A 57,237-nucleotide genomic window follows, 5' to 3' on the forward strand; every position below is an offset into this window, starting at 1 on the left:
CTCTGGTATATATTTAAGCTGCGGCTTTATCTTAAAATCCGGCTAACAGCAGTAACTTAAGGTGCCTAATCAGCGCTTTCTGTACAGACTGACTCAAAGCACAAATCTATGATCCATTACCTCCGCCATCACCAGATAGACAAGCAAAAGTGGGATGCCTGCATAGAGGCATCCAAGGAAGGGGTAATATGTGTTCTTTCATGGTACCTGGATATCGTCTCCCCGAATTGGAATGCCCTGGTAGATAAGGAGAATGGTATATATATGTCTGTGATGCCTTTAACCGGTAGCTCCAAGATGGGTTTCGCACGGCTTGGCTCTCCCCATTTTTGCCAGCAGTTAGGCATTATTTCTATTAGACCGCATGTAGACGCTTTAACAGCAGAGCAGTTCCTAAAAGAGACCGTCCGGCATTTCCGCTTTGTTCACAACTACAAATTCATCACAGGCAACACAGATGCGCTGGCGCAGCTATCAACGAGGTTCCATCTCTCTTCGCGCCACACCCGCTATTTGGACTTAAGCAGCACCTATGACAACCTATACAAAGGCTACAACCGCGACAGAAAAATGAATCTGAAGCGTGCCAAGCGTGCAGGTTTAAATATGACGGAAAGTGACGACATAGAACCGATGCTGGATTTCTTTAAAGCGCACGTTGCTCATAAAGTAGTTGGAGGCGTAGCCGAACCCACCTACCAGATGTTGCGCGACCTGTATTCAAAAATGATAACAAACGGCCTGGGGAAACTGTTCTATACCTCAAAAGGTGGTGTGCTAAACGCCGGTTGCCTGTTCACTATATATAAAGGCAAAATCAGTTACACCTTCAATGCCGCGGACCTGATAGGGCGGACATTAAATGGGAGGACATTAATTCTTGACGAGGTAATCCGGCAGCACGCTGGTTCAGCCTGTATATTTGATTTTGAAAGCCCTGCCATTGAACAGATCGACTATTTCTACGCCAGCTTTGGTGCAGCACAGGTGAAGTACTTTGCTTTGCATCATAATGCGTTGCCCCTGCCGATCAGACTTATCCGAGATATAAGAATACAGGTCTATCATGCGCTGAAACTGAACAAAGGCATAGCTGAAGAGGAATAGTGCCTTTCGCCCATTCTTATCAGTCTTGCACATACAAGTCGCAACCCCTTCTCTATCAGTATTTGGACATTGTATTTCAGCCGTTGCGGAGCTTACATCAAAGGCCTAATATCAATCTATGTTTTTCTTTTTGTATAGGTAAAATAGTACAGCCATAATTAAAACAGCACTTATCGAGAGCTTCACCATCATATCCACATCCGCCAGAAAATAAACCCCCAGCAGGGCCACTACGTTTACCGGCAGCCAAAGCCAGGGCAGGTAATCCACCTGCCTGATTTGCCGGTACTCTTTCAGTAGGTAGCCGGCGTAGCCCATGTACATCAGGGCCGCAAATGTGGTGAAAGCGGCTGCCTCCATGCCGAACAGCGGCACAAAGATAAAGTTAAGCGCCACATTGCTGGCGCCTGCCACGGTTGAGATCTTCCACAGGGCTTTCGACTTCTCCCGGTACACCAGTTGGTTGATGACCGCCAGGTACATGGGTTTATAGTTATAACCCATCAGGATGATGATGGCCAGGGGATAAGCAGCCTGTAGTTCCTCGTTCTTTATCAGCAGCGTAAATATCTCCCTCATCCAGAGCCCCAGCAAAGAGGTCCCGGCCAGGTATAGCACCTGCAGCGAGAACGTGAGCTGCCTTGCCTGCAGCGCGGCTTCCCGGTCTGCGGAAGCCGCGTACAGACGCATATAAAGCGGCCCCGCCGCCTGCACAATGGCACTGGACGCCGCAGAAAAATATTGCCCGAAGCTGGAGGCGATGTTATAGAGTCCTATCCGGGAGACGGGCACCCGCAGCGCATCCAGCACCAGGCGGTCAGAGGTATCCAGCAGGAAGAACGAGAAATGGTGCGGCACCACCGGGAGCGACACATGAAGCGACTGCCGGATGCGGTGCCACTTGAACCTGAGGATGGGCCACATCTGCTCGTGCCGGTACATCATATAGCCATATATGAGAAAGCTCAGCGCCCCTCCCGCAAAATTAGAATAAAACCAGCCCATATAGCCCAGCCGGAGGTGGGCAATGGTGTAGATGTTAAGCGCCACCACCAGCGCCCCTGCCACAAAAGAGTTCAGCGCGATAGGAAGGGGCCGCTGCTGCATCTGGAAATAGAGCCCCCCGAACAGCCCCACGCCGTTGAAAAACATAGCGGGCAACGCATACAGGGCCACGATAAGCCATCTGTTCCCGGCTGCGTTGTCCGGTATGGCCCAGTACAGCACAGCCCCCAGCACCAGGCCATATACCACCGACCACAGCAGCGTGAACCCGTGCAACTGCCGCCAAACCCACCTGTAGCGCGTGGGGTAGCGGGCAAAGCTGTTCACCATCACCACCGACAGCCCCAGCGACTGCAGGATGCCCAGGGCGCTGACGTAGGCGGCCACCACACCGGCAACGCCATAGTCGGTGGTGGTCAGGTAGCGGGTGATGATGGGCAATGCCAGCACTCCCGCCAGTCGCGGCACCTGCGCCGCCAGCCCATATATGGCCGCATGTGAGAGAAGTTTCCGAAGCATCGCCTAAAATTATGCTTTAATTCCCAGCCCGGACTTACCCGGAGCCTTTTTAGTGCCTGCCCGCCATATACGATTTTTTTGCTGTTGTCGCACCAAATGCGACCCATAGCTGTTACGAAACCCGGTAGTTTTGGGGCTTATCGCAAAAAAGCCTGAAAAATTATTATATTTGTTAATTAACTGATTTAGAAAACACGAATAGCCTGGCTATTATAAAGCGATATAAAAGTGGGATGTAGTTCATGTTCTAGTGGCGGATGCAGCACCGGCGTAAGCGGCTGCAAAAGCAACGGCGGGTGCAGCACAGGGGGCTGCAACCGTTTAAATGTGTTCGACTGGCTCAGCGACATGGAATTGCCCACGTCGTTTGAGGAGTTCGATATCATAGAAGTAAGATTCAAGGGAGGGCGCAAGGACTTCTTCCGCAACACCAACAGGTTGGACCTGACCACTGGCGACGCGGTGGTGGTAGACGTACCGAGCGGCCACCATATCGGTTTCGTGTCGCTGAAGGGCGAACTGGTGCGCCTGCAGATGCTGAAGAAGAAGGTGGACAACAACGAGGAGATCCGCTCTATCTACCGCATCGCCAACGAGCGCGACATGGAGAAGTTCCAGGAGGTGCGCGACCTGGAGGCAGGCACCATGTACCGCGGCCGCGAGATTATCCAGCAGTTGCGGCTGCGGATGAAGCTGTCGGACGTGGAGTACCAGGCAGACAAAAGCAAAGCCACCTTCTACTACTCCGCCGACGACCGCGTGGACTTCCGCGACCTGATCAAGAAGCTGGCAGAGGAGTTTAAAGTACGCATTGAGATGCGCCAGATCAGCCTGCGCCACGAGGCCGGGCGGCTGGGCGGCATTGGCTCGTGCGGCCGCGAGCTCTGCTGCTCCACCTGGCTCACCGATTTCAAGAGCGTGTCTACCACGGCGGCCCGATACCAGAACCTTTCGCTCAACCCGAGCAAACTCTCGGGGCAGTGCGGCCGCCTGAAGTGCTGCCTCAACTATGAGCTGGAGACTTATATGACGGCCCTGAAGGATATACCAAGCGTACACCGCCCTTTGCAGACGCAGCAAGGCGACGCCGTGCTGCAGAAAACCGACATCTTTAAGCGGATGATGTGGTTTGGCTACAAGGGCGACAACACCTGGTATCCGGTGCCGGTGGAGCGGGTGCAGGAGATCCTCGCGGCAAACGCCAAAGGGGTGGCCGTGGAGGCCCTGCTGCTGGAAGTGCCCGATGAGCCGAAGCAGAATGAGTTTGTGGCACAGGTAGAGGGGAACCTCGAGCGGCTCGACGACAAGTTCAAGAGCAAAAAGAAGAAAAAGAAGAAAAGCAGAAAGCCTCTCGGCGATGCTGCCCAGCCGGAGCAGGCGGAACCCCGCGAGCCGGCGCTGAAGCAGGACAGAAGCCAGAGCCAGCCGGAGAAGCAGAGCGAGGCAACGGCCAGGCAGCAACGCCCGCCGCGCAACCGCAACCGGAATAAGGAGGGAAGGCCTCCCCGCGAGGACAGGGAAAACCGTGCCCCACGTGAGAGCCGCGAAGGAAGAGACAACAGGCCGCCTAAGGCAGCCAAGCCGGGGCCACCTGCAGGCCAGCCAGGAGCGGAAGGGCAGCAGCCCGACCGGAAACCGCGGCCACGCAAGCCCTTCCGGGGCAGGAAGCCGGACCAACCTAATCCCCCGCGCACCGATGCTTAGAACAGTGGTGACATGGGCGGCGGTATTGCTGCTGCTGGCTGGCTGCGACCCGGACCGGATATATGAGCAGAACGTGGAGTTGCCCGGGGGCGACTGGTACATTGACAACGCCCCTGTTCTCGAATTCGAGATTGAGGACACAACGGCGGCCTATAACATCTTTTTCAATGTGCGCTACAATCTGCAGTACGATTACTACAACCTGTACCTGCGCCACCAGTTGGTAGGACCTGACGGCAGGCAGCTGTCGGCGTCGCTGCACGAGTTGCTGCTGATGGATCCTAAAACGGGGAAACCGCTTGGCAGCGGTTTCAGCGACACGTACGATCTGCAGACACTGGCCCTAAAAGAAGTGCGCTTCCCGAAGGCGGGCACCTACAAACTGAAGCTGACGCAGTACATGCGCCGCGACCCGCTGCCTCAGGTGCTGGCAGTTGGCGCGCGGGTGGCCAAAGCATCCGGGCAACGGTAGCATCACAGCCTATATATGAACAGCCCCTGGCAGCGCAAACCTGCCAGGGGCTGTTCATATATAGGCGTCCTTCATATAAGCGCCCTTATTTTTACCTGGCGCCGTTCGTATTCCGTACTAGCTTTTACATCGACAACAAAACGCTTTTCACATGAGTATGTACTATCCCATCATAAGTTTCTGAAAGAATGAAAAACACCCTCGTCATACTTGGCTTTGTTTTCACCCTGTTCTCCTTTCTCCCGCTTATCCGAACACCCTTGTGGTGGATCAGAGTCCTTGATTTTCCGCGTTTGCACGTTGCCATACTGCTGTCCATTACCACCATAGCCTATGTGTCTATATATGGGGTGGAGGGAACAGCCGGGATAGCGATGATCTCACTTTGGGTGTTGGGCGTCCTGAACGAGGTCCGCTATATATATCACTTTACCCCCATGGCAAAAGTAGAGGCGCTGCGCACCAAGCAGGCCACACCCCAGAACGCATTCACGCTGATGATCTCGAATGTGCGCATGGTGAACAAGAAGTACGACAAGTTTCTGCAGCTGGTGCTGAAGGAGGACCCGGATATGCTGGTGATGAACGAGCCGGACGATGCCTGGCACGAGTACGTGCGGCAGGAACTGGACAAGCGCTACCCCTACACAATCAAGAAGCCGCTGCCCAACACCTACGGCATGCTGTTCTGGAGCAAACTGAAACTGCACGAAAGCGAAATCAGATTCTTGGTGGAAGACGGCATCCCATCCTTTCACACGGTGGTGGAATTCCCCAGCGGAAAAAAGTTCGACTTCTTCACCGTACACCCACAGCCGCCCCGCCTGATGAAGAACACCGAGACGCGCGAGGCGGAGCTTCTGCTGGTAGCCAAGCAGTCTAAGAAGACGAAGTACCCCAGCGTGGTGGCCGGCGACCTGAACGATGTGGCCTGGTCTAAAACCACAAAGCTGTTCAAAGAGATAAGCGGCATGATAGACCCGCGTGTGGGCCGTGGCTTTTACAACACCTACAATGCCTATATCCCCCTGTTCCGCTACCCCCTCGACCACGTGTTTTACAGCCCCGAGTTCAGGCTGGTGTCCCTGAGGAGGCTGGACAAGTTCGGGTCAGACCACTTTCCGATTGCCATTACGCTGAACTACGAACCGCAGCACGAAGAAGAGCAGGAGCACCCCGTAGCTGACCACGAAGACCGCCATGAAGCGAATGAGCTGATACAGGAGGGGCTGGAGAAAGGCGAGGAGCGCAACCGGGAAAAGCAGGAAGATAAAAAACCCGCTCAGTAGAACTGAGCGGGTCAAAATAGATGGAATGATTGCCTTTCGGCACTATATGTCTTTAACTTAGATGCGCTCTACGTTAATAGCATTCAATCCTTTTTTGCCATCCTTCACTTCGAAAGACACACGGTCATTCTCGCGAATTTCGTGGATCAGACCAGACTGATGCACAAAGATGTCCTGGTTAGTGTCATCAGCAACAATGAAACCGAAACCCTTAGAAACGTTGAAGAACTTTACTTTACCTGTTTTCATTATAAAAAATTAATTAATTAATATAGCAAAGGTAAGTATTAGTTCTGAAATAACAGCCTCTTTCAAAAAATAATTAAGCCGTACAACGCCAGCCACTTACCCGGTTCCCGACGGCATTTTCTACAAACCGCCCGGTGCTTCAGTGTCGCTCCCGTCGCCGCACGGCGGCCTCTGCTTTACCTATCCTGTCCAGCCTGCGGGCGGCCTCCATCACGCGGCAGAAGCACTTCCCCACAATAACCATGTGCCGTGCGGTTCGTATAGCTAAGACATTCAGTCACACTATAAAAACAGCATAAATGCTTTACATTTTAGTGTAACGGAATCTTATTTTTTACCACATCTGCTGCCCCTGTGGCTAACGTGTGCGGGGCCTGCAACAAACTTAATTTTAAACTATTATTCTCAAGGAGACCAAACTATGAAAGACACAGAGAGAAATCAGAACTCAAACGACGCGACGACCTCTTCGGATAGCTCGTTCGGAACACAGGGATCATCATCCTCAGGCAGCACTGCAAGCAACAGTAGCAGCAACAGCGGCGGAAGCAGCAGCGGGTTCGGATCGAACCAGAATTCCGGCATGGGCGCTACATCCGGCTCGTCCTCGTCATCTCCATCAGCGAAAGACGACAGCAGCAAAGCCTCTGCGTCCAGCTCAAAGTCATCTTCCTCAAAAGCCAAGTCAGGCGCCTCTTCTACTTCTAAAAAGGAGGCCAAAACGACCGATTCCAAGAGCGCGAAATCCGCAGGGGCAACGGGCTCAGGCAGTAAATCATCTCAAAGCGGTTCAGACTCGAACCGCAGCCAAGGCCAGCTTTCTGAATACGGCAACTACGGCTCTATGAGCAGCAGCGGCAGTTCAGACCAAACATCCCAGACCAGCACGGGCCAGGGAAGCTATGGCAACCAGAACTATGGCCAGGGCGGCAGCCAGGGCAACCAGAACAGCGGCTACGGATCGCAGGGAGGCTACGGATACGGCTCGCAGAACAGTAACTACGGCGGACAGAGCGGCTATGGGTACCAGGGCGATTATGGCTCGCAGAGTGGAAGCGGAAGCGGCTATGGAGGCTCCTACAACCAGAGCGGCGGCTACGGCAGCCAGAGCAGTTACGGGTCTCAGGGAAGCTACGGCGGCTCGCAGGGCGGCTTTAACTATGGCAGCCAGGGCGGCATGGAGGGTAACCGCGTTCGGAACCAGGACCAGGACTTTGGCGCGAGCAGAGGCGGCATGCAGGGCGGCTACCAGGATAGGGAAGGCGACAGCCAGGGTGGTGTTATTTCGGGCGGTACCTCCGGTGCCTTTGGCACGCAAGGCAACTCCTCGCAGGGGAACTATGGCAGCTACGAGAGCGGCCAGGGCGGCTACTCCAGCAGCAACCAGGGACCGAGGGGGGGCCAGGGCGGATCTTCTTCCAATAGAGGAGGCTACGGAAACCAGGGTGGCTACGGCTCTCAAAGCAGCTACGGCAGCAACCAGGGCGGATCGTGGCAGAGCGGCAGCCAGGACCGTGACAGAGGATATGGCATGATGAACGACCAGGGCGGCATGGGCCGCTACAACCAGCAGGGCTCACGCGGCCAGGGAGGCTACGGCTCGCAAGGCAATTATGGCTCTGCCTCGCAGGAATACGGCTATGGCTCGCAGGGTGGCTACGGTTCAGGCCGATCCTCCAACAGCGGCAATAACTACGGCGACAGAGACCGCTATGGCTCCCAGGGCTACGGCTCGTCCAGAGGCATGAGCGAATACGACCACGACAACCAGGGCTCGGCAAGGGGCTATGACTCCCAAAGCTCGATGCAGGGCGGATATAGCAGCCAGGGCGGCTACGGCGGCTCCAGGGGCGGCTCTTACAACGACGAGTATGGCAGCAGCGGACGCTCCGCCCGCTACGGCTCCCAGGGCAGCGACTACGGCCAGGGGGGCTACGGTTCTGCTGGTGGCTACGGTAGTTCTGCCAGTAGAGGCGGTGGCTACGGCTCATCCTCCGACAGAGAAGACAGGGGCGGCTACGGCGACAGCAACAGCAGCCGCGGCATAAGCGGTGGCTACGGTTACGGTTCAGGCAGTTCCAACCAGGGCGGCGACTTCTCTGGCCGCTACGGCCAGAGTGGCTATAGCGCAGGGGGTTACCAGCAGGGCGGCCGTGGCGGCGACCAAAGCCGATATGGCGCTATGGACAGCGGCACCTCATACTACAGCGACAACCGCGGCTCCAACTCCCGCGAGAACTACCGCAGCTACGGCAATCAGGATCAGGGGGGCTATGGCTCCTCCAACCAAGGAAACACCGGGCGCGACCAGGATCGCTTCGAATCCCGCCGCAGCGAGCGCTACAGAAACATGGGCAGAGGAGAATAACAGCCCTGCCTGAGAATAAAGTATAAGTAGAAAAGCCACTCCTGTTTTGGGAGTGGCTTTTTTTTATAGGTTTATATATAGGACAGATGCAGGAAGCCGTTTCGGAAGCTATATAAAACACTCCCGGTAGTCCTGCGCAAACTGCCGGAAAGAATGTGGCGGCCTGCCAGCCAGTTGCCCGACCGTGTCGGTGGTTTCGCTGAACCGGTTTTGCTTGTAGGCTTGCTCCAGTTCCAGCATGGCATCCACCATCCACTCCGGCATATGCTGCTGCAGCATGCTGTTTCTGGCGGCCTCCTCCGGCACATCCACAAACGCCACCTGCCTGCCGGTTGCCCCGCTCAGCATGTCCGCCACCTCCTGGTTCGACAGCGCCTCCGGCCCGGTCAGTTCATATGCCTTTCCCTCATGCCCTGCCCCGGTGAGTACCTCCACGGCCACGGCGGCAATGTCCCGCACATCAATGCAGCTTACCTTGCCGCTACCCGTGGCATGATAGAACCTGCCGTCGCGCTTGATGCTGGCCGCGTCGTAGTTGGAGTAGTTCTGCATAAAAGATGATGGGCGCAGGAAGGTATAGGCAATGCCACTGTCCTCTATATACTTTTCCACCTCCCTGTGCCAGCGGCCGATCATCGTTTCCGGCACAGCGTCCGCTTTTATGACAGAGAGTTTCACAATGTGCTTTACGCCTGCGGCCTTTGCCTCATCTATCAGCGTTTTCGCCATCGCCACCTGTTCATCCGAGAAGGGCGTTATCAGGAAAACTTTATCCACGTGCGTGAAAGCCGCGTGCAGCGAATCGCGGTTCCTGAAATCCATCTCCACCACTTCCACATCGGGCAGGCGCTTCAGGTTCTCGCCTTTTATGATGGAATGCACCCCAGCCCTCACCCGCACGCCGTCTATGATGGAAAGCTGTATCACCACCTCCCTGCCCACTGTGCCTGTAGCGCCTGTTACCAATATCGTATTATGCATATCTGATTCTGAGTATAGTTTCCTCTTACTACGGCTTAGTCCCGGTTCTGTTCGTGCCCTTATATATACACCGGATTGTGCCGGTTTATTTTTTCCGCAAGGTAACCAGGTACACTTTTCCGTTTTCGTTGGTGAGAAGCAGTTGGGTAGGCGAGAGATACGTCAGGGCCTCGGCCTGGCCGGTTTTGCCGATGGGCAGGCACCTCCGCTTTCCACCGAAGTCTACTCTCCCGTTTTCCATCCCGAACAGGTACAGCCTCCCGTAGCCCAGCAGCGCGAACTGGTCCTGGGCCGGGGATATGCCCGCCGCCGTCACCGGCGATTTTAGCCGAAGCTCCTCCTGCGGCTCGACAGTATACTCTCCGCCTTTAGCTGGCAAGGTGTAGTGCCGGGTGATTGTCTTGCGGAGGGCGCGGCTTTTGGTGAACAGGTGCAGGCTGTCGGCGTGGTAGAGAAAGCCCTCTAAATCGTAGTGCCGCTGCTGTGGCGGTGGCGGGAACTCTGTTTGGTCGGCGTAGCGGAAGCGGATGGTGTCGGTTACCGTCTTCGCATCCTGCTGCAGGGTATATAGGCGCAGGTTCCGGCGGTTGTTGAAGTTGTTGCCCACGTCGCCAATATATAAATTCCCCCTTCCGTCCTGCGCCATATCCTCCCAATCATGGTTCGGCAGCTGCAACGGCACCGTCTGCAACAATTCCCCTTGCAGGTTGAAGCGGTATAAACTGCTGGGAGAGCCGCCATCACCGTGCGTCCAGAAGGTGCTGTCGGAGGCGCGGGCGAGCCCGGAGCTTTCGGAGATGCGGCTGTCGAGGCGGGCGATACGCTGCACCGTCACGTGGTAATCTTTCCGCAGGCGTTCGAAGTCGCTGTTGCGCCTGTCGGAGCCACAGCCACAGAGCGCGGCCTGCAGGTACACATATACAGTAAAGAGTTTAATCAGCATTTATATATCTATCCTGTTACTCCGGCTTAACTATCCTCCTTCGCCGCTGTTTCGTGTTCTCACCAACAGCTTGCTGGCCAAAAGACACAGCAAGAGCGGCTTTGAAGTTGAGCAGTTATATATACAGTTTGCTCGCCATAGTGCCTAAAACGTTTCCTTTTTATATATGCGTTACATAGATTGCAGCCTGCGCAGCACTTCTTCCTGATCGGCCCAGAACTGGCGGCTATATACTTTCAGGTAGGGCCAATGCCGCTGCTGCAGCAGGTAGGGCACGTCTGCGTGCGAGTGGCGAACCGAGAGGTGGCTGTGGTATAAATCGTCATCCGTCAGCACCACGCCCGTATATTGCTGGTCGTGCTTACTGGTGAGGTCGGCGAAAGGCACTTCCTGCTCCAGCGTCCCGACCTCCTCCTGCAGCCGCTCCTTCAGCATCGGCACCTGCGTGGCCAGCGGTGTCTGCTTCGGTTTGTATTCAAAATACCGGCGGCTCACCTGCTGCGCATATTGCAGGTAGGCCTGCAGCAACTTCGGCCCCATATGCAGCGTGTTCTCCACCTGCAGTTGCTCTGCCCGGATGCTGCTCACTACCAACACCTGCTGCCTGGCGCGGGTGATGGCCACATTCAGGCGGTTCTCGCCCCCGGCCTGGTTCAGGCTGCCAAACTGCATCGCCAGCCGCCCCTGTGCATCGGGCGCGTAGCCCACCGACAGGATAATCACCTCCTTCTCATCGCCCTGAATGTTCTCAATGTTTTTCACCAGCACGGATGCAGGCAGAACCATATCCAGTTCCTGTGCCTTGTTTTCCAGCAGGTCCTGCACCAGCATCTGCTGCGCATAGTTGAAGGTGATGACGCCCACCTCCTCCTGCCCCGCCTGCAGCAACTGCAGCACCAGTTCCACCACCTTCTCCGCCTCCGGCAGGTTGGTATTGTCCTGCCACAGACCGTGAACCTTCACAAATTGAATGGCGGGCGTGCGGGAGTTGGCGTCCTGCAGCTCGGGAATCAACTCCAGCCTGTAGCCATAAAAAAAGCGGTTTGAGAAATCTATCAACTCCGGGTAGCGGCTGCGGTAGTGTTGCGTGAGCATGGTCTGGGGCAGGTAGAGGCCGCACAACTGCAGCAGCGATTCGGCAGACAGTTCCTCTGCCTCCTCTCCCCCACTGGCGCTCCAGCGGGCACGGTACAGGTCTGACGGCTTCAGCTGCTGCTCGTCGCCGGCCACCACCACCTGCCGCCCGCGCTGCATGGCAGGTATACCCGACTCGGCATAGCACTGCGAGGCCTCATCGAAAATCACCAGGTCGAAGCAGGCCTCCAGCGGCAACGCCGCCGACACTGTTTCGGGCGAGGCCAGCCAGCAGGGCACGAGGTCCAGCATCTCGGCGGCGAACAGCGCGAACAGTTTTCGGATGGGGTACAGGCTGCGCTTTTTGATCACCTGCGCCTGCAACCTGCGGTACGTCACGGTGTTGCCCAAACGGTTCTGCTCCAAATTGCTGTAGGTCTGCTCCCGCAACTGCGAGAGCACAATCTCCGTGCTCAGGCGCTGCTTTTCCTGCAACAGTTCCTGCAACTCCGCCTCCAGCCGCTCCAGTTCCCCGTTAGAAGGCATCCGCAGTTCAGGGTGCTCGGTCTCCAGCTCGTTTATCCAGGCCAGGTACAGGCTGTTCAGGAACAGCTTTTCTCCCGCTTCCGCCGAGGCGCCGCACTCTGCCATCAGCAGCTGCGCCACCTCCCGCTCGGGCTTGGTGAGCGCGGCATATACGGTGTCGTGCGCCACCAGCGGTTCGAAGTGTTTTTCCAGCTCCTGCAATAGCCTGTTGCCGTGCTGTGGCTGCGCCACCAGCGCCTTTACCTGCGCCTCCGGCAGCCACTTCAGCCACGCGTTGTATTGCGTGGCAAAAGCCTGGATGGCCTGCGTCAATGCCTTCAGGTGCGCGACCAAATCTACTTTCTGCAGTATTTTCTCTTCCAGCACCCTTTCGCGGTGCAGCTGGCGCAGCAGTTTGTGCGCTGCAAGCGCCTGCTCCACTGCCTTCAGCTTTTGCAGCACCGCCTCTTTCGGCTCCGTAGCCTGCAGGGAGTAGTTGACGCTCTTGTTCAGCTGTTGCAGTTGTTCCTGCGCCTGCTGGCGAAGGATTAGCCGTTGCTGCAGCAGGGCCACGTTCTCTTCGCTCAGCTCCTGCCTATACAGGCCCAGCGCCTGCTGCAGCAGCTTTTTATCCTCCGAAAAAATCCAGCTGATGCTTTTGAGCCAGTCGGTGCGCTGCTCCCCGTAGGCGGCAATCGCCTTTTTCAGGGCCGGCAGCTGCAAGGCAGGAATCGTGGTGTCCGGGGCAGGCGTGGCCGTATAAAGCTTCTCTGTCTTTACCGCCAACAACTTCAGCTCCTCGGGTTTTACCTGCCCCTGCACGAGCGCCTGCACCGTTGGCAGCACATCCGGCAAGCGCAGCAGCTTTTGCAGCTCGGTCATGTTCTGGAGCGCCACTTTATAGGCCGTGAAATTCGCTAAGGTAAACGGGAAGCCGCTGAGGCTGCTGATGCTTTGCTGTAACTCGGCATACTGCTCCGGAAGCTTCTTTATCGCCTGCTCCAGTTGCTGCCGCTCCGGCCAGCCGAAGCCCTTCATGCTGTGCCGCTCCTTCCATATAAAATCTTCCTGCTGAAAAGGGACGGCCTTCTGCAGGTACTCCCGCAGGCGCGGCAGAAACTCGGAGACGGTGGTGGCGGTAAAGTACCTGAAGTCTGTGGGGAGCAGGATGTGCGGCTGCTGCAGGCTGCTGCGCAGGTACAGTTCTTTGGCAGACCAGCCGCAGCGGCCCGTATCGAAGAGGGCTTGCTTGAAAGATGTCAGTTTCATCAGGCACCTGTTAATGTCACGGCTCACTTCCAAAAACTGCCGGTCGGTGTAGAGGCTGTTGAGGGCGAGGTTCTGCTTTTTATAGTCGTCTATGGCTTCAATCTGGCGGAGCAGCTGGCCATATATGCTGCTGCGGTCGGCGTTGATGTCATGCACCAGCCCTGCGAACGGACCGAGCCCTTTCTGCGACAGGCGCTTATAAACCACGTCGAGGGCGGCGCGTTTCTGGCTCACCACCAGCACTTTCTTGCCCCGCGCCGTGAAGTCCGACACCAGGTTGCAGATGAGCTGCGATTTGCCCGTGCCCGGCGGCCCCTGCACCACCAGCGATTTCCCCTGCTTCACGGCCTGCAGCGCCGCCTCCTGCGAAGCATCCATCTCAAACACAGTAAAAGTCTGCTGTGCCTGGTTCACGGCCGGTGTGTTCTCAGCCATTGCCGGCGCAAACAGGTCCTCCATCTCCTGCAATTCGCCCCGTTCCAGCAGCGCATCATAATCTGCGAGCAGGTAGGAGGCCGCCTGCGGGTATATACCCAATACCGCCTCCTGCACCAGATGGAGTTGCCCCGGCTGCAGCGCCTCCTCGTATTCTGTTTTTTTATAATCTCGGAAAGGCGTGAGCTTGTCTGCAAAAAACCCGCTCCCCACGTTCAGCTCCAGTTGGTGCTCCTTCAGCAATTCATATACCTTCGTCCGGAACTCCAGCGGCTGGCGCGGCAGCGTGCTTATATCCAACTCCGTGAGCGCCTCCGCCAGCGGCGTGCCCATGTAGTGCGCGTAAGCCAGCAGAAAGCTCTGGTTAAACTGCGGCGGCTGCGAGGCATCGGGCACCACCTCCCACTCCTGCGCCGCGTTCACCTGCAGCTGCACCGGGAAGAACAGCAAGGGCGAACGCACGGCGGTGCCGTCAGAGAATTTACCATGCACGAAAGGCCAGCCTATATATAACTCGCGGCTGCCGCGCTCCTCAAAAATTATCTCCGCCTTGCGCCGGATATAGCGCAGCCGCTGGCTCACCGCTGCCACCGGGGCATGGCGGCTGTCGGCATAAGGGCTCAGGCTGATGCTAGCTTTGCCCGACAGCAGCTTCTCCACCACTGCAAAGGCTGGCTGGCTGTTCAGGAAATCGAGCGCCTCCACATCCAGGTGCATCTCCCGCGACAGGCGCAGCAGCAGCAGGGCTCTGTTGCTGGAGCCTATGTTGAGTAGCCTGCGCCGATAGTTTTTGAGGATGTCTTTCATGTGTCGCTGCCCCGTTAACGGAGATACGGGGGCAATAGTCTATTAAAAAAGAAGCAAGTTAGGATGATTTGGGTAGAGTCGGAAGTGCCGCCGCCGCAGGAAGTGCTGGAAGGCTTGGTAAACTGAGTAAAGCGGCTTTTGCTATATGCCTGATTGTTATGTTTGAGCCTGCACCCAGATGCACCTGAACCCGACTTGCGGCAACACAGTAAACAACTATGCGCGGCATCTATCCGGCAGCGTGCTCATCATGCCTAAATCCCAGCAGTTCAGTTTGTTTCCGGAGGGGCCAAAACTCCCGGTGTTCGAACAGGTCTCCGCAGGCGGCGTTGCCTTTCGCCATATAGCCGCTGGAGTTGAGGTGGCCCTTGTTTCAGTTGGCCCTGCCAGGCGTTGGCAACTCCCGAAAGGGCTGGTGGACGCGGGTGAGGCACCGGAAGCAACGGCTGTGCGCGAAGTGCGGGAAGAGGCGGGCATTAAGACGGAAATCCTCCGGAAAATCGAAACAATAGAGTACTGGTACGTGGGAGACAAAGGGAAGCAGCGGGTGCGTTTTCATAAGTTTGTTCACTTTTTCCTGCTGCGCTATATAGCCGGGCAGGTGAGCGACCACGATTGGGAGGTAAACGAAGCGCGGTGGGTGCCAATAGTTCAGGCGGTGAAGATACTTGCCTTCAAAAGTGAGCGGCAGGCGCTGGAGAAGGCGATAGATATGATAAAGGCGCTGCCGCAGCAGGGGTAGGTGCATTTAATTTTGACCTAAGCCTCCCAAGCTTACAATTTCTGTCATCCTGAAAGTTCTAAATCCCGAACTTGATTCGGGGGAACTTGTGGGAAGAGGGCCCCTACCCCCAGTAGCATCTGCCTAACTTCCCTCAACCAAAATCCTTCCAGAAGGACAGCATTGATTTATATTCGGGAACATTCTGAACATGACTTCAACATAAAACCAGCTTTTAGGGGTTCCTATACTTTACCACAAAATTAGCTCCGGAAGGAAAATTCTACACCATCCGCAGTTAGAAATTCGAGTCAGTTATATCTAAGCGTACAGCATATACAACGGGCTGATAGATAAAGTGGCAAGGCGCAGTTGAAGCTTACCTTGTGGGTGTCGTTGGGCGAAGCTGTTCTTTAGTCATGCAGCTTAAAGAATATGAGCTTGCTGTCTTTATGTTGCAGGTCAATACACTTGCTTGTTATTTGATTACTTCCAGAAACAGTAACCCTTATTTCAGATTGTGCAGGATTAGTGAAGATGCACCCAAAGCAAGAATCAGTAACCTCGATAGTTGGACATGATTCTAAATGTTTAATGAGTTCTTGTAGGTTTTTTTCCTGCCCCTCTACAGAACTACCATTGATGCCACGGAGCAACTGATTTATTTCAACTTCAACTTTGTCCGAGTCGTTTGCAATAAGTGCATTAGCAAGTTTAGAGCAATTTAGGCTTTGTTCGGGTGAAACATCATTTTCAGAATCACATCCAGTAGCCAATAGAGGTAGCAATACCAAAATCCTGAGTATGAAGTTCTTCATGGCAATAACTTTGTATGGTGAGTTCTTTATAATATAAGCATGTTTGCTTCAAAAAGGTTGCATCACAATTATAAGCTTATATGCCAGTAAATTATATTACAAATTACAGTCCCGCCCAGCCGACGAGTTATAACTGCAGATATGGCTTCAGCTTTCCGAACAGCTCAGGCGTTACCAGTTTCACTTTCTGCACATCCTCCAGTTGCTCATAATTGCCGTGCTGCTCCCGGTACGCGACCAGCGCCCTGGCCACATTAGAGGTTATATAGGGGTGCTTGTTCAGTTCATCGGCGGTGGCGGTGTTGATGTTCAGTTGCTGCGGCGTGTACGCATCTGGCACGAAGGTGTACTTCTGCAGGCTGTCCACTACCTCGGGCTGCAGGCCATATACCTCCTGCAACTGGCTGGCACTGTGGAAGCCGCCCAGCCCGTCCCGGTACTTCACGATGCGCGCCGACAGTTTGGACCCAATGCCCCTTATTTGCTTCAGTTGGGTAGTGTCGGCGGTATTGATGTTGAAGGGGGCGAGAATGAACCGCTCACGCGGCGGGCGGTTGCCGCTCCAGTCCGGATTAGGCGCGGGGCGTTCTGGGCGGGCTACGTAGGCTCTGCGCTTGTAACGGCTGGGTCGCTCCTCCGGCAGTTGTATATAGGGCAGCAGTCTTCGGAAAACAGAATCGGGCAGGCCATATATCTTCCCCAGCTCCGCCCTGTAGCTGAAGTCGCCGACTTTGCTGCGGTAGTTGAGGATGCGCTGCGCCAGGTACTTGGGCAAGCCAAATGCCTGCCACTCCTCCACCGTCAGTTGGTTGGGGTTGAACGGCCGCAGCGCCACGGTGGGCACCCTGTAGCGGTTATTGCCGGGTTCCGGCTGCCGGGCCTCCAGCTGCGCCACCAGGCTGTCCAGCGTTTGCCTGTCGGAGGCGCTGCTGCTGTCGAACGCGGGGGTGCGGAGCGCGTGCAAAAGAAATGGTGCCGCCATCAGCAGCACCATCAAACCAAGCAGCCACAGAAATCCGTTCACCTCGCCTTGCGAAAAGCCGAAGTAGCGCCGGATCCAGTGCCTGATGCGTCTCATTTATATATCAGCAGCCAGGTACCTGGCGCTCCGGTTCATCATCGTTGTCCAGGTAAGAGTCTGGCTCCGGCTTGGGAGGGGCGCTCAGCACCTTCCAGAAGAAAAACACCGTGAGCCCGGTTACCAGCAGCATGGTGGTAAGCATGATAACAAGTGCGGATGTATTCATAGTCTTTTAAATTCTACCTTCTCTGACTCTTTTTTTGTACGCCATATATACGAGCAACGCCAGGCTCAGCCACACGGCCAGCAGCAGCAGGCGCGAGGCGTTCACGAAAAGCAGCGTGTCCTGCAGCCGCTCAACCGCGGCGGGGTCTGTGGCCGCCGCGAGCTGCTCTTTCAGCCCCGAGTTCATCAGCTTCTTGATGATGGAGCCGTTGTCCAGCACCCAATCGCCCCGCAGCGCCGCGCCCCAGTCACCATCCTTCGGTGTAACCAGCGACCCGATGAACACCCAGAGCAAGAGCAGGGGCGTCACAAATTTGATGATGAATTTATATATGTCCGGCACCTTGATGTCGGAGCCGGAGATAATCTCGCGCCAGCCTCTGTCCATGCCGAACACCCAGGCAAACAGGATGGTCTCCACCAGCGCAAACAGCACCAGCGACACCGTACCGGCCCAATAGTCGTACTCATCAAACACGCCATACTGGAAGAAAAGCACCGTGGGCATCCCCAGCAGGAATACAATTAAGCCAAAGGACCAGGCCGCGGACTTGCGCTTCCAGTTAAACTCGTCCTGCAGGAAACCGATCCAGGGCGTGCCCATGGCCAGCGAGGACGTGATACCGGCAAAGAAAAGCAGCCCGAACCACATAACGCCGGCGAAAGCCCCCATGACATCGCCCCACTGGAAAAACAGGTACGGCAGCGTCTGGAAGGCAAGGCCCAAACCACCTGACTGCACCATTTCCGTCACCCTGTCCACACCGAGGTAGCCGATGGAAATCGGGATCAGGATAGAGGCACCCAGCACCACTTCCACAAACTCGTTCATCCAGCCCGCCGACATCGCGTTCAGGGCTATATCGTCTTTGGATCGGACGTAAGAGGCGTAACACTGCACGGTGCCCATCCCCACCGACAGCGTGAAGAAGATTTGCCCGGCGGCGGCCAACCAAACCGTCGGCGACCACAGTTCCTCGAAATTCGGAGTCCAGAGGAAGTTGAGGCCCACCGAGCTGTCGTTGATGGCGCCGTCTACGCCCGCCTCGATGGTGAAGCCTTTGAATGCCAGGAAAGCGCCAAATAAAATCAGCAGGGGCATGCCCACTTTCGCCACCCGCTCCACGCCACCGGCCAGGCCCTGCGACAGGATCCAGGTGTTCAGCAACAGGCACAGCACGTAAAATACAACCGGTTCCAGCGGAACGCCAAGGGTAGACGTACCCAAGCTCACATAGGTGCTAAAGAAAGCCGCCACCCCCTCCTGGTCCAGGTCACTGAAGGTGCCTATCAGGGAGTGCAGCACATAGGAGAGCGTCCACGACTCAATGTAGCAGTAGTAGGCGGCCACGGCAATGTTAGTCCAGATGCCGAACACGCCAATGTATTTCCAGAGGCGGTTCTTGCCCATGGTGTCCACAATAAAGGGTGTGGAGTGGTGCCCGAACTTGCCCCCGAAGCGCCCCATCGACCATTCAATCCATAACAGCGGGATACCCATCACCAGAAAGCAGACAAGGTAAGGAATGATAAAGGCGCCGCCGCCGTTCTGTACTGCCTGCACCGGAAAGCGGAGGAAGTTCCCGAGGCCCACTGCGTTTCCGGCCATGGCCAGAATCAGCCCGACCCGTGAACCCCATGATTCTTTGTTAGCACTCATAGATGATGGTAGAAGTGTTTGAATAGATTAGGTTGATGATGGAATTGTGTTTGTGGATGGAATTAGGAGATACAATATAGACAAAGCATCCGACAGCGCCATAAAAATCAAATATTTTATATATAAGTAGAAGGACACAGGTATCAGGTAGCAAGGCACAAGACTTATGATGCCCTATTCGGTGTACCCTCCATAGATGGTGGCATATAATGCTATGGGTAGTGCAGCCACAGTTTCGCCCGCTATGGTGCTGCCTGTGCCGCCTGCTCCGCCACCATTTGTATGCCCTGCAGAAAAGTGTGTGGATGATACCCGAGTTGGGTCTCGGCCTTGCGTATATAAAACCCTGTGCGGGCGGGGCGTTTGGCTGGCTGCGTAAAGGTGCTGCTGTCTGCCTTGTCTATCAGCGAGTTGTCCAGCGCGAAGAACTCCGCCACCTGCATGGCCATCTCGTAAGGGCTCATCATCTCGCTGCCGGATATATGGAAAATGCCTTCGGCGTCCTTTTCAACGGCCAGCCAGCAGCCCATCGCCAGGTCCTCGGCCAAGGTCGGCGTCCGGAGCTGGTCGGTCACGACTTTGATGACTTTGCCCGCCTGCAGGCTGTCGCGCACCCACAGCACAATGTTGGTGCGGCCGTAATCGTGGGCCACGCCATATACCAGCACGGTGCGCAGGATGGCCCATTTGCAACTGGCCTGCTTTACGATCTCCTCTGCCTGCAGCTTCGTTTCGCCGTAGAAGTTCACCGGGTTGCCGATGGCCTCCTCGTCGTAGGGTCCGTCCGCCCCGTCGAAGATGAAGTCAGTAGACACATGCACCAGGTGTACATCGTACTTCTCGCAGGCACCCACCAGGTACTGCACGGCATCGCGGTTCAGGAGCAGGGCACCGGCGTGGTCGTTCTCACACTGGTCCACGTTCGTCATGGCGGCGGTGTGGATGAGGTGGGTCGGGCGGAATTCGCTTATCACCTGCTCCACCTGCTCCGGCTTTGTCACGTCCATGCTCCGGAAGGGCAGCGTGGGCAGCCGTTCCGCCAGTTTGTTCTCTCCCCGGCTGGTGGCCAGCACCTCCACGCCCTGCCTTGGCAGCAGCAGTTCGGCCAGTTTCTGGCCCAGCAGGCCGTTGGAGCCCGTAATCAGGATTCGCTTCATATGCGCTTATTTCTGCAGGGTTTGGGTGCTGTAATCGTAGTCGTACTTCCGGGCTATCTTTTTTCGGCTCACGTTTTCCACCGTCACTTTCATTTTAATGTCTGTCAGGGGTCGGTCGCGGCCATCGGCCGGTTGCGCCGCAATCTTATCGATCACGTCCAGCCCGTCCACCACCTGTCCGAACACCGTGTATACGCCGTCCAGCATGGGGGTGCCGTCGTGGTTCTCCACGATATAAAACTGCGAGCCGCTGGAGGCTTTGGAGGGGTTCACCCTGTCGTCCTGGCGGGCGGCGGCCACGGCACCGCGCACATGCTTGTGGGCCGGGCTGATTTCAGAGGGCACCGTATAGCCCGGGTTGCCCGTCCCGTCGTTCCGGGGCTCGCTGTCTTTGGTGTTGGGGTCTCCGCCCTGTATCATGAATCCGTCGATGACGCGGTGAAAGGTGGTGCCGTCATAAAAGCCTTCTTCCGCCAGTTTCAGGAAGTTGGCTTTGTGCTGTGGCGTGTCCTCAAAGAGCACCAGCTTTATCTCGCCCTGCGGCGTTTCGATGGTCACCAGTTTGTCTTTGCCTTTTGGTTGCTGCGCCAATACAAGGGCAGGCGACAAAATCCCTATCAAGGCTATAAGGGCGATGCTTTTGAGCAGTTTCATTTGCTGTAAAATCTGTATAGTGAGCCGTTCTTTTACCTGGATACAGTTATCAGGTTTTCAAATTTAAGCCTTTTTAGCACTGCATCGCAATTTGGTGGCATTTTCTGCGGCTTTTTCAGAACGCGTTCGGAGCAACAGGCTGGCATCAACCGGTTTATATATCCCTGTATTCCGGTGTAGCCTGTGCCGCCTGTGAAGACGGCACAGGCTATATATAAGTATCATATGTAAGTACCATGCATGGGCAGGTTTTCCGGTGTCAGCTGGCTTTATGCACATCAGGTGCAGCACATCAGCCCGCTGCTTTGTCTCCGCCGCTCAGTTGTGATATATGAATCGCTTATTGAACTTCTGCAGGTAAATCAGGTACATTTTTCAGTTTTCGGACAGAGTTGTTTATATTTAAGATAATCACAAACCAAAAAATAAATTTCCTGATGACGAAAACGATACTGTTCACAGTACTTTCCCTCATTTCTAGCAACAGCCTTTCAGCACAGACACCGGCAGCAGCACCCGCTCTTTCCATCGATGAAAAAATAGACGCCGCCGTAGCCCCTACCGCGCAGTTCATCTCCGACATCATTTTTTATGAAGTAACCATCGCCGGCGCTTCAATTCCGCTTATCCTGATCTGGTTGCTGGCGGGGGCTGTGTTTTTCACGGTTTACCTTGGCTTCATCAACATCCGGGGCTTCAGGCACGCCCTCGACATTGTGCGCGGCGGGTACGACCAGCCCGATGCCCCCGGCGAGGTGTCGCACTTCCAGGCGCTCACGGCTGCCGTGTCGGGTACGGTGGGCCTGGGCAATATAGCCGGGGTGGCCATCGCCATCTCCCTGGGCGGTCCGGGCGCTACTTTTTGGATGATTATGGCCGGTGTGCTGGGCATGTCGTCTAAATTTGTATCGTGTACGCTGGGCGTGAAGTACCGCGACGTGCATGCCGACGGCACCGTGTCGGGCGGCCCGATGCAGTACCTGAGCAAAGGCCTGCGTGAGAGGGGCATGGGCAAGACCGGCAAGTTTCTGGCGGGCTTTTTTGCGCTGATGTGCATCGGCGGCTCCATCGGGGCGGGCAACATGTTTCAGGTGAACCAGGCCGCGCAGCAGTTCGTGAGCGTGACGGGTGGCGAGGCCTCCTTCTTTGCCGCCGGCAACGCCTGGATCTTCGGCCTGATTATGTCGGTGCTGGTGGGGCTGGTCATCATTGGCGGCATGAAGAGCATCGCGCAGGTGACGGAGAAGATAGTGCCCCTGATGTGCGGGATATATGTACTGGCCGCTATCGTCGTGCTGTTGACCAACATTACGGCCATTCCCGCCGCGTTTGTCGCCATTTTTGAAGGAGCGTTTACCGCCAGCGCCGTGGGCGGCGGCCTGGTAGGCGTGATGATGCAGGGCCTGCGCCGGGGGCTATTCTCGAACGAGGCCGGGATTGGCTCGGCCGCCATTGCACACTCGGCCGTCAGAACCGGCGTGCCCGTGACGGAAGGTTTTGTGGCCTCGCTGGAGCCGTTTATCGACACCGTGATTGTGTGTACCATGACGGCCCTGGTGATTGTGGTGACGGGCGCCTACACCCTCGACACCGGTGACGGCATCGCCCTGACCTCCGCCTCCTTTGCCACGGTTATCAGTTGGTTCCCGCTGGTGCTGACGGGGGCTGTTATCCTCTTTGCCTTCTCTACCATGATCACCTGGTCTTATTACGGGCTGAAGTCCTGGACCTACCTTTTCGGAAACACCCGGGTGGCTGACATCAGTTTTAAGGTGATTTTCTGCATTTTCGTGGTGCTGGGCGCCTCCATGCAGCTGGGCAGCGTGGTGGCTTTCTCGGACGCGATGCTGTTTGCCATGAGCATCCCCAACATGATCGGCTTGTATATCCTTGTTCCCACCGTGAAGCGGGAGATGCAGGCATTCCTGGTATATGCCCGGTCTTCCAAAAAGGCGCCTTTGACCGAGCAGGCCGTGGAAACCGCACAGGCTTAAGCTTTTAAGCCGTTAGATGTCAAACGCAAAACGTTAGACTCAGCCGTGGGCATCCTATATAAGCAGGGAGCGCAGCCATATATGGCTGCGCTCCCTGCTTATATAGGGAATACCTTGTTATGTTATGCTTCGCTGCGCTGTGCTTTAATGCTTTGCAGGATAGCGTCGCCGCCCTGATTCAGGATAGTGGTGGCCAGTTGCTCGCCCAGTTGCTCCGCTTTCTCCGCCGGGCCCGTCAGGGTTTCCTGCAGCAGCGTTTGCCCATCCAGGCTTATCAGGCCGCCTGTAATACGGATGTCCCCGTTTGCCAGCGTTGCCAGCGCAAAAGAGGGAATACTGCAGCCGCCTTCCATCGTGCGGAGAAAGCCGCGCTCGGCCAGCAGGCATATATGGGTGTGGGCGTGGTCCAGCGCCTGTTGGATAGCCTGCTTCAGCTCCGGGTCGAGATTCCTGGCGCACTCAATGGCGACGCTGCCTTGTCCGGCGGCGGGCACAAACTCATGCTCCGGAAACGTGTACACGATCAGGTTGTCGTAGCCCATGCGGTAAACACCGGCATAGGCCAGCATGAGCGCATCAAACTGCCTTTCCTCCAGCTTGCGCAGGCGCGTTTGCAGGTTTCCCCTCGACTCGGCTGTGGTCACGTTCGGGTAGTACTTCTTCAGCAGGGCTCTGCGGCGTGTGGAGGAAGTGCCGATTACCGCGCTGCTTTCCCGTTCCAGCTTAAAATTGGGGTCAAAGCTCAGGATGACGTCGTTCACCTGCTCGCGCTCCATGAAGGCCACCAGTTCCAGATCGGCCGGGATGGTGGACTGCACGTCTTTGGCGCTGTGTACCGCAATCTCCACTTCCTTCTCGCGCAGGCTCACCTCCAGTTCTTCCGTGAAGACGCCCTTGGAGCCGATCTTGTCCAGCGACTTGTCCAGCACCTGGTCTCCTTTGGTGCTGATGATGACCAGTTCCGTTTTCAGTCCGGCCGCCTGCAGCTTCTCGGCAGCCGTCTCGGCCTGCCACAGCGCCAGCTTGCTACCGCGCGTGCCGATGCGGATAATCTTATCTGTTATATGCTCAGCCATATATAGTTTCTGTTATTTATATCTGATGCGCGATGCGCTTTAACTGTTGAATGGTTGATTGTTTATCTTTCGTCATGTCTGAAGCAACCATTAAACAATCAATAACTAACAATGAACCATCACCCCTTACGCAGATATCCGGCCATCTGTATCGAGCTGTCCACGAATACCATCTTCGGGTTGGCGTTCCGCTCGATGTGGTAATGCGCCTGGCTTAGTTCTTCGGCCAGTTGCCCGGCGTTGGCTTCTGTGATGAGTTTCGAGAACTTCTGCACAAAGTCCAGCTCTGCGGGCGGCAGGAAGGATATCAGGGAGCCGTCCACGCCGAAAAGCATCACTTTCCGGAACAGGTTGAGCGCATATAGCAGGAAGTTTTTCTGGTTCTCGCGGCCCAGCGCCTGAAACCTGTCGCTCATGTCAATCACTTCCCCGAACTTGTGGCTGTAGCAGTGGCGCATCCACTCGGTGAAGAACGAAAAGTAATCGCTGCTGATTTCGGAGGTCAGTTTGGCGGCGGCGTTCAGGTTGCCCTCTGCCAGCTGCGCCACCTGGTAGGCAGTGGTCTGGCCGGAGTTGAATTTCTGCTGCAGGTATTCCATTACCTCCTGCTCCGTGAAGTTGCGCACCCGTATCATCTGCGTGCGCGAGGTGATGGTGGCCAACAGCTTCTCCGCCGCCTGCGACACCAGCAGAAACAGCGTCTGGGCGGGCGGCTCCTCCAGCAGTTTCAGCAGGGCGTTTGCCGCCGATGGGTGCATCAGCTCCGGCAGCCAGATCACAACAATTTTATAGGCGCCCTCAAAGGCCTTCAGCGATACCAGCTTCACGAGTTGGCGGCTTTCTTCTTTTGAGATAATGCCCTGCTTGTTCTCCGCGCCTATATACTGCATCCACTCGTTCAGCCCCTGGTACGGGCTGGCCAGGATAAACTCGCGCCACTCCTGCAAAAACCTGTTGCTCAGCGCGTCCTTGCTCACCGATTTGGTGGTGGTGACCGGCATCACGAAGTTGAAGTCGGGGTGTACCAGTTTGTTCATCTTGGTGCAGCTGCCGCAGGTGCCGCAGGAGTCGGCTGGCTGCCTGTTTTCGCAGTTTAGATAGGTGGCATAGGCCAGCGCCAGCGCCAGGTTCGCGCCGCCCTCCTGCCCCAGAAACAGCTGCGCGTGCGCCACGTGGTTCTGCTGCACCGATTTCAACAGCATTTCCTTCGTTTCCTGATGCCCTATGATATCCGCGAATTGCACTTTTATAAATTACGAATTAATAATTACGAATGGAAGTAACATGCAGGACTATATGGTGTAATGGTCCAATTGTTAAATGGCTGTTTCCGGGATAATCAAATTCAACAATTTAACAATCAACAACCAACAATGCAGCCACTAAACCATTTAACAATCAGCAATAAATAAACAACCAACAATCAACCTACCAAATCCGGTGCTGCTGTGTCTGCTCGAAAATGTCTGACATCATGGCTTCCTCCACCTCGTCGAAAGGGATGCGGCGGCGCTCCATCACCTTTGCGGCCACCTCCAGGGCTTTCCGCAACTGGTATGTTTCGAAGCCCGCAGCGCCGCCCCAACTGAAGGACGGGATGAATGTGCGCGGATAGCCCGCGCCGAAAATATTGGCGCTTACGCCCACCACCGTGCCCGTGTTAAACATGGTGTTGATGCCGCACTTGCTGTGGTCGCCCATCATCAGGCCGCAGAACTGCTGCCCGGTGCCTTTGTAGGCACCGCTGGCGTAGTTCCATATCTTTACCTCGGCATAATTGTTCTTCAGGTTGGAGGTGTTGGTGTCGGCGCCCAGGTTGCACCACTGCCCTATCACCGAGTTGCCCAGGTAGCCGTCGTGTCCCTTGTTGCTGTAGGCCATGATTACCGAGGCGCTCACCTCGCCGCCCACCTTGCAAAAGGGGCCAACGGTGACATCGCCGCGCATTTTGGCGCCCATGCTCACATAGCTGCCCTCGCACAGCGCGAACGGCCCCCTGATGAGCGCTCCCTCCTGCACCACCGCGTCTTTGCCTATATATATCGGGCCGTTCTCTGCGTTCAGCACGGCGGCCCGTATTTTAACGCCCTCCTCTATGAAGATATTCTCCTCTGCATACACGATCGTGTGCCTGTCGTTCACCGGCTGGCTCTGCCGCCCGGCCGTCAGCACCTGGAAGTCGCTGCGGATCTGCTGTCCGTTCTGAAGAAAGATATCCCATAGTTCCCGTATAACAGTACACTGGCCATCTATCTGCCTGCCTGAGGAAATGGAAGAAGTCAAATCTGCCAGGGTATGCACCTCCAGATTATCGCCGTTCGCCGCCACCAGTGTCTCACCGCAATACAGGGCCTCGCCGATTTTAAGGCCGCGGACAGCCTCCAGCAACTGCTCGTCGGGGCACACTGCCCCGTTTATATATAAATTGGTCGTGCCAAAAATAGTGTTGAACTTTGGCTGCAGGTAGGGCTGCGTGAGGTACGACACGGCTTCGCCCAGCCGTATGCCCCACTTCTCTGCTATCGTGAGGATTCCCACCCGGAGATCTGCCACGGGCCTGGTGAAAGTGAGCGGCAGCAGGTTCGGCCGGATGGCGGGATCGTCAAAGAGGATAATGTTCATAGCGGCAAAAATAAAAAAGTCTCCCCGATAATTTCAGGAAGACTTTTCATTTAAACGTTTTAACCGCAAAAAGCCGCTTATTTCTTCTGATAACGCTGCTTGAACTTGTCGATACGGCCCGCAGTATCCACAAACAGGTTTTTGCCAGTGTAGAAAGGGTGCGAAGCAGAAGAAACCTCGACCTTGATGACAGGGTACTCTTTGCCGTCTTCCATGGTGATGGTTTCATCAGAGGTCATGGTAGAGCGCGTGATGAACTTGTAGTCGCTGGAAGTATCCTGAAAAACCACCTCTCTGTATGCTGGGTGAATGCCTTTTTTCATTATTATAAACGTTAATTAACCTTAATTCTGAATCGGACTGCAAATTTAACAACATTTCCGGAAAATAAAGCGCTATATGCCAAATAATTTTGCAGGAAGCTCAATTCCGATGCCCGCTGCAAATATCTTCTTAAATTTGCCTTCGCCACCTGTTGCCCAACCGTAGCCCCGACACCTATGACACCATCCCCGAACCACCAGAACCTGATACTGGACAAGACGCAAATCGAGCAGAAGATTACGCGCATGGCCTACCAGATATACGAGCAGAACTTTGAGGAGCCGGAACTCGTGCTGGCGGGCATCCACCCCAACGGCTATACCCTGGCCGAAATGCTGGCCCGGAAACTTCGGGAAATAGCCGCCCTGGAAGTGCATTTGCTGCGCGTGACCTTGAACAAGACTGCCCCGGTAGAGGTGCCCGTTACTTTGGAGCCAGCCCATATCTCCCTGGTCGACAAGGTTGTGGTGCTGGTGGACGACGTGCTGAACACCGGCCGGACGCTGGCCTACACGCTCAGCTCTTTCCTGCCGCACATGCCCAAAAAGGTGGAAATCGCCACACTCGTAGACCGCCACCACCCGCGCTACCCCGTCGCCTCCACCTATACCGGCTACTCGCTCGCCACCACCCTGAACGAGCACATCATGGTACACCTGGATGAGGAAAACTACGGGGCGTATCTGAATTAATGGCTTGATTATTAAATTGCTGGTTGATGATTGCTGGTTGCTATATATACCACCATGTCTGAGACCAACCATTTAACCATATAGCCATTTAACCATTCAACAATTCAACAATTAGCAAACAGTAACTAACTACCAGCAGTCAACAAAATGAAGAAACTTTGCTTTGCCACCAACAACAGGCACAAAACCGCCGAAGTGAGCCAGATGCTGGAGGGGAAGTTCGAGTTGCTGACACTGCAGGACATCGGCTGCCATGAGGAACTGGCCGAGGACCAGGAAACGCTGGAGGGCAACTCGCGGCAAAAGGCGGAATATGTGTGGCAGCACTACCAGGTGAGCTGCTTCGCCGACGACACGGGCCTGGAAGTGGAAGCACTGGGCGGCGCACCCGGCGTTTACTCCGCCCGCTACGCAGGGCCGCAGCGCTCCGACAGCGACAACATCCTGCTCCTGCTGCAAAACCTGGCCCCGCACCACAACCGCAGGGCCCGCTTCCGCACCTGCATCACCCTGATTCTGGACGGGCAGCAGCACCAGTTCGAGGGTATTGTGGAGGGCACCATCAGCACGGAGTGGCAAGGCAACAAAGGCTTTGGCTACGACCCGGTTTTTGTGCCCGACGGCCACGGGCGCACTTTCGCCGAAATGAGCCCGGAGGAAAAAAACGCCATCAGCCACCGCGGGCGGGCGGTGCGGCGGCTTGTCGCATTTCTCAAAGCACAGTAAATTTTGCTGCGCCATATAGGGGTATATATATCCGCCATATATGGGTATATATAAAAATCACCGGGCCTGTGGCCTTGTGCCGCTTTAATCTTAATTTTGTATCCTGAAACCGTAGCTTCCAATGCAAAAGCCATTCATCGTCGGGATAACAGGGGGCAGTGCTTCAGGGAAAACCACTTTTTTGAACAAACTGCTGACGTCGTTCGCACCCGAGGAGATTTGCCTGATCTCGCAGGACAACTATTACAAATCGCGCGAGCACCAGACCAAGGATGTGAACGGCATCGTCAACTTCGACCTTCCCTCCTGCATCGACGACGAGGCCTACGCCCACGACATTCTGAAAGTAAGCCAGGGCCAGACCGTTTACCGCACGGAGTACACCTACAACAACCCGAACGTGGTGCCGAAGCAACTGGAGTTCAGGCCGGCACCCATTGTGGTGGTGGAGGGCATCTTCGTTTTTTACTTTGAGGAGGTGGCCAGGCTGTTGGACCTGAAGGTATATATAGACGCCAAGGAGCATATAAAGCTGCAGCGCCGCATTGTCCGCGACCGCATTGAGCGCGGCTACGGCCTGGAGGATGTGCTGTACCGCTACACGCAGCACGTGGCCCCCACCTACGAAAAGTATATAGCGCCGTATAAAAACGATGCCGACATCATCGTCCCGAACAACAACCACTTTGAGCGGGGGCTGGAGGTGGTCACGACCTTTTTAAACACGAAAGTAAAAGCATGAGGCACAAGTTTGCTGTAATCGGGCTGGGCATCTTCGGGAGGTCCATCGCTACCACGCTGGCAGAGCGCGGCGCCGAGGTAATCGCCATCGACAACAATGAGGACCACGTGGAGTCCATCAAAGACGAGGTGGCCTACGCCGTGGCACTGGACGCCACCGACATCCGGGCGCTGGAGGCGCAGAACATACAGGACATAGACGCCGTGATTGTGGCCATCGGCGAAGACTTTGAGGCCCTGCTGATCACCACGGCCAATCTTCAGGAACTGAACGTGAAGCGCGTCATCACACGCGCCTCCAACAAGCAGCAGCGGCGTATCCTGGAGAAAATGGGCGTGCAGGAAATCCTGTCGCCGGAGGGTGAGGTGGGCAAGACGGTGGCCGAGCGCCTGCTGCAGCCCAGCATCCGCACCTTTCTGTCGCTGCCCGACAACTACGAGATTGTGGAGATAAACGCCCCGCGCAACATCGCCAACCGCAGCATCGCCAAAATCTCGCTCCGCGAGAAGTACAACCTCAACCTCATTACCATCAAGCGTTCTTTTGAGGAGATACTGGACGGAAAGCCCACGCAGGTGGAGCACGTCATCGGCGTCCCGAAGGCCGACACCATCATCTATCCTTCTGACATCCTGATTCTTATTGGCAAGAAGAACGACGTAAAGCGATTTATAGACATAAACCGCTGAGTATTTCCTTTTTTCAGATAAAAGACATTACATTTGCAAGTGAACATTGCAAATGCCAAAGGCTAAATCCATATCCTGCCACGTAAAGCATCTCCTGATGTCTTTAACCCTGCTGTGGGCGCTCATGCTCAACGGCAAGGAAGTGGCGGCCTATGCCCCGGCGGCACAGCAACACAACGCACAGCAGCTGGCCACTGCGCCCGCCTCAGAACACAAGGCGGTGGTGAAGCAGAAAGTATCGCTGGAGGCGACGACCTCTTTCGTAGCCCTCAACCTGCAGCAGGCCGTGCTGCCGCTGCCGCAGCAGGCCGCCTTCCCTAACCCGACCGATGAGCTTTTGCCTGCCTACACCGCTGTGCCTCCCGGCGCTGGCTTCGTGGCCCGACTTTTCCCTATCATCATTCAGCCCAACGCCCCGTAAGCGGCACTTTCCCTTCGTTTACACCTCTCCCTTGCGCTGAAGTGTGCTGTGCCTGCCGGCCAATAATATGCCGCCCAAGGAACGCATCGCGGTCTATATGCATTTAGGCTATATAGGCTTATATATCAAGCAGCGGGAGAACCATGGATTTCATTATTTCACACATCCCTTTTTTATTATTTCTTAAAAACCAATGCGGAACAAAACGTTAATAATCGTTCTGACGGCGATTGTATCGGCACTCTGCCTCTACTACCTGTCGCTTTCCTTTATTGCCCGCAGTGTGCACAACAAGGCTGAGCTATATGCCACGAACGCACAAGGCGAGGTAAACCCGGTAAAACTGCAAAGCTACCTCGATTCTGTCTGGAAGGAGCCCGTGTTCCTGGGCATGACTTACCAGGAGATAAAAGAGAACGAGCTTGGCCTTGGCCTCGACCTGAAAGGCGGCATGCACGTGGTGCTGGAGGTTTCTCCTGTGGAGATCATCCGTTCCATGTCCGGCAACAGCAAAGACCCCAGCTTTCTGAAGGCGCTGGACCGCGCCCAGGAACTGCAGAAAAACAGCCAGGCGCGTTTCACCACGCTTTTTGCCGAGGCTTACCGCGAAATTGAGCCCAATGGCCGCCTGAGCGCTATCTTCTCTAACACCGCCAACCGTGGCAAGATCAGCTACGAGTCTACGAACGAGGAGGTGCTGGATGTGATTGAGACAGAAGTGGAAGACGCCATCGACCGCTCCTTCAACATCCTGCGCACGCGTATCGACAAGTTTGGCGTAAACCAGCCAAACATTCAGCGCCTGAAGGGTACAGGCCGCATCCAGATAGAGTTGCCAGGCATCGACAACCCGGAGCGCGTGCGCAACCTGCTGCAGGGCATGGCCAACCTCGAGTTCTGGGAAGTGTGGACGCCCCAGGAGTTCAGCCCTTATTTCATGCAGCTCGGCCAGTACCTCGACCAGCAGCAGCAGGCCGGGAAACTGAACCTGGCCGCCGCAGGCACCAAAGCCAGCCAGCAGGACGCCCTTGACTCGGCAGCCACTGCGCCAGCCACTGTGCAGGATGCCACCCAGGATGTACTGGCAAAGGCCGCCACTGGCGACTCTACGGCAGCCGGCGACTCCGCCGCCATTGCCGCTGCCACCCCAACCGACACTAACGCCGCCCTGCTTGATACTGCCGCCACGCCACAGACAGGTGTACTGGCCAGCCTCTTCACGCAGATGCCAAGCGGCATAGGCGCCAATGTGCGCGACACGGCAAGGATAAACGACATTTTCGACCGCCCTGAAGTGCGCGCCATCTTCCCGCCGAACATGAAGTTCCTGTGGGGGGTAGAGTCTGTGACAGGTGAGAATAACCAGGAGTTTGTGGAGTTCTACGCCATCAAGAAGGGACGCGGCGGCAAGGCGCCGCTCACGGGTGATGTGATAAATGACGCCCGCCAGGACTTTGACCAGCTGGGCCGCCCGGAGATAAGCATGACGATGAACCCGACCGGTGCCAAGAAGTGGGCCAAGCTGACAGGTGACAACGTCGGACGCCAGGTAGCCATCGTGCTGGACAACTATGTATACTCTGCCCCGGTGGTGCAGGGCGAGATAACAGGTGGAAGCTCTTCCATCTCCGGTAACTTTACTGTGGAGGAAGCGCAGGACTTAGCCAACATTCTGAAAGCAGGTAAAATGCCGGCCCCTACCACTATTGTGGAAGAGGCCGTGGTAGGTCCTTCGCTGGGCCAGGAAGCCATCAACCAGGGCCTTATCTCTACGCTGGCCGGGTTCCTGATCGTGGTGGTGTTCATGATCGCGTACTACAGCCGCGGCGGCCTTATTGCCGATATTGCCCTGCTTTTCAACGTGTTCTTTATTCTGGGCGTGCTGGCACAGTTTGGCGCCGCCCTCACCCTGCCCGGTATCGCCGGTATCGTGCTGACGCTGGGGATGGCCGTGGACGCGAACGTGCTGATATTCGAGCGCATGCGCGAGGAGAACGCCAAAGGGCTGCCGATGCGGGAGATCATCAACAAAGGCTATGAGAAAGCCTTCAGCAGTATCCTCGATGGCAACGTCACCACCTTCCTGGTGGGCTTTATCCTGTACTACTTCGGCTCCGGCCCGGTAAAAGGCTTCGCCATCACCATGATGATCGGTATTGCGACCTCTTTCTTCACGTCTGTGTTTATTTCCAGGATCTTCATCGAAAGCGCGTTCAAGAACAGTGGAAAGCTTTCCTTCTCCACCTCCCTGGCTGACAAGATGTTCCGGAACGTGAAGTTTGATGCCATGAAGCTGAAGAAGCCCGCTTATGCTTTCTCGCTGGGAATAATTGTGTTTGGTTTCGTGGCCATGTACATCAACGGCGGCCCCAACCTGGGCGTTGACTTCAAGGGCGGGCGCTCTTACGTGGTTCAGTTCGACGAGGCTGTTCCGGCTTCTGACGTGCGCAGTGCCCTGGTGGACGAGTTCCAGGAGGCGGGCACCGAGGTGAAGACCTACGGCGCCTCTGACCGCCTGAAGGTTACCACCAGCTGGCTGGCCGATGATGAGAGCACCAAGGCCGACGAGCAGGTGCTTGCGGCCCTGATGAGTGGCCTGCAGGAATACAATAACCTGAACCCGGAGGTGCTGAGCTCTTCTAAAGTAGGGGCCACTATGGCCGACGATATTCAGAACACAGCCCTCATCGCCATCCTGCTTTCGCTGATTGGCATTTTCATCTACGTGATGTTCCGCTTCAGCAAGTGGCAGTTCTCGCTGGGTGGCGTGGTGGCCTTGCTGCACGACGCTCTCATGATTATCGCCGTGTTCTCCATCTTGGACCTGTTTGGTATTTCTTATGAGATGGATCAGGTGTTCATCGCTGCGGTACTCACCATCATCGGTTTCTCCATCAACGACACGGTGGTAATCTTCGACCGCGTGCGGGAATACATGCACGACAACCCGCGCACCCATATCAGGCACCTGATCAACCCGGCCCTGATCAGCACCTTCAGCCGTACCATCATCACGTCGCTGACGCTGCTGGTGGTAGTAATCGTACTCTTTATCTTCGGGGGCGAGGTGCTGCGAGGCTTCTCACTGGCCATGATCATTGGTGTGGTTGCCGGTTGTTACTCCTCTCTTTTCATCGCTGCGCCAATCGTGGTAGACACCGTGAAGGAAGAAGAAGTGACATCCGCACCGCAGGTTGCACACAAGGTTCGCTAAGAGCCATATATAATCCGATATAAACCAGAAAGCCCGGCGCAAATGCACCGGGCTTTTTTTAGGTTTTGAGGATAGGGCTTATATAGGAGTCTGCGGTTTTAAAGCCTGGTGACCCTCGCCGGTGCGAATGTCTCGCTTTCTCTTGCCTCGTAAGGCTGGAGGGAGCACTTTCATATATGATGCATGATCTTTTGTGGTGTCAGGTCACGGCCTGCCCCTACTAAGAATATGGAATTAAAAGGCACGGCTGCCGCCGGCACTGGCCGAGCAGCGCAATTATTGTTCCGAGGGTATATATAACAAGGCAGCGTCTACAGCCCTATATAAATCAGGAAGCCAGCCTCTTACGGGGCTGGCTTCCTGATTTATATAGGGCTTGGTTGTAAGAAAGGCTTGCTTCTGCTAATTACAGCGTCACGCCATCCGCCACCACTTCTTTTACTTCAGGCACCATGCGCTTCAGCAGGTTCTCGATACCGGCCTTCAGGGTAACCGTGGCCGACGGGCAGCCGCTGCAGGAACCCTGCAGGAATACCGTCACCACGCCGTCGTGGTACGACTTGAAGGTGATGTTACCGCCGTCCTGCTCCACGGCTGGGCGCACGTAGTTCTCCAGCAGGTCAATCACTTTTTTGGAGATCACGGTGTCTTCCGCGGAGGCGCTGCTGTCGGTGGTGGCCGTCTCAGGCTTGCTCGCCGAGAAGCCCTCGTTGAAGGCGGGCCCGCCAGCCTCTATATATGACTTCAGGAACGTACGCAGTTCTGGAATCAATTTGCTCCACTCGAGGTCGGAACTCTTGGTAACCGTCACGAAGTTACTGGCGATAAACACACGCGAAACATAGTCGAAGTTAAAGAGCTCCTGCGCCAGCGGCGACTCCAGGGCGCTCTCCAGGGTCGGATAATCCACGCTCTGGCCTTCCGGCAGCAGCTGCGCGTTCATCACAAACTTCATTGACTCGGGGTTGGGGCTGGCTTCTGCATACACAGAAACTACTTTCTCTTTATTTTCTATCATGGGATTCTACGTTTAATATTAAAACCTATGGCTATACCTGAAAGTTTCCAAAAATAGTTAATATTTATGAAAAGCAGCAATGCGCCCGCTTAGCCGCAGCCATCACCAAGGCGTGCTTCATCCGAAAAATTATCCTGTTTGCGTCGCCTGTAGCCGCCTTGCCTTATCTCTCGCTCCGGTGCCCGGCCACATTCTGGCGCCTGCATATGGCGCCGCCGCACAACCCCAACGCGCACAGTAGCTTCCGGTAGCTATTTTCCTCAGAAAACGTATCTTTGCCCTGCAATAAAACCTGAACGGACGTAACCCCGCACATTTTTATATATGCTAATCAACTTTATTCTGCTGGCGCAGCCCCCGCACGCGCTTCCTCTTCTACTTATCATACCTTTCCTGCTTCTAATTGGGATGATTGCCGCCGGGCCGATCTTCTTTGGCCATTTCTGGGAGCACAACTATAAGACTGTGGCCGTTACCCTGGGCCTGGCCGTGCTCGCCTATTACCTGCTTGTGCTGCAGGATTACCATATGCCCGTGCATACGCTGGCAGAGTATGTTTCTTTTGCCGTGTTGCTGAGTTCACTATATATAGCCGCGGGCGGTATATACATCAACATCAACGCGAACGCCACGCCGCTCATGAACGTGGCGCTGGTAGCGGTTGGGGCCGTGCTGGCTAATTTTGTGGGCACCACGGGTGCCTCGCTCCTGCTCATCCGCCCGTTCATCCGCCTGAACGTACACCGCATCAAGCCTTACCAGATCATCTTCTTCATCTTTATCGTCAGCAACGCCGGGGGTTTGCTCACGCCGCTTGGCGACCCGCCGCTGTTCATTGGTTTTCTGAAGGGCGTGCCGTTTTTCTGGACGCTCCAGCACCTGTTCGTGCCCTGGCTGGCGGCTGTCTCAGTACTCTGCCTTATCTTCTTTTTACTTGACAGGCGCAACAAAGAGCACTTCAGGCCAAATCCGGATGTGGAGGCCAAAAACCGGGAGAAGACGGAGTGGCACGTCACCGGCAAGCGCAACCTGATCTGGCTGGGTGTGGTCATCGGCGCTATTTTCCTGGACCCGAATGTGGTGGAGGGGCTGCCATATATAGCCTACGACGGCGGCAAACTCTCGTTCCTGCGTGAGATCATCCAGCTGTCGGCGGCCTTTATGTGCTACCGGTACTCCAGCAAGACCGCCCTGGCGGGCAACCAGTTCAGCTTCGGCCCGATTCTGGAAGTGGTGTTCCTGTTTTTCGGTATTTTCTTCACCATGATGCCCGCCCTGCAGCTTTCTGCCGCCATTGCCTCGGCTCCGGAGTATGCGCGGTTCATCACGCCGAACTTCCTGTACTGGGCCACAGGCTCCCTTTCCGGCTTCCTCGACAACGCCCCGACCTATGCCAACTTCCTGTCGCTGGCCATGGCCAAGTACGACATGGCGCAGAACAGCGTGGTGGAGGTGCGGCAGTTTGCCCTGGGCACCGGGCCCGCCGGGGCAGAGACGATTGTGCTGCTGGAGGCTGTCTCGCTGGCCTCCGTGTTGTTTGGCGCTTTCACCTATATCGGTAATGGGCCAAACTTTATGGTGAAGGCGATAGCCGAGAGTGCTGGTATTAAAATGCCGTCTTTCTTCGGCTATGTCATTCGCTACTCCATCCCGTTCCTGCTGCCCGCCCTGCTCCTGGTGTGGTTCCTGGTGGTGCATCTGCGCTTGTTTTAGACACACAGCCCTATATAAACCGGAAGCGCCGCCCTATTAGTAGGGCGGCGCTTCCGGTTTATATAGATTTATGTTTATATATAGATGTTCACAATATCCGTAGCTGTTTCCCGTATTGTTACGAAAGGCTATGTATGCTAACCCGCATGTCAAGCTTCTGTTATCACTATTATCAAATAGCGCCTGCAAACCTGTTCAACACCCTAACGGCCTGATTATGTGGACTTATATACCGACAGGCACCACTGCGGGAAAGTAACTACAGTTTGCTCGCCTGCTGGCGCATCATAAAGTCGGCGAGCACGAGCGCGGCCATGGCATCCACAATCGGCACGGCGCGGGGCAGCACGCAGGGGTCATGGCGGCCTTTGCCTTTCAGGGTGATGTCTTCCCCGGTGTCGTTGATGGTTTGCTGCGGCTGCAGAATGGTGGCCACCGGCTTAAAGGCCACGTTGAAGTAGATGTCCTGGCCGTTGCTGATGCCGCCCTGTATGCCGCCGGAGTGGTTGGTGCGGGTGCGGACTTTACCCTCGGCATCGGTATAGAACTCGTCGTTGTGCCCCGAGCCGCGCATCTTCACCCCCTCAAAGCCGCTGCCGTACTCAAAGCCCTTCACGGCGTTGATGCTCAGCATGGCCTTGCCCAACTCGGCGTGCAGCTTATCGAACACAGGCTCGCCCAGACCGGCCGGCACGCCCTGTATCACGCAGCTCACCACGCCGCCAATGGTGTCGAGGCTGTCGCGGGCGTCCTCTATCAGGCTGATCATCTCATCTGCTGTGGAGGCGTCGGGGCAGCGCACGATGTTGGCGTCTATCTGATTCAGGTCGAGTTCGGTGTAGGGTTTGTCCAGCTTGATTTTGCCCACCTGCGACACATAAGCCCTGATGCTGATACCGTGCTTCTGCAGCAATTTGGCAGCCAGCGCACCTGCGGCCACACGGGCCACTGTTTCGCGGGCCGAGCTGCGGCCTCCCCCCCGGTAATCGCGTGTGCCGTATTTGGCGGTGTAGGTATAATCGGCGTGCGAAGGGCGGAAAGCGTGCTGTATATGGCTGTAGTCGTGGCTGTGCTGGTCTTTGTTGTTCACCACCATGGCAATGGGCGTGCCCTGCGTCTTTTCCTCAAACACGCCCGACAGGATGGTCACTTTGTCCTCTTCCTGGCGCGGCGTCGTAATCTTCGACTGGCCCGGGCGGCGGCGGTCCAGGGCATGCTGAATCTCGGCGGCGCTGATGTCCAGCCCGGCGGGGCAGCCGTCTACTATCACGCCCACAGCCGCGCCGTGCGACTCGCCAAACGTTGTGATTCGGAAAAGTTTTCCGTAGGTATTGCTCATGTCTATTTTTTTAAGAAAACGAAGGCCGACACCGCCAGCAGCACCAGCAGGATGATGTTGGTATAGCGCTTTATCCTGTCCAGCAGGTGCATGTTCACCAGCGTGTTGTCTTCGTTTTGGATGATGTTATAAAAAGATCCTAAGTCTCTGGTTAAGGCCACGGCCATGCTGTTGTCGCTGCGGCCAGCCACCTGCACCTGCAGCGAGGGCCGCAGGGTGTCGTAGGCGGCGGTGGTGGGGTTAAAGTATATCCAGTGCATCGTCTCCCGCAGGTTATACTGCCCGGCCTGGCGTGGCAGCACCGCGTACGAAAAAGACTTGGCGCCAACCACACGTCCGGCGCGCTTCGTTACGTCCTGCCGCACATTCGGCGGGTAGAACTCCAGCCCTGGCGGCGCCTCCGGCACTGGCGGCATGATGGCCGATAGATTCCCCTCCCCTTCCACCTCGAAAAGATAGGTAAAACTCTTGTTCACGGCCACTTTTTTCTCCGACAGGCTTTCATGCAGCCGGTAATCGCCCACGGGCACCACGTCGCGCAGCGGGTGCGGCGGCAGTTCTCTCACCGGTATCACCCGCTCCCGCGAATAGAATATCTTGTAGCCCTCCTGCCGGTCCTGCGTCAGCAGGCTCGGGTGCCTGGCCACCTTGTACTTGATCATCTGCAGTTTCAGTTGCGGAAAGCGGAGCGGCTCCAGGCTCAGCGGGAACAGCACGGCCTCATACAGCTTGAACCGAAGATAAGGCTCGCCCTGCACCGTTACGTTTTCAGGCGTAATCTCCGTGTAATCAAACGTTTCCTCCCAGGCATGCGGCTGCTGCATCTGCTTCAGAATTCCTGCCAGCTGGTCGGCAAAGTTATAGAAATCGAGCAGGGGCTGGTCTGCCTCCGCCAGGTAAAAGTACAGCACCACGTTGACACCCTCGCCCACGAACACCTCTTTCTTGTTGGTGTAGATCGTCAGGAAGGCGTTGTCTTCCTTGTCCACGAACTCCGGCTCGTCTTCCACAGGCGGCTCGTCTATATCCTCCAGAATCAGGTTGGGCATGTTCAGGGCCTGGGGCGCATTGGCCTGCATGGGCGTCACTTTTACCGGCATCCCCTGCGACTGCACCATCTGCCCGTTCACCCGCATCGAGAAAGGCCGCACCGCATATTCCCCTTCCTCCAGCGCCGCGTAATTCTGCACAATGGTCAGCACGGTGCTGGTTTTGCCGCCCGTGATGATGGTTTTGGTGGAGGAGTACCTGTTGCTCTTCTTAAAGCCCTCTATCTCCGGGAAGGGCGTGTAATCTTTCAGTTGCTGGTCCTGCAGTTTGATGGAGATGGTGTAATACTGGTTGATGGGCAGCGGGCTCTTGCCCAGCTCAATGCTGATTTGCTGTGCCCGGCCGGGCACAGCAAGCGCCGCACAGAGAGAAACAAGAAGAAGAAACGCCCGCATATATAACCCGAAATCAGCCACTAAGGTACGACTTGCACAAAACAAATGTACGAATAATAAAAATTAGAGCGTCCCCGCAAAATTCAGGCATCCGGCTATATAGGCGCGTCTGCGGGTAAAGATGAAGTATTCCTGACGATGCTTCCCATTCTAATCCGGCCTGCACTACTGAAAGGCGGCTGCCCCGCCTTATAACGGTGTTATGCCATCCTTATTTTTTTATACCTCCCTAAATCCGCCCCGAAAGCGCCGCCGTAGGTCTGCTACAATCAAAAGGAACTGGTGCCTTGGTTTTGGTTTCCGGGGCTTGCCAGCCGCCATATTATTTATCCATCTAAAAAGTAAAATTATGAGAGAACAGACAAAGCCCGAAGAGAGAGAAGGAGGGCTGATGAAGTCCCTGGGCGGCCCCATGCAGCGGCGCACGTTTTTTAGGTATGCCGGTGCCACGGCAGCGGCCACTACCCTCCTGCTCACCACCTCCTGCGATGAGGATGACGAGGTGACTCCTCCCATGAACGACAAGGCCGTGGACTTAGGCTCCGGCGACATCGGTATTCTGAACTACGCCTATGCCCTGGAGCAACTGGAGGCAGCCTTTTACACCGCCGTGGTAGCCGAGTCCGCATCGGCGCTCTCCGCGGATGAGATGATGGTGATGCAGGACCTGATGGCGCACGAGGTGGCGCACCGCGAGTTCTTCAAAGCCGCCCTGGGCAACAAGGCCATCCCGGACCTGGAGGTGGATTTCAGCTCCATCAACTTTAAAGACAAGAACAGCGTGCTGCAGACAGCCAAAACCTTCGAGGACCTGGGCGTGGCCGCCTATAACGGCGCGGGCAAGCTCTTTACGGACACCGGCGCAGGCCTGACCTACCTCCTGATGGGAGGCAAGATTGTGTCGGTGGAGGCCAGGCACGCCGCTGCCATCCACGACCTCATCAGCGAAAATGCCAGGGCCTACGGCGCAGAGATGGTGGACGCGAACGGACTCGACAGGGCCATGTCGCCGACGGAGGTGCTGGGCGCAGCAGGCGCTTTTATCGCCACAGAAATTAACTTCAGCAACTTACCCAAATAAGCACAGGAGATACAGATATGAACATATTCAGAATTATACAGGAGATAGAGAAAGTGGACGGCGAGGTATATGACCGGTTTGCCTCCCGCCGGCAGGCTTTCAGCAGCCTTGGCAGCTTCGGGAAAAAAGTGGCGCTGGCAGCAGTTCCCATCGCCATGGGCACCATGTTTAAGAAAGCCTACGGCCAGTCGACCAGCGGCATTGCGGATGTGCTGAACTACGCCCTGACGCTGGAGTACCTGGAGGCTGACTTTTACATGCAGGGCCTGGCGGCGAGCGGAGCCATCGCAAGCGAGAACATGGCCTTTTTTGAGGATGTGCGCGACCATGAGGTGGCACACGTGGCATTCCTGAAAACTGCCATCACCAGTCTGGGGGCCACGCCGGTAGACAAGCCGACTTTTGATTTCTCAGCCGGTGGCGCTTTCCCCGACTGGAACTCGAACCCCGCCACCTACCTGGCGCTGTCGCAGGCATTTGAAGACACCGGCGTGCGCGCTTACAAGGGACAGGCAGCCAACCTGGTAGCCAGCAACGAGGTGCTGACGGCTGCCCTGCAGATACATGCAGTGGAGGCACGCCACGCGGCCATCGTGCGCAGAATTCGCGGCCTGAAAGGCTGGATTACGAACGATGAGCGCGGTGCAGGAATGCCAGCCCCAACACAGGCCATATATGACGGCGAGGCCGAGACGATGCAGGCCGGAGTGGATGTGCCTGCCGTGTCGGGTGTTGCCGCCGCCAGCGTAACGGAGGCTTTCGACGAGCCGCTGCCGATGGAAACTGTCCTGAATGTCGCCTCCCTCTTTATAGCCTGATCACCAGTATTTTTCCCATATAAATAAAGCCGCCCTGTTGCGGCTTTATTTATATATAGCCAGCGCCTTTCCGCTCCCTGGTAAACATTCTTGATCTGCTACTGCTCTGCCTGCCACTGTCGCCACAGGCCTTGTTTCCATGCATGCTTATCCCTCCACCCCAAGCCGCTCTCTAAAGCCAGCGTTGCCCTGCAGGCCGCCGGTATGGATGGCGACAATGCGGCTGCCTTTGGGGAAGTAGCCCTGCCGGACCAGGTCGAAGAGGCCATAGAACATTTTGCCCGTGTAGATGGGCTCCAGCGGGATATGGTGTTGCTGCTGAAACGCATGCATGAACGCCAGCAACTCCGGCTTTACTTTGGCATAGCCGCCAAAGTGGTAGTCGGTGATGAGTTGCCAGTTGCTGAACTCCCGGCCGCTGTAGCCATATACCAGCTGTTTTATATCCTCCTGCAGAAAACCGCCTCCCTTCAGCGCAGGAAAACCCAGCACTTTCTTTTCCCCGGCCAGCCCGGCGATGATACCTGCCAGGGTTCCGCCTGTGCCCGAGGCGCAGCATATATAGTCGTAGTCGGCGGCGATGTCCTCTACAATTTCGGTGCAGCCTTTTACGGCAAAGTTGTTCGTGCCGCCTTCCGGAAGGATATATGGCTGATTGTACTGATCCGACAGTTCCTGCAAAAATTTGGGTTCAGCTTTCTGACGGTAAGTTTCGCGGGAGACATATTCTAACTCCATCCCGCAGGAGGCAGCGAAGCGTAGTGTCGGGTTCAGGGGCAGGTGCTCCTCCCCCCTGATAATGCCGATGGTGCCGAAGCCATACGCCTTGCCTGCCGCCGCCGTGGCCGCTATATGGTTGGAGTAGGCGCCGCCAAAAGTCAGCACGGTATGGTGGTGCAGCCGCTTTGCCTCCCGCAGGTTGTATTTCAGTTTGCGCCACTTGTTCCCTGATATCTCCGGGTGCAGCAGATCCTCCCGCTTTATATATAGCGCTACCTCTTGCTCCAGCAGCAGTGGGTCCTGTAGTTGTTGCAGCGGTGTTTCCATTTAAGAAAAAGGACATTAGTATCAGGTATCCGGACATAAGACTTTCCACACTCCCTTCGATTGGCATTCAGAAGCTTGCGGTGTATCATGCCTTCAGATAGAGTAATTTAATTTTGTCCGGGCACTTATCAAAAAGAAGCCCCAGCAACAGGCTGAGGCTTCTTTATATATAATATAGCTATTTCCAACCCGGAGCCCTGAACTCGGAACTCATAACTCAATTCAGACTTTCTCCACAATAGGTACCTCTGTCGGCTTTTTCTTGACGGCATAGGTGATGGCACCCACTATTACGAGCAGCAGCAGGATGGAAGATATCATAGAAACGGTGTTGCCCAGGGTGTATGCCTTCGGCTCGAACTTAAACTCGATGGTATGCTTGCCTGCGGGCACCTGCATGGCCCGCAGGATATAGTCCGCTCGGAAATGCTCCACTGGCTTTCCGTCGAGGTAGGCCTGCCAGCCGTCGGCATAGTATATCTCGGAGAACACCACCAATCCTTCCTCTGCCGCCTCGTATGCATATTTCAGATAGTTGGGCTGGTATTCGGTGAGCTTGATGGAGGCGTTCTCGGTAGCGTAGCTGTGGTCCTCGATCGGGAATTTGGTGACATCCACCACGGCTGTCGCGCCGGCATCAAACATGGTCAGGGCCTCCAGTTCCTCGTCCGGCGACTGCACCGGCTTCACCTCCTCCACGAACCAGGCATTGCCCAAAGCGCCCGGCACGCGCTGCACCGGCTGCTTCGGGTCGCCTGTGATGGCGTAGCGGGTGTTCAGCATGCGGTACACCTCCAGGTTGTTCTGGGCTATATGGCGGTCGATGACATCCTGGTAGCGGCGCAGTTTGGCCCCGTGGTAGCCCCCGATGGATTTGTGGAAGTAAGAAGTGCGGGCATCGTTGAACGGGTTAGGCAGGTAGATGACGCGGTAACTCAAGTCCTTGTCCTGCAGGATGGCCTGATCGGCGGGCGTTGGCTGGAAATGCGTTGCCACCACATTGCGCTGAAAGTCGTTGCTGTTCAGGTAGCGCTTGTCCACCGCCCACAGATCCGCGAGCACCAGCAGCCCTACCCCGGCAATGGCCACATTGGCAGAAAGCTTGTTCTTGAGGTAGAGGTACAGCAGGCCCGCCGCCAGCACGATAAACACCAACGAACGGAAAGCGTCGGACCGCATCATGCTCTCGCGGTCGGCCCGGATGGCGTCGATGGGGAACTGCGCCTGAATCAATTGCTGGTCAGAGGCCCCCACAAAGCTGGCTGTTCCGGCAAAAAGCCACACCAGCAAACAGATACCGGCGGTGATGCCGCCCGAAATCAGCAGCTTCCTGTCCAAATCTCTGATGGCGCCTTTTTCGTTGATCAGCTTCCAGAGAGCCAGCAGCGCCAGGAACGGCATGGTGACCTGCGCAATCACGAGCGCCGACGACACCGCCCTGAACTTGTTGTAGCCCGGAAAGTAATCGAACATGAAGAAGTTGAAGGCCTCGAAGTTTTTGCCCCAGGCCAGCACGATGGACAGAATAGTACCCGCCACGAGCCAGCTCACCCAGCGCCTGTCCACGATAAAAATCCCCAACACAAACAGGAAGCAGACAATGGCGCCCACATACACCGGCCCGCTCGTGATGGGCTGCGGCCCCCAGTACATGGGCAGTCCCTGCGTCACAATCTGCTCGGCCTGCACCGGCGGCACGCCCATGCTGGTGAAGGCCTGGTAGGTTTCGGAGTCGGTGCCCAAGGATGCGCTGGAGCTGCCGCCAAAGAAATCCGGTATCAGCAGCGTCATCGTTTCGGTGATGCCATAGCTCCAGTTAAAGGCATACTCGCGGTCCAGGCCGCTACCCACGTTCTCGCCGCTGTTCGGCTGGGTGAGTTCTGATTTGCCCCGGATGCTGTGCTCGCCGTACTCTGCAGTGGTATATAGCCGCCCGAAGTTCACGCCCACCGCCAGAATGGCAGCCACGCCCAATACCAGCCCGCGCTTCAGCAGCTCCACGATGGTGCCGTGCCGGAGGGCATATATAAGCTCCACAATACCAAAGATGATCACCAGCAGCAGCATATAGTACGTCATCTGCAGGTGATTGAAGTGCAGGTTCATGGTGAGGCCCACGGCAAACAGCGCGGCCCCAATCCAGAGGTTGCGGCGCAGCGCATATAGGAGGCCCGCCAGCACCATGGGGATATAGGCAATCGTGAGCGACTTGGTGTTGTGGCCCGCCTCTAAAATAATGATGTTGTAGGAAGTGAAGGCAAACGCCACTGCGCCCACCATGGCCAGCCACGAGCTCATGCCCATGGCCACCAAAAGTATATAAGCGCAAAGCAGCGTGATGAAGATGTTACCGGCCAGGGCTGGCAGGTCAAACGTCAGGATCTTGTGGATATAACCGGACCAGTCGCCGGAAAAGTGGGTGTTGATCAGGTAGGCCGGCATGCCGCCGAACATTGAGTTTGTCCAGAGGGCCTCCTCGCCGGTCGCCTCACGGTAATCCTGAATCTCTTTGGCGCCGCCCTTGAACTGGAGTATGTCGTGCTGGGCCAGGCCCTTGTCTTCAAAAAGAACGGGCGAGAAGTATACCGCCGTCAGGATCAGGAATATAAGAACAGCAATAAGATGCGGGAGCGCATCCCGCTTAAAGTCAAAGGAAGTAGTTGTCATATCTCTCAAAAACCTCGGAATAGAGGTTGAAAGATAGCGGTTTTATTTCACTTCTTCATAATCGACGTACTGGCCGCCGTTGAAATCCCGCCGCTCCGGCTGCTCCGGTATATAGTCGATTTTCACGTTGCCCCTGGCCCTGCCGTTCTGCTGGCTGCCGTTTCCGTAGGCCTGTTGCTGGCCTTGCTGCTGGTGCATGTTGGTGTAGAAGAACGTGCCGTTGCGCACCTTCTTTTTGATGAAAATCCCCAACAGCCACCTAAACAGCACGGGTGCCACCAGCCGGATGAAGAAAATGATAAGAAGTGTGGTGAATATGAATTTGATCATGGTTACGCTTGGTTATATGCTCAGCCTCCTGTAAAAACAGTACCCGCCTTTTACTTACAACTCTTTTGCCGGAAGTTTGTTATATGCCTTTTTGGCGGGTAAAGCAAAGATAGGAAATTTTACCTCCCCCTGCCCCCTCCTAAAAACAGGAGAGGAACTTCAGATATTTTCAAAAGCCGCAGTTATCTTTTGCAGTACTACTTGAGGTTGCTCAAATATTTCGCTGTTTCTGATGCGGATAACTTTGTAGCCAAGGTGCTGCAGTTCTACATCACAGGTTTTAGTGTCCTGAACCGAGCCATCCACCTCAACAACCAGTTTTTCCGCTGCACAATAAAAATCAACGATACAGCTCCCATTACTATGCTGCCGCCTGCACTCTCGCCCACCTAACTTATGCTTCCTCAGGAGTCGCCACAGTTCCTCTTCCGCTGGCGTTTGGTTATTACGCAGCAATGCGCGCTACAGCCTCAAACCGGGCAAGCTATGTAACTGATCTTTCCGCATATAATCGTTCTTTGCTCTCTAACACAACCCGATCATATGCCTGTTCCACTCATACAAACAAAAACCCCCTCCTGTTATTAGGAGGGGGCAGGGGAAGGTTATTTACTCAGGTACAGATTCCTCTCCGAATATACCTTCGTGAAGTAGTCGTCTTCCAGGTCGTCAATAAAGTAGATGGCCTCGCCGGTGGATTTCATCTCCGGGCCGAGCTCCTTGTTCACTTCCGGGAATTTGTTGTAAGAGAACACCGGCACCTTGATGGCATAGCCGTGCTTGTAGGGATTGAACTCGAAGTCCTTAACCTTCTTCTCGCCCAGCATGATCTTGGTGGCGTAATTTATATAGGGCTCGCGGTACGCTTTGGCGATGAACGGGAAGGTGCGCGACGCGCGCGGGTTTGCCTCGATGATATAGACCGTCTCGTTCTTGATGGCGAACTGGATGTTGATCACACCCACCGTCCGGAGCGCCACCGCAATTTTCCGGGTGTATTCATCAATCTGGTTCAGCACGTGCTCGCTCAGGTCGAACGGCGGCAGCACCGCGTAAGAGTCGCCGGAGTGGATACCGGCTGGCTCGATGTGCTCCATGATGCCGCATATATACACATCCTGCCCGTCGCAGATGGCATCGGCCTCGGCTTCGATGGCGTTGTCGAGGAAGTGGTCCAGCAGCACCTTGTTGCCGGGGTGGTCCTTCAGCAGGTCGATGACATGGGCCTCCAGTTCCTTCTCGTTGATCACGATTTTCATGTTCTGCCCGCCCAGCACGTAGCTCGGCCGCACCAGCAGCGGGAACTTCAGCTCCTTGCTCAGTTCCAGCGCCTCCTCCGCCGTCTCGATCACGGCAAACGGCGGGTATGGAATGCTCAGGTCGCGCAACAGCCTGGAGAAGGAGCCGCGGTCCTCGGCCAGGTCCAGCGCCTGGTAGCTGGTGCCGAAGATTTTGACGCCGAAGCGCTCCAGTTTCTCCGCCAGTTTCAGAGCCGTCTGGCCGCCGAGCTGCACAATCACGCCCTCCGGCTTCTCGTGCAGGATGATGTCGTATATATGCTCCCAGAACACCGGCTCGAAGTACAGCTTGTCGGAGATGTCGAAGTCTGTGGAAACCGTTTCTGGGTTGCAGTTGATCATGATTGTTTCGTAGCCGCACTCCCTGGCCGCCAGCACGCCGTGTACACAGCTGTAGTCGAACTCAATGCCCTGCCCGATGCGGTTCGGGCCGGAGCCCAGCACCACCACCTTCTTGCGGTCAGACACGATGCTCTCGTTCTCGCCATCGAAGGTACTGTAGTAGTAGGGCGTGCTGGCCGCGAACTCGGCGGCGCAGGTGTCCACCATTTTATATACCCGCGTGATGCCCAGTTCGGTGCGCACGCTGTGTACCTCGCTCTCCTTGCAGCGCAGCAGGTGCGCAATCTGGCGGTCGGCGTAGCCTTTCACCTTGGCCTCGCGCAGCAGCTCGGTTGGGATAGTGGTCAGGTTGTATTTCTCGATCTCTTTCTCCAGCATGTCCAGCTCCTCGATCTGGGCCAGGAACCACGGGTCTATCTTGGTGAGCTTCTGGATGGTGCTGGTCGGGATGCCGATGCGCATGGCGTCCTTGATGCTGAAGAGTCGGTTCCAGCTCGGATTTTTCAGGCTGTAGATCAGCTCATCGTAATTCGTCTTTTCCTTCCCGTCTGCGCCGATGCCGTTGCGTTTTATTTCGAGGCTCTGGCAGGCCTTCTGCAATGCCTCCTGGAAGGTGCGGCCGATGCCCATCACCTCGCCAACGGATTTCATCTGCAGGCCCAGCTTGCGGTCGGCACCCGGAAACTTGTCGAAGTTCCAGCGCGGTATCTTCACAATCACGTAGTCCAGCGCGGGCTCGAAGTAAGCGGAAGTCGTTTTGGTGATGGCGTTCTTCAGCTCGTCCAGGTTGTAGCCGATGGCCAGTTTGGCGGCGACTTTCGCGATGGGGTAGCCAGTGGCTTTGGAGGCGAGCGCCGAGGAGCGCGACACACGCGGGTTGATCTCAATCCCGACGATGGTATCATCTTCGGGGTTCACGGAGAACTGCACGTTGCAGCCGCCGGCAAACTGCCCGATGCCGTTCATCATCCGGATGGCGAGGTCGCGCATTTGCTGGTACACGGTGTCGGGCAGCGTCATGGCCGGGGCCACCGTGATGGAGTCGCCGGTGTGGACGCCCATGGGGTCGAAGTTTTCGATGGAGCAGATGATGATGACGTTGCCGATGTTATCGCGCAGCAACTCCAGCTCGTACTCTTTCCAGCCCAGGATGCTTTGCTCGATCAGCACCTCGTGCGTAGGCGAGGCATGCAGGCCGCGCGTCAGGGCCGCGTCAAACTCAGCCGGTGTGTTCACGAAGCCGCCGCCGTAGCCGCCCAGCGTAAACGAGGGGCGGATCACGAGCGGGAAGCCGATGTCCTGCGCGATCTCTTTGCCTTCCAGGAAGGAGGTGGCCGTTTCGCCGCGGCACACATTCACGCCCAGCTCCAGCATTTTCAGGCGGAACTGCTCCCTATCCTCAGTCGTCTCAATCGCTTTGATGTCGACCCCGATGATGCGCACGCCGTACTTTTTCCAGATACCGGCTTTCTCGCAGTCAATGGCAAGGTTCAGGGCCGTCTGGCCGCCCATGGTGGGCAGCACCGCGTCGATCTTGTGCTTCTCCAGAATCTCGACGATGTACTTTTTCTCCAGCGGCTTCAGGTACACGTTGTCGGCCGTCACCGGGTCGGTCATGATGGTGGCGGGGTTGGAGTTGATGAGCGTTACCTCTATCCCCTCTTCGCGCAGCGAGCGGGCGGCCTGGGAGCCGGCGTAATCGAATTCGCATGCCTGGCCGATAATGATGGGACCAGAGCCAATAATGAGAATGGATTTGATACTGGTGTCTTTAGGCATTTGGATAGATATGTGTAAATTGCCCAAAGTTAAGGCAAAATGTTAAGGGTGGCAAAGGTAAAATCGCTCTAATTGAAATTCGTTAAAAATTTCCCGCCTTCCCGTGTCATTCAGGCAGCGTATCCCGCAAAAAATTACTCCGCTGGTTTTCGTCCGGTGTCACTTGCGGCAGGCTCCGGTCCGCACTCCCTTATATATCCCCGGCGTAAAATCCAGGATGGGGATATATATCCCAATGTCGTCAACTCCGGCCCTTCTTCCCGGCTTGTGCCCTACAGTTGCCAGGTGCAGTTTGAAGTCCTGCTACAGGGGCATTGCGCCACACAACCGGTCAGACCTGCGTAAACACGAAGACAAACTTAAACCCGGCCACCATGGAAGCACCAAAAGAAGACGACATCATCACGAACGCGGACGAGAGCAAGCGCCTGCCCGACGAGAACCCGGAGCCGCTGACAGGCACGAAAAAAGAAGAAGCGGACATATTGGATAAAGAGTATGAGGGCAAGGAAAAAGCAGGTAATGTAGCGGCCAAAAACGAGGAGGACACCCGCAAACTGGACGGCAGCAACGCCAACAACCTACGCACCAAGTAGGTGAGCATATAGATCAACGGGGCACAGGGGCAGCGGCCGCAAGGCATATGCTGCCCGCGGCGGTGGCCCCTGTGCCTCCCAAAAACCTTGCTTAACCAGGCATTATCCGCCCGAACAGCAGTATTTTCTGCTTAAAGCGGCGTCTAAAACAAGTAAGGGTATTTGTTATTAAAGTGGTAATTAGTAATATTAGTATATGTAAATACCTAAAAGCCGCCACCAATGGTCCTTTTCGACGCGGAGTACATACACCTCGAATATTACACGGCGCACCACGTACTGGTAAGCCAGTGGTACGGCAGTTGCAGCAGTGGGGAATACCGGGATGCGGTGATGAGGGCTTCCCGCTATATCTGGAAAATGAACATCCCTTTTGCCATATCCGACAGGCGTCTGCTCCACGCCCTTTCCAGGGATGATCTCCGCTGGACCGTAACAGAGTTCCTGATGGAGTTCAGACAGCTCCCGCTGAGGCGCTTCGCCATTATCAACTATTTCGACGAGGCGGCGGCAGATCAGTTGCACTATTTCCTGCACAACAAGCGCTACCCCATTCCTTTCGAAACACAGGTATTCGAGGATTTGACCTCAGCTTATGAGTGGCTGGTGTCGGTAGAGGCATAGTCACATATATCCCTGTTTGCCAAAGCTTTTTGGTTTCCAGCCAATATGCCGCCTCTCGCTGCTCTCAGCACCTGCACTGTGCGCGCTGGCTATATATAGCTTTCATGCTCCTCCTCAATTTCCCGCTGCGCTCGCGCAGTTCATATGGCTGCATGAAAGTAGGCGGCCATGTATGAACCGCGCTGGCCTTTGAGGTGGCAAAGGAGCATGCAAGTGTCCGAAGCTTGCGTACGGCGGCGGTGTCGGATTGCACACAATTTGCCTATATTGCCCTTCGGAAGTTATCGCTATCCTGGCCTGCCACCCTTCTTCACCTGACGCCGCCATGCTCTACCTCATCCTGAAACTTATATATAAACTTGGGCTGTGGGTCTTTTTCCGGCGCTTTGAGGTGCGCAACCGCCACCTGATGCCAGACCGTGGGCCGCTCCTGGTCGTCTCGAACCACCCCAACACATTCATGGACCCGATTGTGACGGCTTCGCTGCTGCGCCAGCCGGTTTATTTTATCGCCAAGAGCACGTTGTTCGGCTCTGGGCTCCAAAACCGGATGCTGCGCCAGATGCACCTGATCCCGATCCACCGCCGCGAGGACAACCCCGGCCAGGCCATAAGCAACGAGGAAGCCTTTGCGGCCAGCTCCGTGGCGCTGCAGCAGCACAAAACACTGCTCATCTTTCCGGAGGGGAACAGCTTTAACCAGCGGCGCCTGCGCAAGATCAAGACCGGCACCGCCCGCATTGCCCTGGAAGCCCTGTCGGCTGGCGCTGCGGACCTGCGTATTCTGCCGGTGGGACTCAACTACACGGCCCCCACCCGCTTCCGAAGCGACGTGTTTGTAAACGTGGGCGAGCCGGTTGCGGTGGCTGAATACGTTGCGGCCTGCCAGCAGGACGGGCAGGAGACAGTGCTGGCCCTGACGGAGGAAATCAGGAAGCGCCTCGAAGGGCTCATCATCCACACGCCGACGGATGAGGAAGACGAACTGGCCCGGCAGGTGGAGATCCTGTACAAAGGCAGGCTGGCGGCAGACGCCCCCTCCGACGCCCCCGCGCACCTGCAGGATTTTCTGCTTACCAGGGCCATCGTCAGCAGCATCAACTACTTCAGCCAGAAAGACCCTGTGCGGGTGGCGGCGCTAAAACAGAAACTGGGCGACTATATGGAGCAGCTCCGGCGGCTGCGCCTGAGGGACGAGGCAATGGGCCTTCGCCGCGACACAGTGTTACAGCAGAGTTTGCTGCGCGTGCTGTTCCTGGTGTTGGGGCTGCCAGTATATGGCTACGGCCTGCTGCACAACTACCTCCCTTACATCATCCCGGCTAAAGCGGCCAGGGCGGCTACCCACGAGGAGGAATGGCACGCGCCCATCATGCTGACGGTCGGCATTTTCACATTTCCGCTGTTTTACCTGCTGGAGGTGTGGCTGGCGCGGGAGCTGCTGCAGCTCTCCTGGGCCTGGACAACCTTGCACCTGCTGAGCCTGCCGCTCAGCGGCTTTTTTACCCTGTACTACTGGGGCACGCTGCGGCGCACGCGGGAGCACTGGCTGCTGCTGCGCCTCTTCGTAAAGCGGCAGGACCTGGTAAGCAGCCTGCGGCGGCAGCGGCAGGAGATAGTAACGGAGCTGGAGGCGGCCAAAGCAGATTACCTGGCACAGGCCTCCCCTGATTCGTAATGACGCACTTTGCACAGCCCGCTCCTCAAAGGGGGCTATATATAACTATATAGGTGGAAGAGTATATGGATTACATATATAATATGCCCTGATTTTTCCTGCTTCTCAGCCAGTTAAGCATCGACAGCGCTTTAATTTTATTGCACAATAAATAATAGCCTTTTTTTTTCCTGCCCCGTAAAAGGCTTATCCTAACTACAGTGATCAATTAATTTCCTAAAGGTTAAAGCACTGTAGAAACGGGTTTAAAACGAAACAAATAATCATGACTATGAAAAAGACTTTTGTAAATTTTTGCGCATCAACCCTGGTAGTGGGAGGCCTGCTATTTGGTTGCTCAACAACTGACACCACCACGGATTCCGAGGGAATGGATACGACAGATGACGAATACGGCACTACCACCGGCGCGACTACCGAGGGTACCACCACAACCGGTACAACAACTGGAACCACGGATGGCACAACAACTGGAACCACGGATGGCACAACAACTGGAACCACGGATGGCACAACAACCGGAACCACGGATGGCACCACAACAGGTATGACGACCGGCACCACCACGGGTATGACAACCGGAACAACTACGGGTACAACAACCGGAACAACTACGGGTACAACCACCGGTACGACTACTGGAACTACTACCGGTACAACCACAGGTGGCACCACCTCCGGAACAACTGGTGGCTCTACCACCATATAGCATAACACGACTTACAGTTGACACACTGAAGGCAAAAAGGCAGGCACCGTATGGTTTTTGCCTTTTTGCTTTTAGCGGGTTTCAATCTTGCTCTGGCAGCAAACAGAACTTGCCTTAAGCCCAGGCTATAGGTGCCGCTGCAGGAGCTTCGCTGCGCCACCCCGAGCCAACCCGGAGGAATGCGCTTAACGCTACTCTCTTCCAAGAACTGCCGATGAAGTACCTGGAGCTATATTTTCGCAAAGTTTTCACGGTGGACCTGCGTGCGCTGGGCATCATGCGGATATGGCTGGCGGGTATTGTCTTGACGGACCTTGCCATCCGGGCTACCGACCTGGAGGCGCACTACTCCAACATGGGCGTGCTGCCGCTGCACGTGCTGCACCAGCACGTATGGCTGCCCTACCTGTTCTCGTTCCATGCCATGAGCGGGCTGTGGCAGTTTCAGGCGGTGCTGTTCGCGCTGGCGGCAGTTTTTGCGGTTTGCCTGCTGCTGGGCTATAAAACGCGGCTGTCCACCATCTTGACCTGGCTGCTGCTGCTGTCGCTGCAGAACCGGAACCCGCTGATAGGGCAGGGCGGCGACGACCTGCTCCGGATGCTCCTGTTCTGGGGTATTTTTCTGCCCTGGGGCAGATTCTATTCCTACGACGCTACCCGAAAGCCGCCGCTTTCAGACACCTCTGTCAGCACCAGTTATTTCAGCGCGGCAACCGTGGCCTATATCGTGCAGGTCGGCATTGTGTACGTCAGCACCGCGCTGCTGAAAGACTCGCCGGAGTGGCACACCGACGGCACGGCCCTTTACTACGCCCTCAGCCTCGACCAGATTCTGATGCCCGGCGGCAGGCTCATATATCCTTATCCGGAGTTGCTGCGGGTGCTCACCCTGGGGGCTTATTACACCGAGTTACTGCTGCCCTTCCTGCTGCTCATCCCGTTTTACAATAACTTTTTCCGGGTGGTGGTGGTAGTGGTACTCGTGGGGTTCCACATTGGCATCAGCCTGACGCTTTTTGTGGGGCTGTTTTACCTCATCAACATCGCCTCGGTGGTGGGGCTGCTGCCGCGCCCGGTGATGGACTGGATTGACAGGCGGCTGCTTTCCTCTTTCAGGAGGCCTTACACCGGGCAGTTCCAGCACATCTTCAAGCGCCTCCGTCAGCCGTCGCTGCTTAGTGTGCGGGTAAGCCTAAACCGCCCACTGGCGCCCCGCCACCTGTTGTCGCAGCTGCGCAACGGCTTTGTGGCGGTCGCGCTGCTGTACTGTGTGTGGTGGAACCTGAGCGGCACGCACCTTCCCCTATATAAACTGCCCGACAGCAGCAGGTGGTTCGGCTACATCCTGCGCCTCGACCAGCACTGGGGCATGTTTGCGCCCATTGTATTCCGCGACGACGGCTGGTATGTACTGGAGGGGCACACGGCCAGCGGCAAATCCATCGACCTGAACCAGCAGGGCAAGAAGGTGGACGAGGCGAAGCCCGCCTCGGTGATGGCGCTGTTTAAGAACGACCGCTGGCGCAAGTACTCCGAGAACTACCTGTTTGTGAGCAACGCCTATATGCGGCCCTACTACTGCAACTACCTGATGCGCCGCTGGAACGAGAACCACCCCGACCAGCCTATCACGCAGTTGGAGGTGGTCTATATGAAGGAGCCCACCCTGCCTGATTACCAAGTGCCCACGCCCACGCGGGAGGTGCTTTGTATCTGCGCAAATGAGCCGGAAAAATAGGTCCGGAAGCAGTGCTAGTATAGAAGAGGTTATATATGAGACAGGAAAACAGGAGAGGATTTGTATATAAAGCGCCCGGCGCAACGATAATAAACTATAAAACAATTAATAACGGACCATTCAAAAAAGCAAACCATTAAATAGAAAACGATGAAGAAGACATATGTAATCCTGTTATCGGGAGCCATGCTGCTCAGCGTGGGCCTGCCTAGCTGCACCAGCGAGAACACGACCGGCGTGAACACGGAAACCAACGCTACCGAAGCCGAGGATATAAACAGCGGCGCGACGGAGGGGGACACAGACGCAGGAATGAGCGGCGAAAGTGGCACAGGCAGCGACACCGCCAGCACAACGACACCCCCCACAGACAATGACATGTAAAAAGGAGCAGAAACCCTGACAACAGCAAAGGGAGGTCCGTTAGAACCTCCCTTTGCTGTTGTTCAAAGCCATATAAAAACAGCCCGGAAAGCTCGTTTCAGGCAAATCTATATGGCTGATATGTCTGAGCTTGCTTATGAAATGGCTTTAGCTAAAACATTATCTGCATTTCACTCCGTCGGGCTTTACTCACCATTGTCCCGGAGGGCATAGCCTACGGCTGCGGCTACCAGGCCGCCCAACAGGTAATACCCTACCGACAAGGCCTGTGTTTCGGTGGTTTTGTTGCTAGGCTCCTCACCCAGCCCCAGCGGACCGGGCAACAGCACCGCGCCTGCCCCGGCGGCGGCACCTAACACGGCTCCCCGCCACCAGGCTCCTTTGCCGGAACCGGCCATGCTGTAATACAGCGAGTTGGAAACCACATCGCCCACCAGGGCCCAGGTATGTAGCTTCTCCTCGTCCTGCGGTGGCGTGGCACCGGCCTTCTGCATGAGCTTGGAAATAGAGCGCATGCCCAGCACGTCCATGCGGGGCGCATCAGGGTTAAAGCGCCGCACCGTTTCGTGTACCGCCGTTACCACGCAGGCGCCTGCCAGCCCACCCGCGAAAGCTTTGAGTATGTCGTTCATCGTTCTGTGTTTTCGTTTGTATATTTAGCCTGTATAGTCCGCTGCGCTGCATAAGGTTTCAGCAGGATCACCTAACCAGCCGGATGATGTCGGCAAGCACCCCATCGGCCCCCACCTTCCGCGCGTCGACGGGGCTGTCGAACACCACCAGCGCGTGCTGCTCGTCATATATAGCGAGGCCCTCTGCTTTGTCTTTGCCGGAGTCTGCGTCTTTTCCGTGCGGCACCTCGCACAGGCGCTCCAGTTCCTTTGCGTGGACCATGCATTCCTGCTCGGTCCGGCGGGTTGCGCCGGGCCAGCGGTATATGGCTATCACCCCATCCTGGTCCATGGTGGGTCCGGCCAGTATGTACATATCCTCCCCGAAGATGCGCAGTTCGCGGATGCCCTTGCCCCTCAGGTGCAGGAAGTGCTTTTTGTAAGGACGGTCCTCCGTCAGTTGCTTCAAGTGCAGCTGGCCCTTTTCGTCTTCCTCGGTCTCCACCTCCAGCACAATGGCCCAGCCCCGCAGCACAGGCCCGCGCAGCCCGATAAAGATGCGCTCCCCGCTGGTGGTCAGCCCCTCCACATCAAAGCCATTGTCTTTGCCGGGAATGGTCAGGAAGGGGGCGATGTGCTCGTCCTGCTGCAGCACGTCCGTCAGCAGGCTGCTGGTTTTGCTCCCGTGCAGCTGGGCCGCCCGCAGCACATGGCCGGGCTTATCCGGGTCTTCGCACTGCTTGTGCAGTTCGTATTGCCCGGTTTCCTTGTTCAGCAAAAAAGGGATGCGCGCCAGCAGGTAGCGGTTGGGGTCGTTCTGTATTTTAGCCAGGCGCTTCATCTGCTTTTTAACGGAGTCGTGGCTGCGCGGCTTCTTGCGCTTCAGGCTGTGCGAGCCTATGATCCATATATAATGGCCGGTGGTGGCCATGCCCTCAATGTCAATCTCGCTGTTGTCGCCGTCCGGCAGTTCCAGGTACTCCCGCAGGTCGAAGGACTGGTGATGGCCAAAGGAGCCGTCGCTGAAAGTCAGGCGCTCGATGGTGGTGCGCTCGTCGCAACTCAGCCACAGGTTGTCTCCAGTGCGCAGGCCCGTGGAGAGGCCGTCGCGCACGTGCTTACCCGCCGGGTTCAGGCACTGGGCGGCATCAAACCGGATCGTAATCTTTTCTGTCATCTACTTCGTGTTGTGTTCTGAGTTATATAACCGTTGCGCCGCCTGGGTGTTCAGCCTTTCCGGCTACCCCACCGGCGCCCCGTTGCTTTAAAACAGAAAAGCCGGGACTTTTACCCGGCTCTCCTGTTCATTTTGCACAGCTGTAATTTACTTCACCCGTGCGTCCACGGCAGAGCTGCCTGGCCTGTTGGCGCTGCTGATATAGCTGGTCGTGTTCTTGTTTTTCTTCTTAGAGCCAATCTTTTCCTTGGCGGTAGAGGTCAGGGCCTCGGCTTTGCTCTTGATTTTGTTCTTGTTCTTGGTGCCCAGCGCCAGCCACCCTGCCCCAAGGGCAAGCAGCGAGCCTCCCACCACCTTCTGCGTGGTTGTCAGCCCGTTGATTTTTTCGGCGATAGGCCGCGAGTATTTCTGCAGCATATCCTGGATGTTCTTCATGCTGTCCTGTCCAGATGTTGCCTGCTGGTTGCTTCTGCCCTGGGCAAACTGGCTATTGGCGCTTCCTGTTGAACCGGCGCTGTTAGTGGAATGCGAGGCGTTGCTGCCCGTGGAAGAATTGCTTTTATGCTGTCCACCAGTCTGTGCTGATGTGTTGTTCGGATTGTTTTCCATAGCTTTTGGTCTGATATGATGAATGACACAATTTTACGGCCCTTCCGCCACCCGTGGTTTCCCCCGGATTGAGCCAGAGCCTAATCTATATTATCGTGAACCAAGGGATATAGTTACACCAAAAAACATATTTTTATATATGAACCTGCCAGCCACGTTCTTGGGGCAGCGGTGTCACCACACTCCAGGTCCTCACAAAAATCAGTGCAATACAGGCTCAGGGGCTGGCCGCTTTCCTTTCCCTCCGGTACGACATCACCTCCATCAGGCTGATGCCCACCAGCAGCCAAAGCGCCCCCAGCAGGAAGCCCGCCAGCACATCCGACAGGTAATGCACGCCCAGGTATACCCTGCTGAAACCCACGATGAGGATGAGCGCGGCCGCCAGCCACAGCACAAGCGCCCGGCGCGGGTGGGCGTAGTAGTGCCGGTACAGGAAGTAAGCCACCAGCCCGAACATGGCCATGACCGTGGTGGCGTGGCCGCTCGGAAAAGAGAAGTGCTCCACCACGTAGTAGGCCACATCGGAGGGGCGCTCGCGGCTGATGAACGTTTTGCCGTAGCGGGTTGAGATGCCGACACCACCCAGGGCAAGCCAGAAAGCAAACAGCGCCACATAATGCCTCCGGTAGAGAAAGATGGCGGACACCAGGCCGCCTATAATGAAAACCGCCTCCTGCTCCCCCAACTGCGTGAAGCCATATAGGATTCTGCTCAGGGTGTCGGATCGC

Annotated in this window: 50 protein-coding genes (1 of these 50 only partly in view); 22 read left to right on the forward strand and 28 right to left on the reverse strand. The window is 56.0% G+C overall.

The genetic code is table 11. From position 1 onward, the window contains the following. Positions 1 to 108: 108 nt before the first annotated feature. Positions 109 to 1,107 carry a hypothetical protein gene (locus tag GSQ62_RS07540; RefSeq protein ID WP_161888942.1) on the forward strand — a complete coding sequence of 333 codons (999 nt, stop codon included), beginning with the start codon at positions 109 to 111 and terminating at the stop codon, positions 1,105 to 1,107. Positions 1,108 to 1,218: 111 nt separating this feature from the next. On the opposite strand, the gene GSQ62_RS07545 is transcribed toward GSQ62_RS07540, so the two are convergent. Next, entirely contained in the window at positions 1,219 to 2,631 is a 1,413-nt protein-coding gene (locus GSQ62_RS07545; RefSeq protein WP_161888943.1) for a lipopolysaccharide biosynthesis protein, read from the reverse strand. 327 nt (positions 2,632 to 2,958) lie between these two features. On the opposite strand from GSQ62_RS07545, the gene ricT reads away from it, so the two are divergent. The 3 genes from ricT (at position 2,959) to GSQ62_RS07560 (ending at position 6,096) form a co-directional block, all read left to right on the forward strand. Next, positions 2,959 to 4,335 carry a PSP1 domain-containing protein gene (ricT, locus tag GSQ62_RS07550; protein WP_237587059.1) on the forward strand — a complete coding sequence of 459 codons (1,377 nt, stop codon included), beginning with the start codon at positions 2,959 to 2,961 and terminating at the stop codon, positions 4,333 to 4,335. Beyond that, positions 4,328 to 4,807 carry a gliding motility lipoprotein GldH gene (locus tag GSQ62_RS07555; protein ID WP_161888944.1) on the forward strand — a complete coding sequence of 160 codons (480 nt, stop codon included), beginning with the start codon at positions 4,328 to 4,330 and terminating at the stop codon, positions 4,805 to 4,807. Before ricT ends, GSQ62_RS07555 begins: the two co-directional genes overlap by 8 nt. Positions 4,808 to 4,995: 188 nt before the next feature. After that, positions 4,996 to 6,096, forward strand: coding sequence for an endonuclease/exonuclease/phosphatase family protein (locus tag GSQ62_RS07560; protein WP_161888945.1), 1,101 nt, complete (start codon positions 4,996 to 4,998; stop codon positions 6,094 to 6,096). A gap of 57 nt (positions 6,097 to 6,153) precedes the next feature. Here GSQ62_RS07560 and GSQ62_RS07565 read toward each other — a convergent pair whose 3' ends face one another. Next, positions 6,154 to 6,345, reverse strand: coding sequence for a cold-shock protein (locus GSQ62_RS07565; protein ID WP_115565521.1), 192 nt, complete (start codon positions 6,343 to 6,345; stop codon positions 6,154 to 6,156). A 441-nt stretch (positions 6,346 to 6,786) separates the two neighbouring features. Then, positions 6,787 to 7,065 (reverse strand): hypothetical protein, encoded by a 279-nt coding sequence (locus GSQ62_RS07570; protein WP_161888946.1) that lies wholly within the window; start codon positions 7,063 to 7,065, stop codon positions 6,787 to 6,789. Positions 7,066 to 7,189: 124 nt separating this feature from the next. Here GSQ62_RS07570 and GSQ62_RS07575 point away from each other — a divergent pair, with 124 nt between their 5' ends. Then, complete coding sequence (locus GSQ62_RS07575; RefSeq protein WP_161888947.1) at positions 7,190 to 8,713, forward strand: hypothetical protein; 1,524 nt, start codon at positions 7,190 to 7,192, stop codon at positions 8,711 to 8,713. Positions 8,714 to 8,821: 108 nt separating this feature from the next. Here GSQ62_RS07575 and GSQ62_RS07580 read toward each other — a convergent pair whose 3' ends face one another. The 3 genes from GSQ62_RS07580 to GSQ62_RS07590 all read right to left on the reverse strand — a co-directional run bounded on the left by GSQ62_RS07580 (position 8,822) and on the right by GSQ62_RS07590 (position 14,747). Further along, the gene (locus GSQ62_RS07580) at positions 8,822 to 9,694 is read right to left on the reverse strand and encodes an SDR family oxidoreductase (protein WP_161888948.1); all 873 of its coding nucleotides are present in this window, start codon (positions 9,692 to 9,694) and stop codon (positions 8,822 to 8,824) included. An 85-nt stretch (positions 9,695 to 9,779) separates the two neighbouring features. After that, entirely contained in the window at positions 9,780 to 10,637 is an 858-nt protein-coding gene (locus GSQ62_RS07585; protein ID WP_161888949.1) for a hypothetical protein, read from the reverse strand. A 171-nt stretch (positions 10,638 to 10,808) separates the two neighbouring features. Next, a complete protein-coding gene (locus GSQ62_RS07590; protein ID WP_161888950.1) occupies positions 10,809 to 14,747 on the reverse strand; it encodes an AAA domain-containing protein in 3,939 nt (1,312 codons plus the stop codon). Positions 14,748 to 14,997: 250 nt separating this feature from the next. Between GSQ62_RS07590 and GSQ62_RS07595 the strand changes: the two genes are divergently transcribed. Further along, positions 14,998 to 15,489: an NUDIX hydrolase gene (locus GSQ62_RS07595; protein WP_237587061.1), complete on the forward strand. Its 492-nt coding sequence runs from the start codon at positions 14,998 to 15,000 to the stop codon at positions 15,487 to 15,489. A gap of 392 nt (positions 15,490 to 15,881) precedes the next feature. On the opposite strand, the gene GSQ62_RS07600 is transcribed toward GSQ62_RS07595, so the two are convergent. The 6 genes from GSQ62_RS07600 to GSQ62_RS07620 all read right to left on the reverse strand — a co-directional run bounded on the left by GSQ62_RS07600 (position 15,882) and on the right by GSQ62_RS07620 (position 21,003). After that, positions 15,882 to 16,286, reverse strand: a complete 405-nt coding sequence (locus GSQ62_RS07600; protein ID WP_161888951.1) for a hypothetical protein — start codon at positions 16,284 to 16,286, stop codon at positions 15,882 to 15,884. A 127-nt stretch (positions 16,287 to 16,413) separates the two neighbouring features. After that, entirely contained in the window at positions 16,414 to 17,364 is a 951-nt protein-coding gene (locus GSQ62_RS07605; protein WP_161888952.1) for a ComEA family DNA-binding protein, read from the reverse strand. Between the two features lie 7 nt (positions 17,365 to 17,371). Beyond that, a complete protein-coding gene (locus tag GSQ62_RS20645) occupies positions 17,372 to 17,533 on the reverse strand; it encodes a hypothetical protein (RefSeq protein WP_202621858.1) in 162 nt (53 codons plus the stop codon). A gap of 6 nt (positions 17,534 to 17,539) precedes the next feature. After that, the gene (locus tag GSQ62_RS07610) at positions 17,540 to 19,192 is read right to left on the reverse strand and encodes a sodium-dependent transporter (RefSeq protein ID WP_161888953.1); all 1,653 of its coding nucleotides are present in this window, start codon (positions 19,190 to 19,192) and stop codon (positions 17,540 to 17,542) included. Between the two features lie 242 nt (positions 19,193 to 19,434). Then, positions 19,435 to 20,349: an SDR family oxidoreductase gene (locus GSQ62_RS07615; protein ID WP_161888954.1), complete on the reverse strand. Its 915-nt coding sequence runs from the start codon at positions 20,347 to 20,349 to the stop codon at positions 19,435 to 19,437. Between the two features lie 6 nt (positions 20,350 to 20,355). Then, a complete protein-coding gene (locus GSQ62_RS07620; RefSeq protein WP_161888955.1) occupies positions 20,356 to 21,003 on the reverse strand; it encodes a peptidylprolyl isomerase in 648 nt (215 codons plus the stop codon). Between the two features lie 437 nt (positions 21,004 to 21,440). Between GSQ62_RS07620 and GSQ62_RS07625 the strand changes: the two genes are divergently transcribed. Next, positions 21,441 to 22,997, forward strand: a complete 1,557-nt coding sequence (locus GSQ62_RS07625) for an alanine/glycine:cation symporter family protein (protein WP_161888956.1) — start codon at positions 21,441 to 21,443, stop codon at positions 22,995 to 22,997. A gap of 122 nt (positions 22,998 to 23,119) precedes the next feature. Here the strand turns inward: GSQ62_RS07625 and hemC are convergent, their stop codons facing one another. From hemC to GSQ62_RS07645, 4 genes are all read right to left on the reverse strand, one after another. Beyond that, positions 23,120 to 24,073: a hydroxymethylbilane synthase gene (gene hemC, locus GSQ62_RS07630; protein ID WP_161888957.1), complete on the reverse strand. Its 954-nt coding sequence runs from the start codon at positions 24,071 to 24,073 to the stop codon at positions 23,120 to 23,122. Positions 24,074 to 24,192: 119 nt separating this feature from the next. Then, positions 24,193 to 25,317, reverse strand: a complete 1,125-nt coding sequence (locus GSQ62_RS07635; protein ID WP_161888958.1) for a DNA polymerase III subunit — start codon at positions 25,315 to 25,317, stop codon at positions 24,193 to 24,195. A gap of 184 nt (positions 25,318 to 25,501) precedes the next feature. Next, positions 25,502 to 26,695: a GlmU family protein gene (locus GSQ62_RS07640; protein ID WP_161888959.1), complete on the reverse strand. Its 1,194-nt coding sequence runs from the start codon at positions 26,693 to 26,695 to the stop codon at positions 25,502 to 25,504. Between the two features lie 77 nt (positions 26,696 to 26,772). Then, a complete protein-coding gene (locus tag GSQ62_RS07645; RefSeq protein WP_161888960.1) occupies positions 26,773 to 27,018 on the reverse strand; it encodes a type B 50S ribosomal protein L31 in 246 nt (81 codons plus the stop codon). 177 nt (positions 27,019 to 27,195) lie between these two features. Between GSQ62_RS07645 and GSQ62_RS07650 the strand changes: the two genes are divergently transcribed. The 6 genes from GSQ62_RS07650 to secDF all read left to right on the forward strand — a co-directional run bounded on the left by GSQ62_RS07650 (position 27,196) and on the right by secDF (position 33,503). Then, a complete protein-coding gene (locus GSQ62_RS07650; RefSeq protein WP_161888961.1) occupies positions 27,196 to 27,711 on the forward strand; it encodes a phosphoribosyltransferase family protein in 516 nt (171 codons plus the stop codon). Between the two features lie 147 nt (positions 27,712 to 27,858). Beyond that, positions 27,859 to 28,437, forward strand: coding sequence for a non-canonical purine NTP diphosphatase (locus GSQ62_RS07655; RefSeq protein WP_161888962.1), 579 nt, complete (start codon positions 27,859 to 27,861; stop codon positions 28,435 to 28,437). Positions 28,438 to 28,558: 121 nt separating this feature from the next. Then, a complete protein-coding gene (locus GSQ62_RS07660) occupies positions 28,559 to 29,179 on the forward strand; it encodes a uridine kinase family protein (protein ID WP_161888963.1) in 621 nt (206 codons plus the stop codon). Further along, positions 29,176 to 29,868: a potassium channel family protein gene (locus GSQ62_RS07665; protein WP_161888964.1), complete on the forward strand. Its 693-nt coding sequence runs from the start codon at positions 29,176 to 29,178 to the stop codon at positions 29,866 to 29,868. The genes GSQ62_RS07660 and GSQ62_RS07665 overlap by 4 nt, the downstream gene beginning before the upstream one ends. Before the next feature lie 97 nt (positions 29,869 to 29,965). Further along, positions 29,966 to 30,289 carry an RNA methyltransferase gene (locus tag GSQ62_RS07670; RefSeq protein WP_161888965.1) on the forward strand — a complete coding sequence of 108 codons (324 nt, stop codon included), beginning with the start codon at positions 29,966 to 29,968 and terminating at the stop codon, positions 30,287 to 30,289. 193 nt (positions 30,290 to 30,482) lie between these two features. Beyond that, positions 30,483 to 33,503, forward strand: a complete 3,021-nt coding sequence (gene secDF / locus GSQ62_RS07675; protein WP_161888966.1) for a protein translocase subunit SecDF — start codon at positions 30,483 to 30,485, stop codon at positions 33,501 to 33,503. A 406-nt stretch (positions 33,504 to 33,909) separates the two neighbouring features. Here the strand turns inward: secDF and GSQ62_RS07680 are convergent, their stop codons facing one another. Beyond that, positions 33,910 to 34,521 (reverse strand): NifU family protein, encoded by a 612-nt coding sequence (locus GSQ62_RS07680; protein ID WP_161888967.1) that lies wholly within the window; start codon positions 34,519 to 34,521, stop codon positions 33,910 to 33,912. 324 nt (positions 34,522 to 34,845) lie between these two features. On the opposite strand from GSQ62_RS07680, the gene GSQ62_RS07685 reads away from it, so the two are divergent. Next, entirely contained in the window at positions 34,846 to 36,234 is a 1,389-nt protein-coding gene (locus GSQ62_RS07685; protein WP_161888968.1) for a sodium:proton antiporter, read from the forward strand. A 259-nt stretch (positions 36,235 to 36,493) separates the two neighbouring features. On the opposite strand, the gene aroC is transcribed toward GSQ62_RS07685, so the two are convergent. Then, positions 36,494 to 37,573, reverse strand: a complete 1,080-nt coding sequence (aroC, locus tag GSQ62_RS07690) for a chorismate synthase (protein ID WP_161888969.1) — start codon at positions 37,571 to 37,573, stop codon at positions 36,494 to 36,496. Positions 37,574 to 37,575: 2 nt separating this feature from the next. After that, a complete protein-coding gene (locus GSQ62_RS07695; RefSeq protein ID WP_161888970.1) occupies positions 37,576 to 39,018 on the reverse strand; it encodes a BatD family protein in 1,443 nt (480 codons plus the stop codon). 349 nt (positions 39,019 to 39,367) lie between these two features. Here GSQ62_RS07695 and GSQ62_RS07700 point away from each other — a divergent pair, with 349 nt between their 5' ends. Beyond that, positions 39,368 to 40,099, forward strand: coding sequence for a ferritin-like domain-containing protein (locus tag GSQ62_RS07700; RefSeq protein WP_237587065.1), 732 nt, complete (start codon positions 39,368 to 39,370; stop codon positions 40,097 to 40,099). 17 nt (positions 40,100 to 40,116) lie between these two features. After that, positions 40,117 to 40,917, forward strand: a complete 801-nt coding sequence (locus tag GSQ62_RS07705; RefSeq protein ID WP_161888971.1) for a ferritin-like domain-containing protein — start codon at positions 40,117 to 40,119, stop codon at positions 40,915 to 40,917. A 147-nt stretch (positions 40,918 to 41,064) separates the two neighbouring features. Here GSQ62_RS07705 and GSQ62_RS07710 read toward each other — a convergent pair whose 3' ends face one another. The 5 genes from GSQ62_RS07710 to carB form a co-directional block, all read right to left on the reverse strand. Then, positions 41,065 to 41,964 (reverse strand): 1-aminocyclopropane-1-carboxylate deaminase/D-cysteine desulfhydrase, encoded by a 900-nt coding sequence (locus tag GSQ62_RS07710; RefSeq protein WP_161888972.1) that lies wholly within the window; start codon positions 41,962 to 41,964, stop codon positions 41,065 to 41,067. Positions 41,965 to 42,186: 222 nt separating this feature from the next. Further along, entirely contained in the window at positions 42,187 to 44,631 is a 2,445-nt protein-coding gene (locus GSQ62_RS07715) for a YfhO family protein (RefSeq protein ID WP_161888973.1), read from the reverse strand. A gap of 42 nt (positions 44,632 to 44,673) precedes the next feature. Next, the gene (locus GSQ62_RS07720; RefSeq protein WP_161888974.1) at positions 44,674 to 44,961 is read right to left on the reverse strand and encodes a DUF4834 family protein; all 288 of its coding nucleotides are present in this window, start codon (positions 44,959 to 44,961) and stop codon (positions 44,674 to 44,676) included. A 159-nt stretch (positions 44,962 to 45,120) separates the two neighbouring features. Next, a complete protein-coding gene (locus GSQ62_RS07725; RefSeq protein ID WP_161888975.1) occupies positions 45,121 to 45,417 on the reverse strand; it encodes an endonuclease domain-containing protein in 297 nt (98 codons plus the stop codon). 149 nt (positions 45,418 to 45,566) lie between these two features. Continuing rightward, positions 45,567 to 48,380, reverse strand: a complete 2,814-nt coding sequence (carB, locus tag GSQ62_RS07730; protein ID WP_161888976.1) for a carbamoyl-phosphate synthase large subunit — start codon at positions 48,378 to 48,380, stop codon at positions 45,567 to 45,569. Between the two features lie 374 nt (positions 48,381 to 48,754). Between carB and GSQ62_RS07735 the strand changes: the two genes are divergently transcribed. The 6 genes from GSQ62_RS07735 (at position 48,755) to GSQ62_RS07760 (ending at position 54,109) form a co-directional block, all read left to right on the forward strand. Further along, on the forward strand, positions 48,755 to 48,976 hold the full coding sequence (locus tag GSQ62_RS07735) for a hypothetical protein (RefSeq protein WP_237587067.1): 222 nt from the start codon (positions 48,755 to 48,757) through the stop codon (positions 48,974 to 48,976). 222 nt (positions 48,977 to 49,198) lie between these two features. Then, on the forward strand, positions 49,199 to 49,600 hold the full coding sequence (locus GSQ62_RS07740; RefSeq protein WP_161888978.1) for a hypothetical protein: 402 nt from the start codon (positions 49,199 to 49,201) through the stop codon (positions 49,598 to 49,600). A 325-nt stretch (positions 49,601 to 49,925) separates the two neighbouring features. Further along, positions 49,926 to 51,278: a lysophospholipid acyltransferase family protein gene (locus GSQ62_RS07745; protein WP_161888979.1), complete on the forward strand. Its 1,353-nt coding sequence runs from the start codon at positions 49,926 to 49,928 to the stop codon at positions 51,276 to 51,278. Positions 51,279 to 51,648: 370 nt separating this feature from the next. Continuing rightward, on the forward strand, positions 51,649 to 51,987 hold the full coding sequence (locus GSQ62_RS07750) for a hypothetical protein (RefSeq protein ID WP_202621859.1): 339 nt from the start codon (positions 51,649 to 51,651) through the stop codon (positions 51,985 to 51,987). Between the two features lie 214 nt (positions 51,988 to 52,201). Further along, positions 52,202 to 53,725: an HTTM domain-containing protein gene (locus GSQ62_RS07755; protein WP_161888980.1), complete on the forward strand. Its 1,524-nt coding sequence runs from the start codon at positions 52,202 to 52,204 to the stop codon at positions 53,723 to 53,725. 150 nt (positions 53,726 to 53,875) lie between these two features. Further along, positions 53,876 to 54,109 carry a hypothetical protein gene (locus GSQ62_RS07760; RefSeq protein WP_161888981.1) on the forward strand — a complete coding sequence of 78 codons (234 nt, stop codon included), beginning with the start codon at positions 53,876 to 53,878 and terminating at the stop codon, positions 54,107 to 54,109. Positions 54,110 to 54,294: 185 nt separating this feature from the next. Here the strand turns inward: GSQ62_RS07760 and GSQ62_RS07765 are convergent, their stop codons facing one another. The 4 genes from GSQ62_RS07765 to GSQ62_RS07780 form a co-directional block, all read right to left on the reverse strand. Continuing rightward, a complete protein-coding gene (locus tag GSQ62_RS07765) occupies positions 54,295 to 54,741 on the reverse strand; it encodes a hypothetical protein (protein ID WP_161888982.1) in 447 nt (148 codons plus the stop codon). Between the two features lie 67 nt (positions 54,742 to 54,808). Next, a complete protein-coding gene (locus tag GSQ62_RS07770) occupies positions 54,809 to 55,897 on the reverse strand; it encodes a DUF3616 domain-containing protein (RefSeq protein WP_161888983.1) in 1,089 nt (362 codons plus the stop codon). 147 nt (positions 55,898 to 56,044) lie between these two features. Beyond that, positions 56,045 to 56,506, reverse strand: coding sequence for a hypothetical protein (locus GSQ62_RS07775; RefSeq protein WP_161888984.1), 462 nt, complete (start codon positions 56,504 to 56,506; stop codon positions 56,045 to 56,047). A gap of 217 nt (positions 56,507 to 56,723) precedes the next feature. After that, positions 56,724 to 57,237, reverse strand: the 3' portion of a protein-coding gene (locus tag GSQ62_RS07780) for a phosphatase PAP2 family protein (RefSeq protein ID WP_161888985.1). The gene runs 272 nt beyond the window's last position; only the last 514 of its 786 coding nucleotides appear in the window; its start codon lies beyond the right edge, outside the window; it ends in the stop codon at positions 56,724 to 56,726.

Origin of the sequence: Pontibacter russatus (genome assembly GCF_009931655.1) — a bacterium.
GTDB classification, from domain to species: domain Bacteria; phylum Bacteroidota; class Bacteroidia; order Cytophagales; family Hymenobacteraceae; genus Pontibacter; species Pontibacter russatus.

What these genes read in the sequence shown, in the direction of transcription:
- GSQ62_RS07665 (WP_161888964.1), top strand. Translation starts at nt 29,176, where the DNA reads ATGAGGCACAAGTTTGCTGTAATCGGGCTGGGCATCTTCGGGAGGTCC.
- carB (WP_161888976.1), bottom strand. Translation starts at nt 48,380, where the DNA reads ATGCCTAAAGACACCAGTATCAAATCCATTCTCATTATTGGCTCTGGT.
- GSQ62_RS07750 (WP_202621859.1), top strand. Translation starts at nt 51,649, where the DNA reads ATGGATACGACAGATGACGAATACGGCACTACCACCGGCGCGACTACC.
- GSQ62_RS07575 (WP_161888947.1), top strand. Translation starts at nt 7,190, where the DNA reads ATGAGCAGCAGCGGCAGTTCAGACCAAACATCCCAGACCAGCACGGGC.
- GSQ62_RS07680 (WP_161888967.1), bottom strand. Translation starts at nt 34,521, where the DNA reads ATGATAGAAAATAAAGAGAAAGTAGTTTCTGTGTATGCAGAAGCCAGC.
- GSQ62_RS07640 (WP_161888959.1), bottom strand. Translation starts at nt 26,695, where the DNA reads ATGAACATTATCCTCTTTGACGATCCCGCCATCCGGCCGAACCTGCTG.
- GSQ62_RS07685 (WP_161888968.1), top strand. Translation starts at nt 34,846, where the DNA reads ATGCTAATCAACTTTATTCTGCTGGCGCAGCCCCCGCACGCGCTTCCT.
- GSQ62_RS07695 (WP_161888970.1), bottom strand. Translation starts at nt 39,018, where the DNA reads ATGCGGGCGTTTCTTCTTCTTGTTTCTCTCTGTGCGGCGCTTGCTGTG.
- GSQ62_RS07620 (WP_161888955.1), bottom strand. Translation starts at nt 21,003, where the DNA reads ATGAAACTGCTCAAAAGCATCGCCCTTATAGCCTTGATAGGGATTTTG.
- GSQ62_RS07590 (WP_161888950.1), bottom strand. Translation starts at nt 14,747, where the DNA reads ATGAAAGACATCCTCAAAAACTATCGGCGCAGGCTACTCAACATAGGC.
- hemC (WP_161888957.1), bottom strand. Translation starts at nt 24,073, where the DNA reads ATGGCTGAGCATATAACAGATAAGATTATCCGCATCGGCACGCGCGGT.
- GSQ62_RS07660 (WP_161888963.1), top strand. Translation starts at nt 28,559, where the DNA reads ATGCAAAAGCCATTCATCGTCGGGATAACAGGGGGCAGTGCTTCAGGG.
- GSQ62_RS07735 (WP_237587067.1), top strand. Translation starts at nt 48,755, where the DNA reads ATGGAAGCACCAAAAGAAGACGACATCATCACGAACGCGGACGAGAGC.
- GSQ62_RS07545 (WP_161888943.1), bottom strand. Translation starts at nt 2,631, where the DNA reads ATGCTTCGGAAACTTCTCTCACATGCGGCCATATATGGGCTGGCGGCG.
- GSQ62_RS07755 (WP_161888980.1), top strand. Translation starts at nt 52,202, where the DNA reads ATGAAGTACCTGGAGCTATATTTTCGCAAAGTTTTCACGGTGGACCTG.
- GSQ62_RS07700 (WP_237587065.1), top strand. Translation starts at nt 39,368, where the DNA reads ATGAGAGAACAGACAAAGCCCGAAGAGAGAGAAGGAGGGCTGATGAAG.
- GSQ62_RS07560 (WP_161888945.1), top strand. Translation starts at nt 4,996, where the DNA reads ATGAAAAACACCCTCGTCATACTTGGCTTTGTTTTCACCCTGTTCTCC.
- GSQ62_RS07595 (WP_237587061.1), top strand. Translation starts at nt 14,998, where the DNA reads ATGCCTAAATCCCAGCAGTTCAGTTTGTTTCCGGAGGGGCCAAAACTC.
- GSQ62_RS07770 (WP_161888983.1), bottom strand. Translation starts at nt 55,897, where the DNA reads ATGACAGAAAAGATTACGATCCGGTTTGATGCCGCCCAGTGCCTGAAC.
- GSQ62_RS07605 (WP_161888952.1), bottom strand. Translation starts at nt 17,364, where the DNA reads ATGAGACGCATCAGGCACTGGATCCGGCGCTACTTCGGCTTTTCGCAA.
- GSQ62_RS07710 (WP_161888972.1), bottom strand. Translation starts at nt 41,964, where the DNA reads ATGGAAACACCGCTGCAACAACTACAGGACCCACTGCTGCTGGAGCAA.
- aroC (WP_161888969.1), bottom strand. Translation starts at nt 37,573, where the DNA reads ATGAGCAATACCTACGGAAAACTTTTCCGAATCACAACGTTTGGCGAG.
- secDF (WP_161888966.1), top strand. Translation starts at nt 30,483, where the DNA reads ATGCGGAACAAAACGTTAATAATCGTTCTGACGGCGATTGTATCGGCA.
- GSQ62_RS07705 (WP_161888971.1), top strand. Translation starts at nt 40,117, where the DNA reads ATGAACATATTCAGAATTATACAGGAGATAGAGAAAGTGGACGGCGAG.
- GSQ62_RS07555 (WP_161888944.1), top strand. Translation starts at nt 4,328, where the DNA reads ATGCTTAGAACAGTGGTGACATGGGCGGCGGTATTGCTGCTGCTGGCT.
- GSQ62_RS07775 (WP_161888984.1), bottom strand. Translation starts at nt 56,506, where the DNA reads ATGGAAAACAATCCGAACAACACATCAGCACAGACTGGTGGACAGCAT.
- GSQ62_RS20645 (WP_202621858.1), bottom strand. Translation starts at nt 17,533, where the DNA reads ATGAATACATCCGCACTTGTTATCATGCTTACCACCATGCTGCTGGTA.
- GSQ62_RS07720 (WP_161888974.1), bottom strand. Translation starts at nt 44,961, where the DNA reads ATGATCAAATTCATATTCACCACACTTCTTATCATTTTCTTCATCCGG.
- GSQ62_RS07740 (WP_161888978.1), top strand. Translation starts at nt 49,199, where the DNA reads ATGGTCCTTTTCGACGCGGAGTACATACACCTCGAATATTACACGGCG.
- GSQ62_RS07600 (WP_161888951.1), bottom strand. Translation starts at nt 16,286, where the DNA reads ATGAAGAACTTCATACTCAGGATTTTGGTATTGCTACCTCTATTGGCT.
- GSQ62_RS07585 (WP_161888949.1), bottom strand. Translation starts at nt 10,637, where the DNA reads ATGCTGATTAAACTCTTTACTGTATATGTGTACCTGCAGGCCGCGCTC.
- GSQ62_RS07540 (WP_161888942.1), top strand. Translation starts at nt 109, where the DNA reads ATGATCCATTACCTCCGCCATCACCAGATAGACAAGCAAAAGTGGGAT.
- GSQ62_RS07715 (WP_161888973.1), bottom strand. Translation starts at nt 44,631, where the DNA reads ATGACAACTACTTCCTTTGACTTTAAGCGGGATGCGCTCCCGCATCTT.
- GSQ62_RS07650 (WP_161888961.1), top strand. Translation starts at nt 27,196, where the DNA reads ATGACACCATCCCCGAACCACCAGAACCTGATACTGGACAAGACGCAA.
- GSQ62_RS07760 (WP_161888981.1), top strand. Translation starts at nt 53,876, where the DNA reads ATGAAGAAGACATATGTAATCCTGTTATCGGGAGCCATGCTGCTCAGC.
- GSQ62_RS07565 (WP_115565521.1), bottom strand. Translation starts at nt 6,345, where the DNA reads ATGAAAACAGGTAAAGTAAAGTTCTTCAACGTTTCTAAGGGTTTCGGT.
- GSQ62_RS07610 (WP_161888953.1), bottom strand. Translation starts at nt 19,192, where the DNA reads ATGAGTGCTAACAAAGAATCATGGGGTTCACGGGTCGGGCTGATTCTG.
- GSQ62_RS07580 (WP_161888948.1), bottom strand. Translation starts at nt 9,694, where the DNA reads ATGCATAATACGATATTGGTAACAGGCGCTACAGGCACAGTGGGCAGG.
- GSQ62_RS07670 (WP_161888965.1), top strand. Translation starts at nt 29,966, where the DNA reads ATGTCTTTAACCCTGCTGTGGGCGCTCATGCTCAACGGCAAGGAAGTG.
- GSQ62_RS07645 (WP_161888960.1), bottom strand. Translation starts at nt 27,018, where the DNA reads ATGAAAAAAGGCATTCACCCAGCATACAGAGAGGTGGTTTTTCAGGAT.
- GSQ62_RS07655 (WP_161888962.1), top strand. Translation starts at nt 27,859, where the DNA reads ATGAAGAAACTTTGCTTTGCCACCAACAACAGGCACAAAACCGCCGAA.
- GSQ62_RS07615 (WP_161888954.1), bottom strand. Translation starts at nt 20,349, where the DNA reads ATGAAGCGAATCCTGATTACGGGCTCCAACGGCCTGCTGGGCCAGAAA.
- GSQ62_RS07765 (WP_161888982.1), bottom strand. Translation starts at nt 54,741, where the DNA reads ATGAACGACATACTCAAAGCTTTCGCGGGTGGGCTGGCAGGCGCCTGC.
- GSQ62_RS07625 (WP_161888956.1), top strand. Translation starts at nt 21,441, where the DNA reads ATGACGAAAACGATACTGTTCACAGTACTTTCCCTCATTTCTAGCAAC.
- GSQ62_RS07745 (WP_161888979.1), top strand. Translation starts at nt 49,926, where the DNA reads ATGCTCTACCTCATCCTGAAACTTATATATAAACTTGGGCTGTGGGTC.